This window comes from Pseudomonas jessenii (assembly GCF_002236115.1).
GTDB classification, from domain to species: Bacteria; Pseudomonadota; Gammaproteobacteria; order Pseudomonadales; family Pseudomonadaceae; genus Aquipseudomonas; species Aquipseudomonas jessenii.
Map to the genome: position 1 here is coordinate 1 of NZ_NIWT01000009.1, position 57,671 is coordinate 57,671.

Consider the following 57,671-nt stretch of genomic DNA (forward strand, 5'->3'; position numbering starts at 1 on the left):
CTCGATGGCCAGCGGCTACGCCGGCCTGGACAACGAACTGTTCTACCTGGACAAGACCATGATGGTGTTCGGCGACGCTAAAAAGGTCATCGAAGACATGGTCAAAGCCGTCGAGTAACCCTCTGCGCAACACTGAAATGACGCGCCCTCCCCTATCCTGCGAACGTTATGCTTTCGCAGGACAGGGGTGAAGATTTATAGACGAACGCTGGCAAAGGTTGACTCGTTACGTGCCTGGCTCAACGCTGACATCGAACCGGCCAGCGGCGACAGCACCAATGCTTGCGGCAACGGCATCATCGCCACCTGCTGCGTGGTATTGGAGCCGACGCGCTCGTCACGCGGCGGAATGCCGAAGTACTCGCGGTAGCACTTGGAGAAGTGCGGCGTGGACACAAAGCCACAGATCGACGCCACTTCGATGATCGACATCGGCGTTTGCTTGAGCAACTGGCGCGCGCGGACCAGGCGCAGTTTCAGGTAGTAACGCGACGGCGAGCAGTGCAGGTACTTCTGGAACAGCCGCTCCAGCTGGCGACGGGACACGTCGACATACACCGCCAGTTCGTCCAGGTCGATCGGTTCTTCGAGGTTGGCTTCCATCAACGCGACGATTTCCTGCAGCTTCGGTTGATTGGTACCGAGCATGTGCTTGAGCGGCACGCGCTGGTGATCCTGTTCGTTGCGGATGCGCTCGTAGACAAACATTTCCGAGATCGCGGCGGACAGTTCACGCCCGTGATCGCGGCTGATCAGGTGCAGCATCATGTCCAGCGGCGCGGTGCCGCCAGAGCTGGTGAAACGGTTACGGTCGAGGGTGAACAAGCGGGTACTCATTACTATCCGCGGGAAAGCCTCCTGCATCGCCGCCAGGCACTCCCAGTGCACACTGCAATCGAAACCATCGAGCAGTCCGGCGCAAGCCAGGGCCCAGCTGCCGGTGCAGACCGCACCGAGTCGGCAGGCCTTGCGGGCCTGGCCTTGCAGCCAGGATACGTGTTCACGGGTAACGGTGCGCTGAATGCCGATGCCACCGCAAACGATGATCATGTCCATCGGCGGGGCTTTGTGCATGGAAGCGTCAGGGGTGATTTGCAGGCCGTCACTGGCCCAGACCTGGCCGCCATCGACGGTGAGGGTGGTCCAGCGATACAGCTCGCGACCGGACAACTGGTTGGCCATGCGCAGCGGTTCTACAGCGGACGCCAGAGAAATCAGCGTGAAATTGTCCAGCAACAGAAAGCCGATGGATTGAGGCGCACGGTTCTGGGGTTGAGCCCCGGAGTTGAACGTCGTCATCGCGATATCTCCTCACACAAAGCGGGTGATTGGCCTCAGGCAAAGGCTCTTTTTATACCCCCATCCAAAAGTGGGTGGGTTTGTTCCTATTCAACCTGCAAAGGTCATACCCAATTACCTATGTTTGAACGGATCCAAAAACGACATCACCCAATGTCTCTACGCTGAGGGTTTGCAGGGCGGGAGCCATAAGGAAAACGCTTGATTTTGAGCCCGTGCTTATCAACCTTGTGCACATTCGTAGCACATGCGCGAGAGATGCCTATAAACGACGACTTATTTGTCACCGACACTCACATGTCGGTTTTTGAAAACAATAATGACCAGTGCCCCGATTTTGGGCTGACACAAGCGTCATGCGCTATAAAAGTGATCTGCGACCGGTTGAATCCACAACCCATAGCTGCCTTTCAAAAGTGGTTGAAGTTCGGCCATCAGGATGACCGTTCAGCCTTGCAGATAAGCCGGCAAGCCTTACCTGCCCGATTGCCGGGTAAGCAAGTGGATTAGCACATCATCGTCGATTTCGAAGACCACTGATTTTGCGTCGATTTCCGTTAGGAACTCACGACTACTCACTAACGTCAAAAGGCGACCTCTGATGAGGCCGCCATTTTTCAGCTGATTTGATCAGTTGCCGTTTGGCATCGACAAGTTGATGCCTTCTTTTTTCAGGGCATCACGCACGGTTTGGAATTTCTGGTACTGCGACAGCTCGATCGGCCCGTCATAACCCATGCTTTGCAATTTGCGTGGCGGGTAATCGACGTAGGTTTTCATTAGCTTCATGATCGCCGCCGAGATCGGCACCATAGTCCAGGTACGCTCAGTAAAGTTGTTCATGAAGAGGTCATAGCGCTCCTGCGGGTCTTGCCACAAATCAAAGACTTGCGGCACGGTGGCCACGTATTTTATTGCGCCTTTCCATCCTAGATTAGTGTCCACGGCCAGACCACCGGTTGCCGCGCCATCATCGCCGCGCAGGTTGAACACGGCCTTATAGTTTCCGACACGGGCCGCACCCGGGGACAATTCGTTCTCAGTGAAATAGAACCACTCCTTGCGCGGTGAAGGGCCGTTGCCAGTGAGTACTGGCGTCATATCATAACTGTCGAAGAGGATTGGCTGACCCTCGCGATCTTTCTCGGGCAACTTCACGCCAGCCACAGAGGCGAACGTCGCCATCAAATCCAGGCCACCGAGAATCTCGTGGTTTTTCGTGTCCGGCTTGATCTTGTCTGGCCAGACGGCAATGGCTGGTACCCGATTACCCCCCTCACGCACTGTACCCTTGGTCCCGCGAAATGGGGTGTAGCCGGCATCCGGATAAACATCCTGCCAGGCCCCGTTGTCAGTGGTGTAAACCACCAGCGTGTTTTTATCCAGGCCGAGTGCCTTGAGCTTGTCCATGATGCGGCCGATGTGAGTATCGAGTTCGACGACAGAGTCGGCGTACTTGGACTTGGACATGGACTTATGAATGAACTCCGGTGCTGGCATGTTCGGCTGGTGCACTTTCATGAAGTTGACGTTGATGAAAAACGGCTTGTCCGATTTGGCCGCGGTGTCTAGAAACTCCAACGCAGCTTTTTCGACATAGTTGTCAAAGAACGGTATGCCGACCACGCCAGGTTTGCCGTCCACCACAGGTGTGTCCACGTACTGACCATTGACCTTGAACTCTTCGACCGGCTTTTCACCTGCCTTGCCGGACAACGCGCCTTTGGTGACCTTTTCAAACATCGCACGGGTTTCCGGATCCATGTCGGGGAACCATGTCGGGTCTGCGTAGGTGTAGGCATTGAGGTGATACAGGCCGACGTATTTCATCACGTCATAACCTTGAGCATTGGGAAGGGCATAGTCGGCTTCACCCAAATGCCATTTGCCAGTGAAATAAGTGTCGTAGCCACCGGTTTTCAGCACCGATGCCAGCGTCCATTCGGCGGCGGGCAAGCCACCGCCCTGGCCCTGGAAGGCCACGGTGGTCATGCCGCTACGATTGGGGATGCGCCCGGTTTGCATGGCCGCCCGACCAGGCGTGCAGCTTGGTTGCGCATAAAAAGAGTAAAAAGTAACACCTTCTGCCGCCAGCTCATCAATACTGGGCGTAGGCATGCCGCGACCAACCCCACCGCCGTAGGGACCCAAGTCGCCATAGCCGGTGTCGTCGGAGACGATAAACAGGATATTGGTTTTTTCCGTTTGAGCGGCGTGAGCAAGCCCGTTCAATGACAATAGTGCAGCAAACACGACAGACAGCTTGAAACGATCCGATAGCTTGTCCATACCAGCAATCCTCGTTGTTTCATTGTGTTGGCAACCTGGTGATGAGTGCACAACTACATTGACACTTGGTGCGTTGACCACCGAGTAATTAGCCTAGGTATTGAGTACAGAATCATTTCCCCCTTGCTACATGACCATGCACAAGTTAAGGCGCAGGATAGAGTTTAGTGCGGTTTTTCAGATGTACGTGGTGAGTGCTCTGGCTGTATCAATAGAAGTTTTCTGAAGAAACCTTCTTCTGTTTCGGTCTAATAAAGTTTAGGGATACTCCTTTCAATGGAGAATGTTTCGCCCCGTTGTAGAGGGGGACGACTGATCGATGGCTCAAGGGAACATTAGTTGATACGAGTTAATCCGACTGGCCGGAGACAGTATTTTTCCCCGTCGAACATAGTTCAGATACCTGATCTAAGCTCATTGGCGGCAGGGTCATCCTCAGCCTTGTAACCGCGACACAACAACCCAAGCTCTCAATTTCGAGAAAGGAGTTGGTAGTGAACAATGGCGTTCGACTTGTTCCTTTCATTACCTTTGCGGTGGCATGGCCCGAAATTAGCCTCGCTGCCGATAGTCAGGCCGAGCTGGCCAAGCAAACGCTGAATCCCGTCGCCGCACTCTACAGCGTACCTATTCAGTACAACTGGAACCAAAAACTCGGCCCGAGCGGTGAGGGCTACCAAAGTGTCACCAACATCCAGCCAGTGCTGCCATTCAGTATTAATGACGAGTGGAACCTGATCTCCCGAACCATCCTGCCGATCATTGATCAGCATGGTCTGGTACCTGGCGGGCAGGCGGACAAATCCGGTATGGGAGATGTGACCCAGAGCTTCTTTTTTTCACCCAAGCAGCCGACTTCCAGTGGCTGGATTTGGGGGGCAGGACCGGCCATTCTGGTTCCGACCGGCAGCGATGAGCTTTTGAGCAGTGAGCAATGGGGGTTGGGGCCCACAGTGGTGGCCCTCAAACAGAGCAATGGTTGGACCCGCGGCATTCTGGCCAATCACATCTGGTCGCTGGAAAACAGCCCGCCCGATGACAAGGACAAGGTCAACGCGACTTTCCTGCAACCTTTCTTCAGCTACACCACTCACACCTACACCACCTTCGGCATCAACACCGAATCCACCTATGACTGGCAGACCCGCGAATGGTCAGTGCCAATCAACCTGTTCGTCACCCAGTTGTTCAAAGTGGGGCATCAACCCATGACCCTGCAAGCAGGACCACGCTATTGGGCAGACAGTCCGAAAGATGGTGCCGAGGGTTGGGGATTCCGGGTGGCGTTTACACTGTTGTTTCCCAAGTGAGTGCCAAAGCTCAATGGAGCATGTTAAGCGTCTGCTTTTGGCCGGTTTCTGCCTGTCGCCACCCGCAGCAACAGGTATCTGTCCAGGCACCTTTTAAACACCGCCATATTGATACACCGTCGCACTCCAATACTGGCTGCCGTTACGTTTTTGGCGAACCCATCCATCTGCCACCAGTTGTTTGGCGATCATTCGATTCATAAAGCCATGACCGAGCAGCAGAACCGGTCCTTCGCTGGCAAGGGAATGAAGTCGTCGAGCTGCCGTGCTGGCGCGCATCCTCGCAGTGCAGGCGGATTCGACTCTGCGTGAGTAGCCGCATAACCATAAGACTCGAAGGATAAATGCCCATGTAAACGGCGATAGCCGTGGCAGTTTCCAGTGACCGTAAGGCAGTTGCGCTTCACAGAAAAGCGCGTCGACAAGGGCGGGCTTCAGGCCAAGAGCCTGGACGGAGGTCAGCGCACGAGGCGCGCTGCTTGAGACAATCACCGTGGCGGTTGCGGCGAGCTGCATGCTGGCATCCGGGACGGGTTGGTTGGTAATTTCGGATTGGTTGTATTGCTCGATCTGGAAGAAGTGCGGTTCCGGGAACTTAAGGTTTGACTCTCGAACCAATCGGGATCGCGGTACCACGCCACCGTGTCGGTGATTGTCAGCTCTAGCGCCCGGAATCTCAGGCCAAGCTCCTGTTCACTTTTGCTGTGGTTGAAGCAGGTGCGGTCCTTCTCCGCGACTATCGCCATAAATGGGGCATTACACCCACCCAAACAGGCGTTTACCACCAAACTTGAGGAATATTCCCCACTCCCGCTTCTCTGGCTTAAAACACTTTAGAAACAGATTGTTAATTAGATTGAATTTTTTCTTCGCCCTACAGTAATGGCTCATTAGTTGCACCCCCCCCCTGGTACCCGTAACAGCTGTCGCCCCGGATTTGGAGACGACGGGGCATCACGCGTGGGGTGAAAAATGAAACGCACTACTCCATCTTGCGACTCCTTCGGCTTGCTGCGCAAATCAAGCCTGCATTGTGCGATGTTCCTTACCTTGGCCACGGCAGAAGCCGCGCCGCTGGATGATTTCGGCCCGCCACCACCGACGGACCCCTCGGCGTTTACCAATCCGCCGGCCGACCCCAAGGCTGCGCTGGATGCCATAGAGGCCATGCCACCCGCCAACACGGGCGCCTACGCCCTGCCCAACGGCGTGTTCGGCACTCGCACCACACCAACGGTCGACAACGTGCTGCCGCCAAACTTGCAAACTTCCTTCAAAATCCCCACCAACGGCAAGCCCAGCCCGTTGTTCGGGGCCCAGCCGTACACTCAGCAACTGCTGCTGTTCGAAGAATTCGGCACGGAAAAACTCGACCCGACACTGCCGGCACCGCCCCTGACCTTCCCGGTTCCGATCGTCGGCCCGGCGCCCACGCAGGACCCGAACAACATCGCCCGCAGCGGCCCTTCGGCCGCGGCGCTGGAAGCCTTCATGCGCCAGCCGGGGCTGTACCCGTTTCCGTCGCAGTTTTCCAACGTGCTGGACCGCAACCCGTGGAAAGCGCAGATCGAAGCCTTCCTCAACCGCCATCCGGTGGGCTCGCCGGCCGAAGGTCGTCCGCCAGGAAAAGGCTGGTCGCACCAGCGCTGGAACGAGTTCTACCCACAGGTCGCCTTCAAGACCGCTCAAGCCGGCGCCAAGCTCAACGGCGGCATGCGCGACCGCCGACAGTTGCACAACTACGCCGTCGGTGAGTTCGGGCCGGGCGGGCTCTACAACCAGACCTCGGACAACCCGATCATCGCGGGCACCACCAAAGGCATCGACACCCGCTTTCACCCCAACATGCCGATTCAGAACCACAAGGCGCTCTGGACCTTCGACGGCACCTTTCCGCCAAAACTGCTGATGGTGCGGTACGGCCAACCCGTGCTGATGCGCCACTACAACGCCCTGCCGATCGATCCGTCGGCCAACATGGGGTTCGGCCTGCACACCCTCAGCACCCACGAACACAATGGCCACTCCCCGGCCGAAAGCGATGGCTTTGCCAATGCGTTTTTCTTTCCGGGGCAGTACTACGACTATCGCTGGCCGATCCAGCTGGCCGGTTACGACAGCATCAACACCAGCGCTCAGGATCCGCGCGCGGCGTTCCCCTGCGCGCCGGGTGAAACCCTGTTCGTCAACGATGCCACGCCGGGCCTCAAGACGTGCAACAACGGCAGCATCAAGATCCGTGGCGACTGGCGCGAAACCATGAGCACCCACTGGTTCCATGACCACATGCTCGATTTCACCGCGCAGAACGTCTACAAGGGCAACGCGACGATGATGAACTACTACAGCGCCCTGGATCGCGGTAACGAAGCGTTTGTAGACGGCGTCAACCTGCGCCTGCCCAGTGGTTCGGCATTGCCCTGGGGCAACCGCGACTACGATGTGAACCTGACCGTGGCCGACAAGGCCTGGGATACCAATGGCCAGCTGTGGTTCAACCCGTTCAACACCGATGGTTTTCTCGGCGACCAGATTCTGGTCAACTGGCAGTACCAGCCGCGCCTGAACGTGCGGGCGCGCAGCTATCGATTCCGTATCCTCAATGGCTCGGTGTCACGTTTCTTCAGGATCGCACTGGTGCGTGAAATCATCGGCACCGGTGGCGAGTTCCCCGGCCCGACAGGCTCCGGCCTGTCCTACACCCGCGTGCCGTTCCACTTGATCGCCAACGACGGCAACATAATGGAACACGCCGTGCCATTCGACGGCAGCATGGACCTGGACGCCGACGGCGATGTGCAGGACCACAACGCCATCCTGCCCAGCATGGGCATCGCCGAGCGTTTCGACATCATCATCAATTTCTCGAAACACGGGATCAGGACCGGCGACAAGCTGTACTTCGTCAACCTGATGGAGCACCACGACGGCAAGGGGCCGGAGGCTTTACCGCTGAGCCTGGCCGATGTCCTGTCCGGCAGGTACAAGGCGGTGCTCAAGCTGGGCAGCAAAGGGCTGGAGTGGGACGCCGGCGATCCGGTGGTCGGCAAGTTCATGCAGATGGTGGTCCAGCCTTATGCCGGCCAGGACGTGAGCATGAACCCCGCCGACTTCGAACCCGCCAAGCCGGGCAAGCCGGTGGGTAAAAGCATGATCGCGCTGACCCTCAACCGTGACGACCCGGCGGTGCAGGCCAAGCTCAACGCCGCGCGGCATCGCGAGTTCACCTTCGGCCGCTCCGACGGTACCGACGAAGAACCCTGGACCATCAAGACCGACGGCGGTTTCGGCTTCCAGATGGACCCTCGAATCATCAGCGCCGCTCCGCAACTGGCCACCGGCCCGACCCCTGCCGGCTTCTCCGGCGACGGCACCCTGGAAGTGTGGAAAATCAGGAACGGCGGCAACGGCTGGAGCCACCCGGTACACGTGCACTTCGAAGAAGGTATCGTCCTCAACCGTGACGGCAAGGCGCCGCCGGAATGGGAAAAATGGGCACGCAAAGACGTCTATCTCATCGGCGAAGGCATCGACAGCTCGCAGGACGTGGACATTGCGATCCGCTTCCGCGAGTTCGCCGGGACCTACCTGGAGCATTGCCACAACACTCAGCACGAGGACACCTCCATGCTGCTGCGTTGGGATGTCGAGCACCCCGGCCAGTTCCAGTTGATGCCAACCCCCCTGCCCGGCTGGGACGGCGTCACCTACGTCAATTCCGCGGCGCTGCCGACTTTCCGCACTGGCGATAGACGTGAAGAGGACGGCGATAACCAAAAACCGATTGCCAACCCCGACAGCGCCATCAGTAACACCGGCCAACCGGTGATCATCAACGTACTGGCCAACGACACCGACCCTGACGGTAACGTGCCACTCAAAGTGGTGGGGTTGGAGCAACCGGACTCCGGCAAGGGCGTGGTCAGCACCGATGGCCTGCGTGTGACCTATACACCACCGGCCACGGTCCCCGCGCCATTCACCGCGACCTTTTCCTATAGCGCCAGCGATGCCAGGAACGCGGAGTCGGAACCGGCGATGGTGTCCGTGGCGGTCTCGGCAGCGATCAACGAGAACCTGATCGTCACCAGCGCGACCGTCACCGCCCGCAGCAACAGCCGCTGGTATTGGGTCCTGTCCGGCACCACCTCCCGTGGCACGGGCAATACCATCACGGCGACGGCCACGACCACGACCGGTACGGTGAACCTTGGCGCCGCCGTCCTGACGCAGACACCGACAGGCGCGCGCTGGAACATAGCGGTGACAACCGCCGGCAGTGGCCCGTCGCCTAGCCCGACGGCGACCATCAAATCGGCCTTCGGCAAAACCGTGACGGTGCCGATAAAGGCGAACTGAGTACAACCTGGCTTTAGCAATGAGGGCCTCCTTGAGGCCCTCTTGCTACAAGCAAAACGAATCTGCCTAGGTTTTAAAGCGCGCCACCGTCTGGTGCAGCGCTCCAGCCATCTGCGCCAGCTCCTGACCGGCTGCGTGGGTATGTCGGGCACCCAATACGATCTGCTCGGACAAGTCACGAATGCCCACCAGGTTGCGGTCCACCTCACGCGCCACCAGGGCCTGCTCCTCCGTGGCACTGGCGATCAGCAGGTTGCGTTCATTGATCTGCGAGATCGACCGGGTGATCTCCTCCAGTGCCTCGCCGGAGCGTTGCGCGACTTCCAGGGTCGTCTGCACCAGGTGACCGCTGCTTTGCATTGCGGTCACCGCGTGCCCGGTATCGAGCCGAATATTGCCAATCATCTGCTCGATTTCCTGGGTCGACACATGAGTGCGATGAGCCAGCGCCCGCACCTCATCGGCGACTACCGCAAAACCACGCCCGGCATCACCGGCACGAGCCGCTTCAATCGCTGCATTGAGGGCCAGCAAATTGGTTTGCTCGGCAATGCTGCGAATCACGTCCAGCACCGCACTAATGTCTTGCACACGTCCGGCCAATTGCTGAACACGTTCAGAGGTATCCATCATGCCGTCCGCCAGCGCACCTATCGAGGCCACCGTTTCCTGAACTTGCTCGCGGCCGCGTTGTGCGGTCTGCTCGGAAACCCGGGACGCCTCGCTGGTGCTGACGGCATTGCGTGCGACCTCGTCGACGGCCGCCGTCATCTGATTGACCGCCGCCGCAGCCTGTTCGATCTCCAGGCCCTGAAGTTGCAAACTGCTGCTGGTCTGACTGCTGACCGTGCTCAGCTCTTCCGACGAACTGGCCACCTGATCGACCGACACGGCGATGTGCTTGACCATCGCGTTCAAGCTTTGCTGCATCCGGTGCATGTTCATCATCACGCTACCGTCGGCATTTGCATTCACTGGCACTTGAATCGTCAGGTCGCCCTGCGCGATTTGACTCAAGACCCGCGCGGCATCATCGGGCTCGCCACCCAAGGGCCGGGTGACACTGCGCGTCACGATGACCGCCGCGGCGATGACCGAGGCCAGGCAGAATACAAGCAGCCCCAACATGTTCAGATACGCTTCTTCGTACAGGGCCTGCGCCGATCTTTCACGATCGGCGAAGATCTGCCCCTGCAGCGCCATCAAGGCGTCCAGACTTTTATAAACCTGCTGTTCGGCGGGAACGACGTGCTGTTTCAACTGCGCCATCGCGGCATCAAAAGCGCCTTGCCGGATCAACACCTGCACCTGGGTGAATGCGTCGACGTAAGCCTCGCGATTCTTTTTCAGGGCAGCATAGGCGGTCTTGCCTTCCGGCAGATCGAACAGCGGCTCGAGGGTTTTCAGTGCCAGGCTGATACGCTTTTTGGTGGCATCGATGGCCTCTTGCACTTGCTGATTGTCTTTGTCGATCAGCAAGTCCCGGGTGTTCCTGGCGTTGTCCCGTACACCTGTGGCAATGACCATGATCGGATCGATTTTCGGCCAGTCCCGTTTGACGATCAGCATGGCCTGTTCCTTTAGCGTTGCCAGATCGTGCAACGCATACAACACCAAACCTGTCAGTACCAAGGGCGCAATTGCAAAGCCGATGACGATACGTTGTGCCGTGCTCAACCTGGCCATGTCATATGCTCCCTGATTAACTCCCGCCCGACCCCCGGCACATCTGAAAACAGCATGTACTCACAAGCCTTCGATTCACCCTGCCCCGGTCGCTTTAATGTCCGCGAATATAGTGTTCCAGTTGCCGGATCAGTTCGGCCTGCTCGACGATGGCTTCTTTAACCAGATCACCAATCGACAACAGGCCAATCAGTTGGTCGCCCTCCACCACCGGTAGATGGCGCAGGTGACTGTCGGTCATGACCGCCATGCAACGCTCAATACTCTGCTGACTGTCTGCTGTCACCACGGGCGCGCTCATGATGGCCCGGACCGGCGTACCGACCGAAGAGCGCCCCTGTAGAACGACCTTGCGCGCATAGTCGCGTTCGCTGATAACGCCGACCACCTGCCCCTCCTCCATGACAGGTAACGCACCGACATTTTTTTCGGCCATCATCTTCAACGCTTCAAGCACCGTCTGGTCTGGCGCGATGCTATGCACCCGTCGGTTCTGCACGGCCTTGAGCTTGAGCAGTTGTGCGGCTGTTTTCATACGAGCCTCCGATACTGTTTGTCATTGATCATCGACTCCGCCGGAGCCAGGCATGAATCATTAATTGAGTGAGCGTTCAGACCGCGTCGAAATCCATGTGGTCAGGCCACCGCGACCTCCACCTGGCCTCCGTTGAGGCGCACAGGCCAGACCCGCAGGCGCTGCTGCGGATACTCCAGACAACTGCCGTCCTCAAGGCGGAAATGCTGTTTGTAGAGTGGCGAGGCAATCACCAGATCGCCCTTGATGCTGCCGATCAGCCCGCGACCGATGACATTCGCCCCGGATTGCGGGTCATGATTATCGATGGCATAGAGGGTCTTGCCTTCGGCAGCCGGCAGGTAGAACAGCGCCACTTGTGCACCGTCCAGCCAGACGACGACGCCTGAGTTACTCACCAGATCATCCTGGCTGCACACCGCTTGCCAGGCATCGGGATGGACCAGGGAGGAACTGGAATAGGCTCGCTGGGTATCGGACTGGCTCATCAGACAATCTCCTCAATGACAGGGATAAGGTGGAGTTCAGCGGCCATGATCGGCCGGCGCTGACCGCGTTCCTGGACAAAATGGATATCCGGGTCCGGGCGTTGATCGTTGACGAAGGTACGGAAGCGCTTGAGCTTTTCCGGGTCTTTAAGGGCATTGGCCCATTCGCACTCGTAGCGGTTGACCACCAGTTGCATCTGCGACTCGAGCTCCTCACCCAGCCCCAGGCTGTCGTTGATGATCACGTCCTTGAGGTAGTCGAGGCCGCCTTCCAGGCTCTCGCGCCAGACCGAGGTACGCTGCAACTTGTCGGCGGTGCGGATGTAGAACATCAGGAAGCGGTCGATGTAACGAATCAGGGTCGCGTCATCGAGGTCGGTGGCAAACAGCTCGGCGTGGCGCGGGCGCATGCCGCCGTTACCGGCCACGTAGAGGTTCCAGCCTTTCTCGGTGGCGATTACGCCCACGTCCTTGCTCTGCGCCTCGGCGCACTCACGGGTGCATCCGGAGACGGCGAACTTGAGCTTGTGCGGCGAGCGCAGGCCCTTGTAGCGGTCTTCGATGGTCAGGGCCATTTGTACGCTGTCCTGTACGCCATAACGGCACCAGGTACTGCCGACACAGGACTTCACCGTCCGGGTCGATTTGCCATAGGCGTGCCCGGTCTCAAAACCCGCTTCAATCAGCTCGGCCCAGATGTCCGGCAACTGATGCAACTGAGCGCCGAACAGGTCGATGCGTTGCCCGCCGGTGATTTTGGTGTAGAGGTCGTATTTCTTCGCCACCACGCCAATCGCGATCAGCTTGTCGGCGGTGATCTCACCGCCGGGAATACGCGGCACCACCGAGTACGTACCGTTTTTCTGCATGTTGGCCATGAAGGTGTCGTTGGTGTCCTGCAACGGCACCAGCGACGTGTCCATGATCGGCTGGTTCCAGCACGAGGCGAGGATCGAGCCCACCGCCGGTTTGCAGACGTCGCAACCGGTGTGGCCACGGCCATGTTTGGCCAACAGTTCTTCGAAGGTGATCACTCCCTCTACCCGTACCAGCGCATAAAGCTCCTGACGGGTATAGGCGAAGTGTTCGCACAGGCTCTTGTCGACACTGACGCCGCGGGCAATCAGCTCATGCTCGAACACTTGCTTGAGCAGGCCGGCGCAACCGCCGCAGCCGGTGCAAGCCTTGGTCTGCGACTTGAGCTGGCCCAGGTCCGTACAGCCGCCGTCGATGGCCGAACAAATGGAGCCCTTGGTGACGTTATGACATGAGCACACCGTGGCCGACTCGGGCAGCGCACCCGGGCCCAGGGTCGGCGCGCCTTCGGAGGACGGCAGAATCAGGCTGGCCGGTTCCGACGGCAAGGCGATGGCGTTCTGCATGTATTGCAGCAGGGTGTCGTAATAGCTGTTGTCACCGACCAGCACTGCACCGAGGACGTGTTTGCCACTCGCATCCACCACCAGGCGGCGATAGCTGGCGCTGGCTTCGTCGATGAATTGATAGCTGCGCGCGCCCGGGGTGTTGCCGTGGGCGTCGCCGATGGAGCCGACATCCACCCCCAGCAGCTTGAGCTTGGTCGACATGTCGGCACCGGTGAACGGCTCGGCGACTTCGTTGCACAGACGGGCCGCGACGCTGCGCGCCATCTGGTAGCCCGGTGCGACCAGGCCGAACAGGCTGCCGTTCCATGAAGCGCATTCACCGATGGCGTAGATGTTCGGGTCGCAACTTAGGCACGTGTCGTCGATCACCACACCACCGCGCGGACCGATCTCCAGCGCGCATCGACGAGCCAGCGCGTCTTGAGCGCGGATACCGGCGGAAAACACGATCAGGTCGGTTTCGAGGAACTCGTCATTGGCGAAATTCATGCGATAGCGGTACTGCTCGCCCGCACTGATCGATTGCGTGGCGCGGGACAGGTGTACACCGACGCCCAATCGTTCGATCTGCGCCTTGAGCGCCTGGCCACCGAGGTCATCCAGCTGTACCGGCATCAAGCGCGGCGCGAATTCCACCACGTGGGCTTCAAGGCCCAGGCTCTTCAACGCGTTCGCGGCTTCCAGCCCCAGCAAGCCACCGCCGACCACCACGCCGCGCCGGGCATTGGCCGCCGCAGCCCGAATGGCATCGAGGTCTTCCAGGGTGCGATAGACCAGGCGCGATTCACCTTCGGCGCCTTCGATTGGCGGAACGAACGGATAAGAACCGGTGGCCAGAACCAATTTGTCATACGAGACGCAACCTTGCGAGGTGACCACCTGGCGACGGACGCGGTCGATTTCCAATACCGGCACACCCAAATGCAGCGTAACGCCGGGCGTCTGGTAAAGCGACGCATCGGACAGCGCCAGCGACTCGGCATCACGACCGGAGAAGTACTCGGAAAGATGCACACGGTCATAGGCGCGCATCGGCTCCTCACTGAAGACGTGCAGCCGGTAATGGTCAAGCGCTCCCCGCTCGATCAGCTGTTCGACACAATGATGTCCGACCATGCCATTACCGATCACGATCAGCGTTTGCATCTTGTTCAACGTGGCAACATTGGAATTCATAGAAAGCACCCAGCCCGAGCCAATCACGGTTTTAAAAGCAAAAAAAAACGCCTGAAACCTTTCGGTTCCAGGCGTCTTTGCCTGTTCTTTTGCGGTGTTCAAACCAGGCATCTATGCCTGATCCACCGATGCTGCCCACGACCTGTTCGGCCAATCGATCGTCGTTGACCGAGGGGGCTGTCCACACGAATGCGTTCCAGGTGGACCTGAAGTCAGCCTTGCAGCCTTTGTGCCAGCCAGCGACACAGAGACTTCAACTATCTGGAAACACTGACTTTTGAGCCTGAGGGGATTGTCACGACGCTGGAGCTACCGCAGGCGATAGCGCTTTGCGGCGCTTCCGACTGGTGCACGTTGTTAGGCATGACGCTTTATAAAAGTGCATGGACCGTTCGATTCCACAGCTTGTCAGCACTGAAGCCTCGATCTGCTTTTCCTGTCAGCCCTGTCATGTCGCCGTCACATCCACCAATCACAATGGGATCAGCCAAATGGATTTGGCCCATCTACAGAGAGCTTGGCCGACGCCGGGCTTTTTCATTGCTACGACGACATGCTTTTCACGAAACGCTCACAGAATGGAGCGCAGATTGGAAGCACAAAAGGATTTGACCCCAAACAGAAGGCCCGCCATTGCGCGGGCCTTTTGCTGCCTGCATTGAGCGCGTGATGAATCGATTTCAACCGGGATTCAACCGCTTCATAAAGTGAAACTGGCGGCCAGAAGCAGAACTGACAGCGAACCCGGCCGATACGCAACGGTCATAACAGCTGATGGCAGCGCAAATGATCAGTGGCCCCCGGGCCGGCTTCATTCACGAGCGAGGCCTGCAATTCACACATTTCAGGGCGCGCCGGATAACCTCAGTGGATTCGGTTCCTGCATGACGCAGGCACTTGCCGCTGCTCTCATCCCCTGCTCCCTCAGCGGAGTACGCAAATGACTCGATCAATGCAGTTCTTCCTGTCGTTCTTCCTCGCGATTGCAACATTGGCATCGGCCGGTTTCCTGAACAATGCCGCAGCGGCCACCGCCGAGGATCTGAATGCCGACGCTCGGCAAGCGTTGCAGGCGCTCTACAAGACCAATCCATTCTCCGAAACCATCTCGCACCAAGCCAAGGCTGTGCTGGTCTTCCCGAACATCATCAAGGCAGGACTTGTATTCGGCGGCAGTTATGGCGAAGGCGTTTTAATGAAGGGCACGAAAGTCGAGAACTACTACAACTCCGTCAGCGGTTCATGGGGGCTGCAGGCCGGCGCCCAGTCGTACGGCTATGTGGTTTTCCTGATGACCGATAAAGCCGTGGACTATGTAGCCAAAACCAAGGGTTGGGAAATCGGTGTAGGGCCAACAGTTGTGTTTGTGGATGAAGGGGTTGCGAAGAACCTGTCCAGCTCGACGCTCAAAGACGACGCCTACGCGTTTATCTTCGACCAGCAAGGGTTAATGGCGGGGGTCAGTATCGAGGGAACGAAGATTTCTCTGATCAAGCGCTGAAGTCACCGTCTGACTGGCCATCGGGAGCGTGATGGCGGCCTATGCCAACCCGGATGGGGGTCCCCTTTAGGCTAGGCTGTCCTCACTCCTGGCGCACAGACGCACCTGATGATTGGGAAGCCATCTGGACGAGCAAGGCTGTTTCGACCGTTCATTGATCCAGGTCTAAACATTGAATGACCGAATCCTGATAATGACTTTTCAGTTTTAGGTAGGCCTTAAATGACTTCACAGCTCTTCCAGGTTCACGGCCTCGTGAGTTTTACCCTTGCCATCCTCCTGCTTTTCCTCGGCAAAACACTCGTCCAGCACAACGCCTTTCTCCGTCAATACTGTATCCCCGAATCGGTCGTCGGCGGCTTCGTCTGTGCGGCGGTTACGTCCTTGCTTTACTTTGGCCTGAATATCCAGATCGAATTCGATCTGCAAGTTCGCGACACCCTGCTGCTCTATTTCTTTGCCGGCATCGGCTTGAAGTCGGACATGCGCCAACTGCTCAAGGGGGGGCGCCCGCTGCTGATCCTGCTGTTACTCGCCGCTGTGTTCATTCTGCTGCAGAACTCGCTGGGCATGGGCGTGGCCGAGGCTTTTGGGCTTGATCCCAAGGCGGGCTTGATGGTGGGCTCCATTTCCCTCACGGGTGGGGTGGGCACGACCCTGGCCTGGGCACCGCTCTTCGTCGAAAAACTGGGCATCGGTAACGCCCACGAACTGGGCATCGCCAGCAACACCGTCGGCCTGATTGCCGCTTGCGTCATCGGCGGCCCTATCGCCAACCAGCTGATACGCCGTTATCAACTGACGCCGTCCAGGGATGCGGAGCTGGAAGTCGGCATTCTCGAGCAACAACCGAGCAAGGCGCTGGACTACTACGACGTGCTCTGGGCCTGGATGTGGCTCAACCTGACCCTGATGCTCGGCTATGGACTCAACCTGCTGCTGGTCGATGCAGGCATCACCCTGCCCAAGTTTGTCAGCTGCCTGTTCGCGGGCATCGTCATTCACCACCTCGTTCTGGCCTTTGTCGGTGACCAGCGACTGAAAACCTGGAGCGGTGCCAGCCTGGGCCTGTCGCTGATCTCCGATATCTGTCTGGGCATGTTTTTGACCATGGCCCTGATGGGGCTTCAGCTATGGCAACTCAGCGGCGCGTTGATGTTCATTCTTTGCGCATTGACCCTGCAAATCCTGCTGACGGTCGCCTATACGTATTTTGTGGTCTTCCGCTTTATGGGGCGCAATTACGAAGCCAGCGTGATTGCTTCCGGGTTCGGCGGGATTGCCCTCGGTTCCACGGCGACGGCCATCGTCAACATGTCGACCGTGACGCAAAAGTACGGCGCGGCGCACCAGGCCTTCCTGATCGTGCCGCTGGTGTGTGGCTTTTTCATTGACCTGGTCAATGCCGTGATCATCAGCATGTTCAGTGGTCTGTAGCGACCTCGGCCCGGCTCTCGGACGGCCGGACACACCGAACTTGGGAAAGCGGACGAAAGGAGCAGCAGGATCGATGCCGCAAGGATAGGCTCAGAGTAAGAGAGTGCCCCAGCCCTGATCCGGCCAGGTACGATCTCAAATGCGCCTCTTGCTACAGGGGAACCGGGATGACGGGACACACTGTGCGCCAATGCTCGTCATGGATCCTGCTATCCCTGCTCGCCGTCGATCTGGCGCTGATAGCCGGCTGTTCAGGCAAAGCCAGTACGGCTCAATATTCAGCCCCCAGCGTCGGCTCGACCTGCTATGCAAAAGCCCTCCCCACTGTCGGCGAAGGAGGCCTCGCCTGGGGCGACACCCTGGACATGGCTCGCCAGAAATCCCTGAGTAATTGCATACGCTATTCCGGCCGATCCGGCGGTACGCCAAGTACCTGCAAAGTGGTGATGGCGGAATGTAAGCATTGAAAGAGCGGTTTTTCATTTCTGCGCCGCTTTTGCATTTCTGTGCGACAGATCCCACTTCAGGGGCTCCCGTTTCACACGCTCGCGGTGTTAGCTTTGAGATGTTTCTGATCAGTCGATCAGATATTTCCTACGAACCGCCTGCAAAGGAATGCCCCCAGCAATGGATTTCTCACTCAAGCACCTGGCTGCGACCACCCTCATGCTCGCCAGCCTTTCGTCGTTCACCACCGCTGCCCACGCCAACATCACCCCGCAACAGAACGCGATCATCCTCAAGACCTTCAGTGATGCATCGGTCAAGGATTTCAGGCAGTTCCTGGGAAGCCTGGCCAAGAGCGATATCGCCAAGACCGACGACCTCGGCCCGGCCATCCGTGCCTTCCTCGACAACAAGACGCTTACCGCCGGGCAACAAAACGAAATCCATCGTTTGCTCGGCCTCTATGCCCGGGTGAAATACGGCAGCGCGGCCACCGAAACCCTGAAGGAGCTGGTGGCCATTCCGACCGTGCGCGTGGACGGTGTCGACCAGCACGACAATCCCGAATTCCTCAAGATTGCCGAGAAGATCAAGGGCCTGGCCCAGGCGTTCAACCTGAACTTTCGCAACGTCGACAACCGCGTCTACGAGATCTCCCTGGAAGGCAGCGGCGATGAAGTCGTGGGCATTCACGCCCATGCCGATGTGGTGCCGGTGACGCCGGAAAACTGGGTGCTGCAGGACGGCACCCGCCTTGATCCGTTCAAGGTCACCCTGATCGGCGATCGCATGTATGGCCGCGGTACCGAGGATGACAAGAACGGCATCGTGGTGGCGCTCTACGCCATGAAGATCATCAAGGAGGAGAAGCTGCCGCTGGCCCGCAACTTCAAGCTGCTGGTCGACACCACCGAAGAGACCACGGGCGACGCCATCCCCTACTACTTCGAACGCAACCCCACACCCAACTACAACCTGGCGCTGGATGGCGGCTACCCGGTGGTGATCGCCGAGAAAGGCTACGGCACGGTCATGGCCAGCTTCGCCAAGCGCACCGCGCAAGGCAAGGGCGCAGAGATCACCTCGATGACTGGCGGCCTGGCCACCAACCAGATTCCATCGACATCGGTTGCGACCCTGGTGACCGACAAGCCCGCCGAACTGGCCGCCAGCCTGCAAAAGGCCGGCACCGAGTATGCCAAGCGCAACGGCGGCAACTTCGCGGTCGCCGCCAAGGTCGACGGCAAGGACGTCAAACTGACGGTCACCGGTGTGTCCGCCCACTCCTCCGAGCCCGAGTCCGGCGTCAACCCGGTGGCCAGGATGCTCGACTTCATCAATGGCCTCGACGGCAAGGTCGCGCTCAAGCACAACCAGATCACGGACGCCGCCCGCTACGCCGCCGACAACTGGGGGCTGGATTACCTGGGTGGCAAGTTGGGAGTCGGTTTTTCCGATGAATTCATGGGCCCGCTGACCACGTCCCTGACCTATGTCGGGATGGATGACAAAGCCTTCAAACTCGCAGTCAACCTGCGCGTGCCGAAGGGCAAGACGCCGGATGTGCTCAAGTCCGAAATCGCCGCAAAGCTGGACGCCTGGAGCAAGAAGACCAGCATCGCACCAACCTTCGACCTGTCGATCGCCGAACCGATGTACCGCAACCCCGAGGGTGAATGGGTCAAGGCCTTGCTCGCTGTGACCAGCGAAAACCTCGGCATGGAACACAAGTTCGGCACCTCCGCCGGCGCCACCTCCGTGCATGAACTGCCCAACGGCGTGCAATTCGGCCTGGCCATGCCGGACGTCAAATACACCGGTCACAACGACAACGAGTTCAAGACCACCGAGCAGTTCCTGCTGGACTTGCAGATCGTGACCGAAATGATGGGCCGCATCGGGCAATTGCCGAAACTTTGACCCCCCTTCGGACCCGCCACCCTGGCGGGTCCATTGCTCCCAAATCACATGCCGGCCCCTGTAGGAGCGAGCCTGCTCGCGAAAAACCAGAGGACGTCGCGGTAAGTCTGGTTTCCCGCGTCATCGTTACCCCCCATCGCGAGCAGGCTCGCTCCTACGGGTCGATTTGATCCAGCACCCGATTCGCCGTGATCTCCGCCAGCATCACGCTGTTGGAAATGCCCAGCAGCGCATTGCGCGCCCCACCGTCCAGGTGATCCACCAACTGATGGACCATCACATCGACCGACGCGAGGGTTTCGACCAGATAAACCATCAAGGTTTCGGAACTCGCCTGCGGGTCCACGGTGAACAGGGTACCGGGTGTGCGCGGTGTGGCTTTGATATCGGCAATCGAGGGGATGTGAAAATCGGGGGCGGCTTCGTTGAGCCTGGTTGAGTCGGGTTCAGGTGGGGAGACCGGATCGGCCTCCGGTGGGTTTGGCGTTACCTTGAACATGATCTTCAATTCCTGAGTGATGCGGTCACCGCTTCGCGACTAAACGAAGGGGTGGCAGCTGTACGCAGGTTAGTCGACCGGGGAATTGAAGAAGCCGGCGCACCCGAAGGTGCCCTGCGCACAGCCACCATCAAATACAGGTGTAAATACCTGTCTGACGGACACTTGTGCGACTTCAATTACCACCAGGCGACTAAACCCGATCACTGATGGGCAGTGACACGAATCAAGTTACCGACGGCCTGCGAGGCGCACAAGCCGGCGGATTCTGGCGTAACCGTAGGCAACGGCGCAAGGTCTTGTAGCTTGCATGAAGTAACCTTAAACGCCTTTAAACAAACGCTCTCCGGCGATGTTGAGTGACATGGCGCACTTGCCCGGATTGATGAATAAACCTCATGACCCCTTGCCGATTTACCCGTCTAGTGCTCATCCGTTAGCTCGCTTACTGTTTCCCCCGCGGTCCTGCACCCAGCCGATACCACTGACGTGCAGCCTGACCATCAAAAGCGGGAATTTGGGGTGAAACCATCCCGCCCGTTGTGCGCTCGTTCCTGACGGCCCACGACCTGAGAGGGAAAACCATCATCCCCTTCAACACCCACGGCGGCTGCCTCGCAGTTGGCCGACCCGCCTTTAGGAGCAACATTGATGAATCCCTTGATCGCCCCATTGGTGGCCTTATCGCTCATGGCCGGGGAAGCCTGCGCCCAGTCCTCCAACGAGATCCGCATTACCCACGCCGGCTCCCAGCCCTCCATCAAGGGGGCTGCGGAAAACTTCACCGGCACGGTTCGGGTTGATGGCCTGTTCAAGGGGGATTCCCCTGCTCGCATCGGCGGTGGCACGGTGACCTTCGAACCCGCCGCACGCACGGCCTGGCATACCCATCCGCTGGGGCAAACGCTGATCGTCACCGCCGGAGTCGGCTACGTGCAGCAAGAGGGCGGCCCACGTCAGGAAATCCGTCCGGGCGACATTGTCTGGATCCCGCCGAAAACACGTCACTGGCATGGCGCGACGGCCACCAACGGAATGACTCACATCGCCATCGCCGAAGCCGAGGACGGCAAGGCTGTCACTTGGGCGGAAAAAGTCTCGGATGCGCAGTACGAAGGTCAATCGCCCGCGCAGGGCTTGTAGCTGTTTGTTGTAGATCAACCTCAATCGAGCACCGCCTGCCAGGCAGTGATGAGCAATGGATGGAGCTTTCACGATGACCACTGATACACCGATTGCACATCGCAAGACCGGTGCCCTCCCCGCGCTGATAGCCCTGTGTCTGGGCCTTGGCTTGATGTCGGGTGTGGCCACTCAGAACGCCGAGGCATCGCAACCCATGACCAGCACACAACCTGCGGCACAAACGCTGTCGGCCAGGCAACAGGCCATTCCACTGATCGCAGCGTTCATGGCAACCAGTGACATGCCCAGGCTCAACGCTGCCTTGAACCAAGGCCTGGACGCCGGCCTGACGGTCAGCGAGACCAAGGAAATCCTGGTGCAGCTCTACGCCTATGTCGGCTTCCCCCGCAGCCTCAATGCGTTGAATGAACTGATGACGGTGGTGCAAGCGCGCAAACAACGCGGCATCCAGGATGCGCCTGGACGCGAACCCAGCCGTGCCATTGCAACCGGTGAGGCATTGCTCGCAGCAGGAACGGCCAATCAAACCCGAATTTCCGGTGGCCCGGTCAAGGGGCCGGTGTTCGATTTTGCCCCGGTCATCAACCCGTTTCTGCAAACCCACCTGTTCGGCGACATCTTCGAGCGCGACAACCTCGACTGGCAAAGCCGCGAGCTGGCGACCGTCGGCGCTCTGGCCGCAACGCCGGGTGTGGAGTCGCAGTTGCGCTCGCACATGCGGGCGAGCCTGCGGGTTGGGTTGAGCGTGGAGCAATTGCGCCAAGTCATCGAGGTACTGGCCGAGCACGGCGATGAACAATCCGCCAAACGTGCAAGCACTGCCCTGACACAGGCACTTGCTGCCTCGGGAGGTTGAACATGAAGACTGGAAAAAACCTGCTGAACATCACCCTGCTGAGCGTGCTTGCCGCCTGTGCAAGCCATGCCAATGCCGCCGCCCCCTTGATGATTCAGGAGCAAGGCAGCTTCGCCGCCGGCGGGACGATGATCACCGCACCGGGTACGTTCAACCCGCGCAAACCCATGACGCCAGACGGCCAGACTTACCACGGCGACCATGCCTACACCTTCTACCAAATCCCGGTCGATGCGCGAAAACTGCCCATCGTCATGTGGCACGGCGCAGGCCAGTTTTCCAAGACCTGGGAAACCACCGCGGATGGCCGCGAAGGCTTCCAGAATACTTTTCTGCGGCGCCAGTTCGGCGTGTATTTGATCGACCAGCCGCGTCGTGGCGATGCCGGCCGCAGCATGGTCGAAGCAACGGTCAAGCCTGTCCCGGACGAGCAGCTCTGGTTCAACCAGTTCCGCATCGGCTTGTGGCCCAACTATTTCGAGGGTGTGCAGGTTGCCCGGGATGCGCAAACGCGCGATCAGTTTTTCCGCGCGATGACGCCGAACACCGGTCCGTTCGACATGGCCGTGGTCTCCGATGGCGTGTCGGCGGTCTTCGACAAAATCGGCCCCGGCATCCTGTTCACGCACTCTCAGGGTGGCGGGCCTGGTTGGTTGACGGCGATCAAGAACAACAAGGTCAAGGCCATCGTGGCTTTCGAGCCGGGCAGCAGCTTCGTCTTCCCGCTGGGTGAAGTACCCGCGCCGATTCCCAGCGCGTTCGACACGGTACAAGGCGCAGCGGTGCCGATGGATCAGTTCATGGCGCTCACGCGCATTCCGATCCTGATCCTCTACGGCGACAACATCCCGGAGCAAGCCGTCGACCTGCCCGCTCAGGACAGCTGGCGCGCCCGACTCACCATGGCCCGGCTTTGGCGCGATGCCGTCAACCAGCATGGCGGTGACGTGAGGCTGATCCACTTGCCGGAGATTGGCATCAAGGGCAATACCCACTTCCCCATGTCGGATCTGAACAACGTGCAGATCGCGGATCTGGTGTCCGGGTTTCTGACAGAAAAGCATCTGGATTGACGGCTTCAGCACATTTTTAACGCGCCTTTTAATGCTCCGGAGACACTTATGAGAAACACAATTTTGAAAGCCTCGCTGATGGCCGCCATGGTCGGTATTTCTGCTGGCGAAGCCGGCGCCGCCGACTACAAAAAGAACCCATTCACCCTGGCTTACGACGGTGCAATTACCAAGAATGAACCCGGCAAGGTCAACATCCATCCGGTCACCTACAAGCTCAATGGCCTGGACATCGCTGCCAACGTCTACACCCCTGCCAACTACGATGCGAAGAAGGCCTACCCGACGGTGGTGGTGGCGCACCCCAATGGCGGTGTGAAAGAGCAAGTCGCCGGTTTGTATGCCCAGCGACTGGCCGAACAAGGCTACATCACGATTACCGCCGATGCCGCGTATCAGGGTGCAAGTGGCGGACAACCGCGCAGCATCGACAAGCCCGCGTACCGCATCGAGGATATCCACGGCATGGCGGACTTCATCACTCAGTATGCTGGCGTCGACGGCAAGCGTCTGGGCCTGCTCGGCATCTGTGGTGGCGGTGGCTACTCGTTGGCCGCCGCGCAAACCGACAAGCGATTCAAGTCGGTGGCGACCGTGAGCATGTTCAACTCTGGCCGGGTGCGTCGCAATGGCTACAACGACTCGCAACTGGACACCATCGAGCAACGCCTGCAACAGGCTTCCGCTGCTCGCGCCCAGGAAGCGGCCGGAGGTGAAGTGCTCTATTCGGGCGATGCCAACCTCACCGATGAGCAGATCGCCAAACTGCCGTTCGAGCTGTATCGCCAGGGTTATGAGTACTACTGGAAGACCCATGCCCACCCTAATTCAACCTTCAAATACACCACGAGCAGCCTGCTGGACCTGATGCGCTTCGACGCCACCAACCAGATCGAACTGATCAATCAGCCATTGCTGATGATCGCCGGCAGCAAGGCCGACAGCCTGTACATGACCCAGGATGCGTTCCCCAAGGCCACCGGTACCAAGGACAAAGAGTTGTTCATCATCGACGGCGCAACGCACATCGAAACCTACTGGGTTCCCAAGTATGTGGACGCAGCACTCGGCAAGTTGACGCCGTTCTACGCAAGAACCTTGTGATTGGTTCGTTGGGGTCGCGCATCCATGCGGAACCTGATTACATGGAATAATCCCGCGCTCCGCATGAGAGGCTCTCATCAATGTCCCGCGCCAATCTCAACGATCTGCAAGCCTTCGTGGTCATTACCCGCGAAGGCAGCTTCACTCGCGCCGCCGCACAGCTGGGCGTCTCGCAGTCCGCGCTGAGCCACACCATGCGCGCTCTCGAAGCCAGGCTCGGCGTTCGCCTGTTGACCCGAACCACGCGCAGCGTATCCCCCACAGAGGCTGGCCAGCGGCTGTATCAGTCCATGGCGCCGCGCTTCGACGAAATCGAACTTGAACTGGCTGCGGTCAGCGAGTTTCGCGATACCCCGGCAGGCAACGTGCGGATTTCAGCCTCCGAACATGCGGCGAACAACATCCTTTGGCCCAAGCTGTCGAAGGTGCTTCCCGACTACCCGGACATCAAGGTCGAAATCACCGTCGACTACGCCCTCTGCGACATCGTCGCGCAGCGCTACGACGCGGGCGTGCGCCTGGGCGATCAGGTGGCCAAGGACATGATCGCCGTCCCGATCGGCCCCCCGTTGCGCATCGCGGTAGTGGGGTCTGCCGAATACTTCAAACAACGGCCGTATCCGAAAGAGCCAAGGGATTTGGCCGCACATAATTGCATCAATTTACGCCTGCCCACCCACGGGAGCCTGATGCAATGGGATTTTGAAAAGGACGGTCACGAACTCAAGGCGCGTGTTGAAGGACAATGGACGTTCAACAGCAGCGTGCCGATCCTGCGCGCTGCTGTCGCCGGATGCGGGCTGGGGTTCCTGCCAGAAGATATGGTAGCCAGGGAGCTTGCCGACGGAAGCCTTGTGCGGGTACTCGAAGACTGGTGCCAGCCTTTTGCCGGTTACCACCTTTACTACCCCAATCGCCGTGAGCATTCTTCAGCGTTCGGCGTAGTGGTGGACGCGCTGCGTTACAAGCGCTGAGTCGTCCATGGTCAACATGCCTGGATGGCACGGATGAAATACGTGAGTGATTCCAGTTTCAAATAAACACTGGGAGATACCCGGTTTGATCTAGGCTTGAATGAAATCACGCGGGAAAAAAACCATGTCCCTCGCTCCCGGAAATCTATTGGCCCTGGCTTTGGGTGTCTTCTTTTGCACAGCCGTGTACGGACAAGGGGTAGCAGACACCGATTCCCCACCGGCAATACTTCCATTGGCATCCGAGACTGCGCCAAAACTCATTGCCTACCCGCCGCTTGCCGAGCCACTCGCCCGCGGTGTTGTCATTATCCAGTATCGAACAGAACACGCCAGGATCATGCCGGTATTTGGCAAAGCAGCTGTTGAAGTATCACCACGTCTCGGTCACCTCCACGTGACCGTCGACGACTGGAAAGGCACATGGGCGCACACCAGCGAAGACCCGATCATCCTGGTTGGACTGACGCCCGGCACTCACAAGGTTCTGCTTGAAGTGGCCGACCCGACTCACAAAATCCTCACCAGTATGACAGTGAGTTTTATCGTTCCGCAGAAGAAACCGGCGGACGCTCCCCACATTGACAATGATCACGCAGTCAAACCATGACGATTGAGTGTTCATAGCTGACTGCGGTGGTGTGAGTAGCCTCTGATTTCGAAAACACCTCTGACTGACTACTTCGCTTTACTTCTGGCTGCACAACTCCCCCCTCAGGGTGACGGTAGATAGCCCATCACACGTGACTCGCCCATCAGCAGCGGGCGATTCAGTTCCGCACAAGCACGCAAGTACTCGGCCACCAGAGTGACCCGCTTCAGCTTGCGCAGGTCCTCGCTGTAATACATCCAGAACTGCCGCGTGATCTCCACTTCACCGGGCAGCACTTCGCACAGGCGGGGATCGGGGCCGGCGAGGAAGCAAGGCAGGATCGCCAGCGCCCGCCCCTCCAGGGCTGCGTGGTAATGGGCCACCACGCTGGTGCTGCGCAGGCGACTGTTGGCGCCGGGCATCAGGTCGTTCAGGTAGAGCAGCTTGAAGCTGAAGGCCAGATCCTCGACGTAGGTCACGAACGGGTGAACGGCCAGGTCCTCGCGACAGCCAATCGTCGGATGACTGGCCAGGTACTCCGGCGTCGCATACAGACGCAGGCGGTAATCGCACAGCCGCGAGCACACGTACGGACCGCGCTCGGGTCGTTCCAGGGTGATGGCAATGTCCGCCTCGCGCCGTGACAGGTTGATGAAATGCGGGACCGGCAAAATGTCCGCCGAGATATGCGGGTAGTGCTCGAGGAAGTGGCTCATCTGCGCAGTGATGAAACAGGTCCCGAAGGCTTCGGTACAACCGATGCGCAGGTGCCCGGCGAGCCCCCCGGTGGTGCCGAAAACCTGCTCGCAGGCTACCAGCAGCGTACTTTCCAGGGATTCGGCGTGGCTGACCAGACGCTGCCCCTCCACGGTCAGGACAAAACCTGCGGTTCGCGACTTCTCGAACAGCAGAGCACCCAGACACTGCTCCAGGGCGCGGATGCGCCGCGACACCGTGGTGTAGTCCACCCCCAGGCGGCGAGCTGCACCGCTGGCGGTGCGGGCACGGGCGACCTCGAGGAAGAAACGCATGTCGTCCCAGTTCAGTGGGTTCTGCGTTGTGCTTTTTTGCATATCCATCGGGCTTTTCTGCCAATACATATGGGAAATATGCACTTATATACTCGCATCTCACCCAACTTGGCCAGCGTCGTTTTCAGGCCAGGAAAGCCCCCCACCCCAATAATAAATACCGAGGGCTGACAGCATGAGCGCATGGATAAACACCGGCTTGCACGCCGGACACAAACAGCTGCGCAACAGCGCAATCGCGGCCACGGTTCTCGTCTGCCGTTGGCCCGATCCGCTGCTCGCCGCGCAGCGGATCGGGCTCGCCCTCCTGCACCGCCCTCTCTCCACCGCAAGGTCATCCGGGCGGCAATAACTCCAGCACATCAGCATTCAGGTGGCGTCCCGCATCGGGTCGCTGCCCGGGTACCCGTACGCCCCTCAAAAGGCCGAACAACAAAAACAACTAGAAATGCGGAGCCGCACCATGACGACCGACCATCCGAACCACGTCCAGACCTGTGCACTGGTCAGGGCCAACCCCAAGTTCCACCGCCTCGCGCGCCAGCGTGCACTGCTGGCCTGGACGCTGAGCGGCGCGGTCCTGGCTATCTATTACAGCTTCATCATGGTGGTGGCTTTCGCCCCTGCCTGGCTGCACCTGCCGCTCTACGACGGCAGCCACCTCAGCCTCGGCATGCCAATCGGCGTGACGATCATCCTGTTGTCCTGGCTACTCACCGCCTGGTACGTGCACAGCGCCAACACCCGCTTCGACGTACTCAGCTCGCAGATCCTGCAGGAGTCCCGCGCATGAAACGCCTGTTCGCCCTTCTCGCCCTCAGCCCTGTGCTGGCCCATGCCGAGCCCATCATTGCGCAGAAGCAACCGCTCAACCTGCACGCCATCGGCATGTTTTTCGTCTTCGTCCTCGCCACCCTGCTGATCACCTGGTGGGCGGCACGACGCACCCGCTCCGCCGCCGACTTCTACAGCGCCGGTGGCGGCATCACCGGCTTCCAGAATGGCCTGGCAATCGCCGGTGACTACATGTCGGCGGCAACTCTGCTGGGCCTGTCGAGCCTGGTCTTCGCCAAGGGCTACGACGGCTTCGTCTACATCATCGGCTTCTTCGTCGGCTGGCCCATCGTCACCTTCCTGATGGCCGAGCGCTTGCGCAACCTGGGGCGCTACACCTTCGCCGACATCGTCTCCTACCGCCTCGATCAAACCCGCGTGCGCAGCTTCGCCGCTCTCGGATCGCTGACCGTGGTGTGCTGCTATCTGGTGGTGCAGATGGTCGGTGCCGGTCAACTGATCAAACTGCTGTTCGGTCTCGATTACCGCACGGCGGTGGTGGTAGTCGGACTGCTGATGCTGGTCTATGTCATCTTCGGCGGCATGCTCGCCACCACATGGGTACAGATCACCAAGGCGGTCCTGCTCCTGGCGGGCGGCACGACCCTGGTGCTGATGGCCCTGAGTCGCTTCGATTTCAGCTTCGAGACACTGGCCGCCCAGGCTGTGGCCGTGCATGCCAGCGGCGTGCAGATCATGGGCCCGGGCACTTTGCTGGCCGACCCGATCAACGCGGTGTCCCTATCCCTTGGACTGGTCTTCGGCATTGCCGGCCTGCCGCACATCCTGATGCGCTTCTTCACGGTGCCCAATGCCAAGGAAGCGCGTAAATCCGTACTGTTCGCCACGGTGTTTATCGGTTTCTTCTTCCTGGTGGTCTGCGTCCTGGGCTATACCGCCATCGTCATCGTCGGCACCGATCCTCAGTACTACGTCGATGGCAAGCTCGGCGGGGCCATGATTGGCGGCAGCAACATGGTGGCCATGCACCTGGCGAAGGCGGTGGGTGGCAACCTGTTTCTCGGTTTCCTCTCTGCCGTGGCTTTCGCCACCATTCTCGCAGTGGTGGCTGGCCTGGCCCTGGCCGGTGCCTCGGCCATCTCCCATGACCTTTACGCTTCGGTATTGAAGAAGGGCTGCGCCGACGAGAAACAGGAAATGCGCGTGTCGCGCATCGCCACCATCTGCCTGGGCATCGTTGCGATTGCCCTCGGCATTCTGTTCGAAGGCCAGAACATCGCCTTCCTGGTCGGCCTGACGTTCGGCATCGCCGCCTCGGCGAATTTCCCGGTACTGATCATGGCCATGTACTGGGGTGGCCTGACCACCCGCGGCGCCCTCTATGGCGGCCTGACCGGCCTGGTCAGCGCACTGGCCCTGGTGATCGGCTCGCCGTCGGTGTGGGTCGGCGTACTGGGGCATGCCCAGGCGCTCTTCCCTTACGACCAGCCGGCGCTGTTCTCCATGCCACTGGCCTTCCTGGTCATAGTGGTCGCTTCCAGGCTTGACCGCAGCGAACGCGCCGACCGCGAACGCGCCGCCTATGCCGACCAGTTCGTCCGTGCCCAGACCGGCCTTGGAGCTGCCATGGCCAGCAGTCACTGACGCTGCTTTTTCCGGGGCTGACGCCCCGAGCGCGAGTCCGCTCCTTTGCTTCGCGCTTTTTTACGCCCGACCTGCGCCGCTCGGCGCAGGACACCCCAGAAGCGCCCCTCCCTCGCCAACGCCAAGCGGCGCGGGAGCGGCACGTCGACAACAAAAACAACAAAAGGCAACCAATGAAACCCACCACCCTCACCCTGTTCCTGGCCGGCACCGGCCTCGCCGCACAGGCTCACGCCGACTTCTTCGCAGACAGCACGGCCAGGCTGGAAACGCGCAACTTCTACTTCAACCGCGACTTCCGCCAGGCCAATGCCGCCCAGTCCAAGCAAGAAGAATGGGCCCAGGGTTTCCTTCTGCGCTACGAATCCGGCTATACCGACGGCATGATCGGCGTCGGTATCGACGCTCTTGGCCAGCTCGGCGTCAAGCTCGATTCCAGTCCCGATCGCTCCGGCTCCGGCCTGCTCAAGCGCGACAGCCAGCCGCCCAAACGCGCCAAGGACGAGTATGGCGAACTGGGCCTGACGGCCAAGTTCAAAGCATCCAACAGCGTGCTCAAGCTCGGCACCCTGACCCCTAAGTTGCCGGTACTGCTGGCCAATGACTCGCGCCTGTTGCCGCAAACATTTCGCGGTGGGCAGTTGAACGTCCAGGAGATCAAAGGCCTGAGCGTCGATGCCGGGCGCGTGGATCGGGTCAACCAGCGCGACTCCTCGGACTACGAGAAAATGGCGATCACCACCACCGGCGCCAAGGGCATTGTCAGTGGCCAGGCCCGCAGTGACGCCTTCAATTTCGCCGGCCTTGCCTACCAGTGGAACGACCGGCTGAACACGGGCTACAACTACGGCGGCCTGGACGACTTCTACCACCAACACCAGTTCAGTCTGGTCCACGTGCTGCCGCTGGGCGCAGGCCAGACGCTCAAGAGCGACCTGCGCTACGCCCGCTCCACCGACGACGGTAACAGCAACATCGACAACAACGCCTTCGGCGCCATGTTCACCTATGCCCTCGGCGGCCATGCCTTCGGTCTGGGCTACCAACGCATGAGTGGCGACACCGGCTTTGCCTACGTCAATGGCAGCGACGCCTACCTGGTCAACTTCGTGCAGATCAACGACTTCGCCAACAAGGACGAGCGTTCCTGGCAGGCGCGCTACGACTACAACTTCGCGGCGCTCGGCATTCCCGGCCTGACCTTCATGACCCGCTACCTGGCCGGCGACAGCATCGATCTGGGCGCCCGCAGGCCTGAGGGTCGCGAATGGGAGCGCGACACCGACATCGGCTACGTGGTGCAGAGCGGCCCGCTGAAAAACCTCGGTCTGAAGTGGCGCAACGCTACGGTGCGCACCGCCCACTTCGGTAACGATCTCGACGAGAACCGCCTGATCCTCAGCTATACCCTGGCGCTCTGGTAATCCCTCGCACAAGGCGGGTGCCGCTCACATCGCTTGACGGTGCGGGCAGCACCCGCCTTGTGCATTTCTGGCGCATCGGGGATGCCGCCAGCCTGTGTTTTTTTGCACAACGCACGGGACTTTTTGAGCATTCTTATTTGATTTATGCCTGCCTATACTCGATTCAACCGCTTGGTCATGAACCAGGTCAGTCCCAATAAAAATAAACAGGGCACCCACCGTGAAGCCATTCTTGCTTGCCGTCGTCTCCCCACGTTCAGGTACCCGCGCGCGTCTCGGGAGACTCCAATGAACAACAACTGCCAACCTTTCCTCGCCGCCCGAGACTTCCTGCTGGAACACCGCACCGATTACGCCACAGCTGTGCGTGATTTCCGCTGGCCACAGTTGACCGAGTTCAACTGGGCTCTGGATTACTTTGACGCCATGGCCGAGGGCAACCAGGCCAATGCCCTGTGGATCGTCGAAGAGGACGGCAGCGAACAACGCTACAGCTTCCAGCAGCTGGCCGCGCGCTCCAACCAGGTGGCCAATCACCTGCGTGCCCTGGGCGTGCGCCGCGGAGAGCGCATCCTGCTGATGCTCGGTAACGACATCGCCCTGTGGGAAACCATGCTGGCTGCCTTCAAGCTCGGCGCCGTGGTCATCCCCGCCACCGCCCTGCTGACCCCTGAAGACTTGCGTGATCGCATCGAGCGTGGCCATGTGCGTCATCTGGTGGTCGGCGCCGCTCATGTCGACAAGTTCGACGGCCTGGGTGAAGGCTGCAGCCGCATCTGTGTTGGCCCGGCCCCCGCAGGCTGGACCCCGCACAGCGCTGCCAGCGAATATTCCGAACAGTTCGAAGTCGAGGGCCAAACGCTCGCCACCGACCCGATGCTGCTGTACTTCACCTCCGGCACCACCTCCAAGCCGAAGATGGTGCTGCACAGTCACCAGAGTTACCCGGTCGGCCACCTCTCGACCATGTACTGGATCGGTCTGCAGCCGGGCGACCTGCACCTGAACATTTCGTCCCCGGGCTGGGCCAAGCACGCCTGGAGTTGCCTCTTCGCACCATGGAATGCCGGTGCCTGCATCTTTATCCACAACACCGCACGCTTCAGCGCGCAAGCCCTGCTCGGCGTGCTGGAACGCTACGGCGTCACCAGCCTGTGCGCGCCGCCTACCGTGTGGCGCATGCTGATCCAGGAAGACCTGGCCAGCTACAAGACACGCCTGCGCCTGCGCGAGCTGGTGGGCGCCGGTGAGCCGCTCAACCCTGAGATCATCGAGCAGATCCTGCACGCCTGGGGCCTGTTGCTGCGCGACGGTTTCGGCCAGTCGGAAACCACCGCCCTGGTCGGCAACACGCCTGGCCAGCGGCTCAAGCCGGGGTCCATGGGCCGTCCGCTGCCGGGCTACCGGGTGACCATGCTCGACCCTGATGGCGTGCCGGGTAACGAAGGCGAAGTGGCCCTGCCGCTGGACGTGCGCCCGCTCGGCCTGATGCTGTGCTACGAGGACAGCCCGGAAAAGACCGCCGAAGTGATGCGCGACGGCTACTACCGCACCGGCGACACCGCGCAGATCGACGAAGAGGGCTACATCACCTTCGTCGGCCGCGCCGACGACGTGTTCAAGGCTTCCGACTACCGCATCAGCCCCTTCGAACTGGAAAGCGCGCTGATCGAGCACCCGGCGGTGATGGAAGTGGCCGTGGTGCCAAGCCCCGACCCGGTGCGCCTGGCAGTGCCCAAGGCCTATCTGATCCTGGCCCATGAGGCCCAGGGTAGCCACGAGCTGGCAGGCAGCATCTTCGCGTTCGCCCGCGAGCACCTGGCGCCCTACAAGCGGGTACGGCGCATCGAATTTGTCAGCGAGCTGCCCAAGACCATCTCCGGGAAGATCCGCCGGGTGGAACTGCGGCAAATGGAAACGCAGCGCCGCCAGGGCGACGCACGTGGCCCGCAGGAATACTTCGAAGAAGACTTCCCGCAACTCAAGGGCTGAACCCCGGGCCGGCACGCCGGCCCTTCCTGACCCAAACCCGACCGCTCGGCGAACCACGCCGAGGGGCCTCATTCGACCTTAAGAAAGCAGGCAGGACCCTAAATGACCTCTTCCATCGTTCCCAGCGTCAAGCTTCTCATCAACGGCGAATTCGTCGAATCGCGCACAACCCAGTGGCGTGACGTGGTCAACCCGGCCACCCAGGAAGTCCTGGCCCGCGTCCCCTTCGCCACCGCCGAGGAAATGAACGCCGCCGTCGCCAGCGCCAAGCAAGCCTTCAAGACCTGGCGCAAGACCCCGATCGGTACCCGTTCCCGTGTCTTCCTCAAGTACCAGCAACTGATCCGCGAGAACATCAAGGAACTGGCCGCCCTGCTGACCGCCGAGCAAGGCAAGACCCTGCCGGATGCCGAAGGTGACGTGTTCCGCGGCCTGGAAGTGGTCGAGCACGCCGCCAGCATCGGCAACCTGCAGATGGGCGAACTGGCCAACAACGTGGCCAACGGCGTCGACACCTACACCCTGCTGCAACCGCTGGGCGTGTGCGCCGGCATCACCCCGTTCAACTTCCCGGCGATGATCCCGCTATGGATGTTCCCGATGGCCATTGCCACCGGCAACACCTTCGTCCTCAAGCCGTCCGAGCAGGACCCGCTGGTGACCATGCGCCTGGTGGAACTGGCGCTGGAGGCCGGTGTACCCAAGGGTGTACTCAACGTCATCCACGGCGGCGTCGACGCGGTGAACCTGATCTGCGACCACCCGGATATCAAGGCCGTATCCTTCGTCGGTTCGACCAAGGTCGGCACCCATGTCTACAACCGCGCCACCCAGAACGGCAAGCGCGCGCAATGCATGATGGGCGCGAAAAACCATGCCATCGTCCTGCCCGATGCCAACCGGCAGCAGACCCTGAACAACCTGCTGGGCGCCTCCTTCGGCGCCGCCGGCCAGCGCTGCATGGCTCTGCCCGTGGTGATCCTGGTCGGTGAAGCGCAGGCTTGGCTACCGGACCTGATCGAGCGAACCAAAACCCTCAAGATCAATGGCGGCACCGAGCCAGGCACCGACATCGGCCCGGTGATTTCCTGCGCCGCCCTGGACCGCGTCAACGGCCTGATCGCCAGTGGCATCGAAGAAGGTGCAAAGCTTGAACTGGATGGGCGCAACCCGAGCGTGCCGGGCTACCAGGACGGCAACTTCGTCGGCCCGACCATTTTCTCCAGCGTCACGGCGCAAATGTCCGTGTACCGCGAAGAGATCTTCGGCCCGGTACTGTGCGTCATGCACGCCGCCAACCTGGATGAGGCAATCGAGATCATCAACGCCAACCCGAACGGCAACGGCACTGCCCTGTTCACCCGTTCCGGCGCTGCCGCGCGTCACTTCCAGGAAGAGATCGACGTCGGCCAGGTCGGCATCAACGTGCCAATCCCGGTACCGGTCCCGCTGTTCTCCTTCTCCGGTTCGCGCGCCTCCAAGCTGGGCGACCTGGGCCCCTACGGCAAGCAAGTGGTGACCTTCTACACCCAGACCAAGACGATCACCCAGCGCTGGTTCGACGAGGACGACACCAGCGGCGCGGTGAACACCACCATCACCCTGAAATGACCTTTGCCGGCCGGCGCCTTGCGTCGGCCGACGACAAGCGCGCGCAGGATTTCCTGCGCCACTGCCCCCTATCGTAAAAGGTAGCCAACATGCATATCGGATTTCTCGGCCTCGGCAACATGGGCGGCCCAATGGCCCGTAACCTGCTCAAGGCTGGCCACAGCCTGACCGTCTTTGATCCCTTCCCCCAGGCGGTCGCCGCCCTGGTGGAGGCCGGCGCCAGCGCCGCCGACTCGCCCGCCGCCGTGGCCAAGGCCAGGGTCGAGGTGATCATCACCATGCTGCCGACCGCCGAACACGTGAAGCAGGTCTATCGCGGCAAGGACGGCCTGCTGGCCAATATCGGCCCGGGCGTGTTGCTTATCGACAGTTCGACCATCGACCCGCTGAGCACCCGCGAAGTGGCCAAATATGCCCTCGCCCAAGGCAACCCGATGCTCGACGCGCCGGTATCCGGCGGCACCGGCGGCGCGGCGGCAGGCACCCTGACCTTTATGGTCGGTGGCCCGGACAGTGTGTTCGACCAGGCCCTGCCGATCCTCTCGGCCATGGGCAAGAACATCGTGCACTGCGGCGCAGCCGGCAACGGCCAAGTGGCCAAGATCGCCAACAACATGCTGCTCGGCATCTCCATGGTCGGCGTCGCCGAAGCCATGGCCCTGGGTGTGGCCCTGGGCATGGAAGCCAAGGTGCTGGCCGGGATCATCAATACCTCCAGCGGTCGCTGCTGGAGCTCGGAGGTCAACAATCCGTTCCCGGGTGTACTGGAAAACGCGCCGGCCTCACGCGGCTACAGCGGCGGCTTTGGCAGCGACCTGATGCTCAAGGATCTGGGCCTGGCCACCGAAGCGGCCAGGCACGCGCGTCAACCGGTCGCGCTCGGTGCTGTAGCCCAGCAGCTGTACCAGACCTTCAGCCTGCAAGGTAATGGCGGCCTGGACTTCTCCGCCATCATCCAACTGTTCCGCGGGGAAGCCTGAGCATGAGCGAGCAGCAAGCCCCGGTGCTGGCCAGCGTACGCAACCGCGTCGGCCACCTGACACTGAATCGGCCAAGCGCGTTGAACACCCTGGACCTGCCCATGGTGCGCCTGCTATGTCGGCACCTGTGGGCTTGGGAACAAGACCCGCAGATCGTCGCCGTGACCATTCGCGGCGCCGGTGAAAAGGCCTTCTGCGCCGGCGGCGACATTCGCATGCTGTACGACAGCTACAAGGCCGGCGACAACCAGCACGAGCTGTTCCTCGAGCAAGAGTATGCCCTCGACGAATACCTGCATGGTTACACCAAGCCCGTGCTGGCGCTGCTCGATGGTTTCGTCCTCGGCGGCGGCATGGGCCTGGCCCAGGCCGCCTCGCTACGGGTGATCACCGAGCGCACGCGGATGGGCATGCCGGAAGTCGGCATCGGCTTTTTCCCCGATGTCGGTGGCAGCTATTTCCTGCCGCGCCTGCCGGGGGAACTGGGAACCTATCTGGGCATCACCGGCTGCCAGGTGCGTGCCGCCGATGCCCTCTATGCGAACCTTGCCGACTACTACCTGCCCAGCGAACGGCTGGCCGAGCTGGATGCCTGTCTCGACCACCTGAACTGGACCGCTGCGCCCGACGAAGACTTGCAGGACTTGCTTGCCGACATGGCTACAGAGCGTCTTGCCGGGTCCGAGCTCAAGGCCTGTCGCCAGGCGATCGACGAGTATTTCGCCTTGCCCGATGTCCCGGCCATTCGTACCGCGCTGCAGCGTGAACAACGCCCCGAGCTGCAAGACTGGGCCGAGCAGACGGTGAAACTGCTCGACAGCCGCTCGCCACTGGCGATGGCCACGACGCTTGAGTTGTTGCGCCGTGGTCGTTACCTGAGCCTGGCCGAGTGCTTCGCTCTGGAGTTGCACCTGGACTACCAGTGGTTCGACAAGGGCGACCTGATGGAGGGTGTGCGCGCCCTGATCATCGACAAGGACAAGCGCCCACGCTGGAACCCGCCAACCCTGGCAGAGCTGGAACCTGCCCGGGTGCAGGCCTTCTTCAACGAGTTTCAACGCGCCTGCGGCAAGCCCGTACGCACCGCCTGATCGGCAGGAGACTTTGCAATGCACGATATCGAATTGACCGAAGAACAACGCATGATCCGCGACATGGCGCGCGACTTCGCCCGCAGCGAAGTCGCGCCGCATGCCCAGGCCTGGGAGAAGGCCGGCTGGATCGATGACGCCGTGGTGGCGCAGATGGGCGAGTTGGGCCTGCTGGGCATGGTCGTGCCGGACACCTGGGGCGGCAGCTACACCGACTATGTGGCCTACGCCCTGGCGGTGGAAGAAATCTCGGCCGGCGACGGTGCCCTCGGCGCGCTGATGAGCATCCACAACTCGGTAGGCTGCGGCCCCCTGCTGAAATACGGCACCCCCGCGCAGCAGGACAGTTGGCTGCCGCTGCTGGTCAGTGGTCAAGCGATCGGCTGCTTCTGCCTGACCGAGCCACAGGCTGGCTCCGAGGCACACAACCTGCGCACTCGTGCCGAACTGCGCGACGGTCAATGGGTACTCAATGGCGCCAAGCAGTTCGTCAGCAACGGCAAGCGCGCCAGGCTGGCCATCGTCTTCGCCGTAACCGATGCGCAACTGGGCAAGAAGGGGCTGTCGGCCTTCCTGGTACCGACCGACAACCCCGGCTTCGTGGTCGACCGCAGCGAACACAAGATGGGCATCAAGGCCTCCGATACCTGCGCGGTGACCCTGAACAACTGCACCATCCCCGAGGCCAACCTGCTGGGAGAACGCGGCAAGGGCCTGGCCATTGCCCTGTCCAACCTGGAAGGCGGCCGCATCGGCATCGCCGCCCAGGCTCTGGGTATCGCCCGCGCCGCCTTCGAGGCTGCCCTGGGCTATGCACGGGAGCGCGTCCAGTTCGGCAAGCCGATCATCGAGCACCAGAGCGTGTCCAACCTGCTCGCCGACATGCACACCCGACTCAACGCCACCCGCCTGCTGATCCTGCATGCGGCGCGCCTGAAAAGCGCCGGGCAACCGTGCCTGTCCGAAGCCTCCCAGGCCAAGCTGTTCGCCTCGGAAATGGCCGAGCGCGTGTGCTCCAGCGCCATGCAGATCCATGGCGGCTACGGTTACCTGGAAGACTACCCGGTAGAGCGCTACTACCGCGACGCGCGCATCACCCAGATCTACGAAGGCACCAGCGAAGTCCAGCGCCTGCTGATCGCCCGCGAACTGAGCCACTACGCGCTCTGACCTCCTCCAGCCGAACGCGACTGCCGCGTCCGGCTTTTCCCTGTCTTGCCCCTTGTGGAGCTGCCCATGCCCGGCTTGCGCAATATTTCCATTAGCCGCCGTCTGTGGCTGATTTTGCTGACATCCATCCTGATGCTGCTGATTCTCGCCGGCCTGATGCTCAAGCAGAGCTATAACGACCTTTACACCGCCAAGGCGCTGAAAACCCGTCACGTGGTCGAGACCGCCAGCGGCATCCTGCGTCACTTCCAAAGCCTGGAAGGCCAGGGCCTCAGTCGTGAGCAGGCGCAGCAGCAGGCCATCGCGGTCATGCGCGACTTGCGCTACGACCGCGAGGATTACTTCTGGCTCGAAGACCTCGACACGCGAATGGTCATGCACCCCAATGCCGGGCTCGAGGGCAAGCGCATGGCCGGTACACTCGATCCGGACGGCAAGGCGCTGTTCGACGAAATGGCCGCCACGGCCAAACGCGATGGCGCCGGCCTGGTGCACTACCGCTGGCCCAAACCGGGTTCCGACGCGCCGGTGGAGAAGGTTTCCTACGTCGAATTGTTCAAGCCCTGGGGTTGGATTGTCGGCTCGGGGATCTACATAGACGACGTGCAAGTCGAGTTCCGCCGCCAGCTGATTCAGGCCTGCGTCATATTGCTGACGATCGCCCTGCTGCTCAGTGCGCTGATCCTGCTGATTGCCCGCAGTATCGCCTCGCCACTGGCGCGGGTGGTCGATGCGATGGAGAACATCGCCAGCGGCGAAGCCGACCTGACCCGCAATCTGGATAACCGCTGGCGCGATGAACTGACAGACTTGAGCGGCCATTTCAACGTGTTCACCAACAAGCTGCGCGGCGTGATCGGTCAGTCCATACAGTCCGCTGACAGCCTGGACCAGGCTTCGAAGTCGCTCGGCGAAATCGCCGCCGATAGCCACAACCACAGCCAGCAGCAATCGCAGCAGATGGAACTGGTGGCCGCCGCCATCCACGAGGTCTCCTACGCCGTGCAGGAAGTGGCGAAGAATGCCGAGCACGCTGCCAACGAAGTTCGCCAGGCCGAAGAACAGGCACGTCGGGGCCAGCACAACACCGACATCAGCCTCCTCCAGATCGACCAGTTGTCCGATACCATCGGCCAGGCCGTCGAGGTGATCCAGAGCCTGGCCCGGGAAAGCACCCAGATCGGCAGCGTGCTGGAAGTGATCCGCGCCATCGCCGAGCAGACCAATCTGCTGGCCCTGAACGCCGCCATCGAGGCGGCGCGCGCTGGCGAACAGGGTCGCGGCTTCGCTGTGGTAGCAGACGAAGTGCGCCTGCTGGCCCAGCGCACCCAGCAGTCCACCGCGCAAATCCAGGACATGATCGAGCGCCTGCACGGCAACTCGCAAGCTGCAGTAGATGTCATCAATGCCAGCAGCCAAGCCGCTCGACAAACCGTGGAACAGGCCCACCAAACGGCTGAAAGCCTGCACCAGGTACTCGGCGCACTGCGCAATGTCACTGAACTGAACGCCTCGATCGCCAGCGCCACCCTGGAGCAGTCACACGTGGTCGAAGACATCAATCAGAACGTGACCCGCGCAGCCTCCCTGGCCCACGAAAGTGCCCAGGCAGCAGACCGGTCCAACGAGGCGAGCCAGGAACTGGGCCAACTTGCGGGTCAGCTCAATCGGCTATTGGGACAGTTTCGCGTATGAGGTCGATGAGTCACATGCAGCCCTCCAAAACCCTTTTTGCCGTGCCTGTCGACGAAGAACGCAACACGCGTTACCTGGAAACCCGGCACAAGGCTGTCGAGCTGTTCGCCAGGCATGGTTTCAGCCGAGTCAGCATGCGCGACCTGGCCACTTGTCTGGGGATCACCGCTGGCTCCCTCTACAACCACATCGATAGCAAAGAGGAACTGCTGTTTGAGTTGATCGAGGAGCTCTACGAAGCGTTGCTTGACGGCGCCAGCCTGGTGACCCGTCGCAAATCCGCCCCCACTGTACGACTGCACGGCCTGCTTGAGGCGCACCTGCGGCTCCACGAGCGTATGGCCGCGCATTTCCGCCTGGCTGAGTACGACCTCCATTGTTTGAGCTGCGAACAGCAAGCCTCGATTCTGACCCTGCGCCGACGCTACGAGCAGCATCTGGTGGAGACCATAGACCAACTCACCGGTAAACCGGCTAGCGTCACCCGGCGCGCGACCGTTAGCGGCATCGTGTCCTTGCTCAATCAACTACCGGCCTGGGTTGGGCAGCCCAAGGCCGGCATTGGAGCACGCCGCAAGCTGCTGCATGAGATGGTGATGAGTACCCTGCAGGGTGCATTGCGGGCAACTGAGGCGGCAGTCGTTCACGCATCGCCCTCCTCCCAGGCACTTAAATAAGTACCTGATTCCGACACCCTCTGCCGACAGCCGACAAACCCTCGGATTTTATTTTCTTACTCTCCACTGGCCCCGATGTTCATCGCTTCACATCGGGTCAATCAGTCCTGCCACTGCACACCCCACCATAAGCTCCAGCCCAGCGGGCTATGGGTCGGGTGTAAGGAGAATAAAAATAATGAATCCAGGTTTTACATCATCACTCAACCACTTGCTCGATGCTGCCACGGCTGGATCGCAGCGCGTCCCAGGCGTAGTCGCGGCATTAGTCAGGCGTGACGGTCTGGTCTATGAGGGTGCGTCAGGTCAACGGACGCAGGGTCAAGCCCCTGCCATGACGACCGACAGCGTTTTCGCCATGTTTTCCACGACCAAAGCGATAACCGCCACGGCGGTGCTGCAGTTGTTCGAAGAGGGCCGACTGGATCTCGATGCGCCTGCCAGGAACTATGTGCCGATGATCGGCGAACTGAAGGTGCTCGAGGGGTTTGATAGCGACGGAACGCCTCGCCTTCGCGCCCCCAGAAAACACATCACCACTCGAATGCTTCTGCTTCATACGGCAGGTCTGGGTTATGAGTTCTTCAACGAAAACTACAACCGACTAGCCCAGGAACAAGGACAACCCAGCATCATCAGCGGGTCGTTGGCGGCGCTTCAAACACCCTTGCTGTTTGAGCCGGGTGAACAGTGGGAATACGGCTCCAACATGGATTGGGCCGGCCTGGTGGTCGAGGCCATCACCGGCAAGCGTCTGGGTGAAGTCATGCAGCAGCGTATTTTCGAGCCGCTGGGCATGACCGATACCGCCTTTACCATGACCCCGTCGATGCTCCAGCGGCGAGCCAGCCTGCACCAACGCGCAGAGGATGGATCGCTTTGCGCACTTGAGGATTTCATCCTGCCACAGGCTCCCGAAGTGCACATGGGAGGCCATGGCCTGTATTCGACCGTGAAGGATTACTGTCAGTTTATCCGTGCCTGGCTTAACGATGGACAGGGGGATCACGGACAGATTCTCAAACCGGAAACGATTCGTTTCGCGGAAAAAAATGGTCTCGAAAACCTGAAAGTAAAAGCCCTCCCCGGCGTTATCCCCAGTCTCACCAATACCGCAGAGTTCTTCCCGGGCATGCCCAAGTCGTGGGCGATGAGTTTCATGATCAACGATCAAGACGCCCCCACCGGTCGCCCTGCGGGTTCTTTGGCGTGGGCCGGATTGGCCAATCTTTTCTATTGGATCGACCGCAAGAACGGCATCGGCGGTTTTTGGGCCACCCAGATATTGCCGTTCGCCGATTCCGTTTCGGTCAATGCCTATCTGGATTTCGAAACGGCGGCCTACCGCTATCTGACCCGCTGACCCGGCACTGATTCGATGCAGATCGCATGAGAGCCCCCCGGGGCTCCAGGCGATGCTGCACGAAAAAAATTCCTCTCCAAAAACCAACAAAAACAAAACAGGTGACTCATGGAGATCTCCACACGTACCCCTGCGCGCGTTCGGCCCCTGGTGCGCGCACTTGACACTTCAACGATCGGTGCCGGCCTCGTGCTGGCGATTCTGGCGGGCAACGCCCAGGCCATCGATGTGGACGCCGGCGAATACACCGCTGCGCTTCCAGCCGGCAGCAATATCGGTTTGCTTTACCTGCAGCATGCGCAGCGGCGCTCGATTTACAGTGATGGTCACAAGGTTGCGATCAAAGCGGGGCTCGACTCGGATATCGGCATACTGCGCGCCGCGCATTACCAGCAGTTGGGCGACTACACGATCAATACACAGTTCCTGCTGCCCTTCGGCCGCCTGGAAGGAACACGCGATAACGACTCGCTGGGACAAACCAGTGGCGTGGGCGATCTGATTCTGGCGTCCACTCTATGGCTCGTGAATGACCCGGCGAAAAATCGTTACTGGGGTATTGCACCCTACCTGTACGTGCCGACCGGTAACTATGACCGCAACGATGCACTCAACCTTGGCGAAAACCGTTGGAAGATGACATTGCAGACAGGCTATGTGACCGGTCTCACTGAAAAACTTTCCCTGGACCTCACCGCGGATGTGACCTTCTTTGGCAAAAATGACGACCTCACGAGTCAAGACCTGACGTTGCGCCAGAAGCCGCAGTGGCAAGCCCAGACCTACCTGAGGTACGCCGTGACACCAAAGCTTTCGGTGCATGTCGGTGCGTCTCGACTCTGGGGCGGTGAGACGCGCATTGACGGTCAGGATCAGAACGATGAACCCGACACCAGTAAATACCGTGTCGGCTCGTCATACTGGATAACCCCCTCCTTCCAGGCCCTGCTCAACTACGGCCAGGACGTCTCGGTCGACAACGGTTTCAAGGAAAACCAGCGGGTTAACCTAAGGCTGTTGTGGGTGTTCTGACCCACAGTGAATGGCACCGAGAGCGGGCTGGACACCGCTCTCGGTGCCCTCGTAGCGCCTCCAATCGCTAGCGCAGCCGGCGCTGCAAGGTCTGGGAGGGTAATTCACTGAAACGCTTGCGATAGATCCCCGCAAATTCACCCAGGTTCAGATAACCCCAGCGAAAGGCGATGGCCGAAACGGTGGTTCCCGATTGCGGGTCCGCCGCCAGCAAATCGCGGTGCGCCCCCTGCAATCGCTGCTCACGCAAGAACGCACCGGGCGTCATGCCGCGAAAACGCGCGAAGGCACCACTCAATGTCCGTACACTGGTCCCTACCGCACTGGCAATCTCACCCATCGTCGGCAGGCTCGCAGCATTGGCACTCATGAACTCTTCGGCAGCCCTGACATAACGGGGTGCAATCCGGTTCAGTGGACTATTCAAATCAAGCCCTGCCCGCCCGGCGCGGCCAGCCCATTCTTGCAGCATATGAACGCAAAGACTTTGCTCCAGGTGAGTACCCATTCGCCCTTCAGCCATGTGTGCGGGAGCTTCGGCAATACAACGAACCGTGTACTCCAGCAAACTCAGCCAGCTCGACCCGACTCCGCCGATGACGCACTTGTGTCTCCAGAACTGATCATCGGGCACGAACCCAAACCACTGCTGCGCCATCCGCTCCAATACGGCATGAGGAATGGTCAGATTCAGTTGCAGGTGATCAGGGTCGAGGTCGATCCGGTAATCGACACGACTGCAATCGGCAACGAATGATTCACCCATTGCCGTATCCTCGGTGACGGAACGCCGGGTCCAGTGCCGGGCATTGCCGCGAATAGTGGTGAGCAGTAGCGCATTCCCGGCTTCGGGCGAAAATTCATCGACGCTCACCGGCACGCCATAGGCAAAACGAGTCAGCGTCAACTCGCCAATCCTGGACGAATGCATGGTGGCGTGCGGCTTGATGGCCTGCCCTTTGGGTGCCACACGGTAGGGCATATACATGCGATCCGACCAGTCGCTGATTTCATCCCACTCGGTTGAAAAACTTTTGTGATGCTGGTGAATCGGCTTGCCGCTGGCATCGGTTAACAACGCATGTTCAAGAAGCATAGAGACACCTGATTTTTATTTTTTTAGGGTCCAATCGATGGCCAGACCTGCAACTCAGAGCAACGGCGGGTAGACCATCTGGTGTGACTCGCCCATCAGCAGCGGACGATTGAGCTTCGCGCAAGTGCGCAGGTAGTCGGCCACCAGGGTAATCCTCTTGAGGTTGCGCAGGTCCTCACAGTAGTACATCCAGAACTGTCGCGTGACCTCCACCTGATCCGGCAGCACCTCGCACAGGCGCGGGTCGGGACCGGCGAGGAAGCAAGGCAGGATCGCCAGCGCGCGCCCTTCCAGTGCCGCATGGTACTGGGCGACCACGCTGGTGCTGCGCAGGCGGCTGCGCGCGCCGAGCATCAGGTCGTTCAGGTAGAGCAGCTTGAAGCTGAAGGCCAGATCATCGACGTAGGTCACGAACGGGTGACCGGCCAGATCCTCGCGACAGCCAATCGGCGGATGACTGGCCAGGTACTCCGGCGTCGCATACACACGCAGGCGGTAATCGCACAGCCGCGAGCACACGTACGGACCGCGCTCGGGCCGCTCCAGGGTGATGGCGATGTCCGCCTCGCGCCGTGACAGGTTGACGAAGTGCGGGACCGGCAAAATATCCGCCGAGATATTCGGGTAGTGCTCAAGGAAGTGGCTCATCTGTGCTGCGATGAAACAGGACCCGAAGGCTTCGGTACAGCCGATGCGCAGGTGCCCGGCAAGCCCTCCGGTAGTGCCGAAAACCTGCTCGCAGGCTACCAGCAGTGTACTTTCCAGGGTTTCGGCGTGGCAGACCAGGCGCTGCCCCTCCACGGTCAGCACGAAGCCTGCGGTTCGCGATTTCTCGAACAACATGGCGCCCAGGCTCTGCTCCAGGGCGCGGATGCGTCGCGCTACCGTGGTGTAGTCCACCCCCAGGCGGCGGGCTGCACCGCTGGCGGTGCGGGCACGAGCGACCTCGAGAAAGAAGCGCATGTCGTCCCAGTTCAAGTGACCTTGCGTTGTACTTGTTTGCATATTCATCAGGCTTTCCTGCCGTACTTTGAGAGGGCCAGTGAATAAAAAGCGCGGGGCCGGGGAGTGGCAAGGCGCCGCGCAACGCTCAATCGTCAGAACTGTTCGTCAGCAAGGCCGTACAGGGGCGCACTGCCGGCGCGGATGCTGGCTTCCAGGCTCAGCGTCCGTGGCAGCAGGCGGGCGAAGTAGAACTCGGCGGTGGCCAGTTTGGCAGCGTAGAACGGCGGGTCCCGGTCAAGTCTGGACCGGGCCACGGCGGCCATGCGCGACCACATGTAGGCGTAGGCGACATAGCCGAACAGGTGCAGGTACTCCACGGAGGCTGCGCCGACTTCGTTGGCGTTGGCTTTGGCCCGCTCCAGCAGCCAGTTGCTGAGGCCCTCCAGGCGTTCCAGGGCCTTCAGCAGTTCGCTGCCATAGGCGCTTTCGTGGTGCAGCGCGAAGTGGCGGACTTCCCGAGCGAACAGGCGTAGTGCGACGCCATCGTTGGCCAGCACTTTGCGTCCGAGCAGGTCCAATGCCTGGATGCCATTGGTGCCTTCGTAGATCTGTGCAATGCGCACATCACGGACCAATTGTTCCTGACCCCATTCGCGGATGTAGCCATGGCCGCCGAAAACCTGCTGGCCGTTGATGCAGCTTTCCAGGCCGGTGTCGGTAAAAAACGCCTTGGCCACTGGCGTCAGCAGCGCAACCAGGATCTGCGCGCAATCGCGCTCGCTGGCATCGTCGGAAAATTTCGACAGATCCAGTTGTTGCCCGACATAGCAGGCGAATGCGCGACCGCCTTCGGTCATGGCTTTCATACCCAGCAGCATACGCCGCACATCCGGGTGAGCGATGATCGGGTCGGCCGGTTTGTCCGGGGCCAAGGCACCGGTGGGCGCCCGACCTTGAACGCGTTCGCGAGCATAGGTGACGGCGCTCTGGTAGGACGCCTCGGCGCAGCCGATGCCCTGAATGCCAATCGACAGGCGTTCGTAATTCATCATGGTGAACATCGCCGCCAAGCCTTTGTTCTCTTCACCGACCAGCCAGCCACTGGCGCCGTCGAAGTTCATCACGCAGGTGGCCGAGGCCTTGATGCCCATCTTGTGTTCGATCGAACCGCAACTCACGGCGTTGGCCGCGCCGAGGGAACCGTCGGCATTGACCAGGACTTTAGGCACGACAAACAGCGAAATGCCCTTCGGGCCAGCAGGCGCGTTCGGCAGTTTGGCCAGTACCAGATGAACGATGTTTTCAGTCAGGTCCTGATCGCCCCCGGTGATGAAAATCTTGCTGCCGGTAATCTTGTAGCTGCCGTCAGTCTCAGGTTCGGCGCGGGTGCGGATCAGCCCCAGGTCGGTACCGGCATGGGCCTCGGTGAGGCACATGGAGCCGGCCCAGCGGCCTTCATACATCGGCGGCAGATAGAGGTTTTTCAGGGCGTCGCTGGCGTGGGCGTCCAGCGCCAGGCAGGCACCGGAACTCAATGCGGAATACAGCGCAAAACTTGAGTTGGCGCCGTAGAGCATCTCTTCGAACTGCACGGCCAGCATTTTCGGCATGCCCATGCCACCAAACCCGGGGTTGCCGGACAGTCCCACCCAACCGCCTTCGATGTAGGTTGCGTAAGCCTGTTTGAAACCGATGGGGGTGGTGACCCGGCCCTCATGCCACTGCGCGCCTTCTTCGTCGCCACTGCGATTGAGGGGCGCAATCAGGTGCGAGGTGACTTTTGCCGCCTCCTCAAGAATGGCGTCTGCCGTATCGGTGTCGATGCTGTCGGTCAAGGCCGGCAGGCGCGCCCACATGGCCGGAGCATCGAACACTTCGTGCAGCACAAAGCGCATGTCGCGCAGCGGGACTTTGAATTCGGGCATAACGTAAACCTCGTTGGCACGGTTGTGTCATGGGCAGGGCACAGCCGAATTCGGCCTGCACGGACCCGCAGCAGCAGGTCAAACACCAGCTGCCAGATGGATGCAATGTCGGATCGGGTCAGAGCGCCTTGGCCCGGTCGCGCAACACATACTTCTGGATCTTGCCTGTGGAAGTCTTTGGCAGGAGCGTGAAGATCACTGTGCGCGGTACTTTGAATCCGGCCAGATGCTCACGACAGAAACTGATGATGTCAGCCTCGCGAACGTCCTGGTGATCAGCCTTCAAGGTGACGAAGGCGCAGGGCGTTTCGCCCCATTTCTCATCGGGACGGGCAACCACGGCTGCTTCCATCACACCCGGGTGGCGATAGAGCACCCCTTCAAGTTCGATGGTGGAAATGTTCTCGCCGCCCGAGATGATGATGTCCTTGAGCCGGTCCTTGATTTCGACGTAACCGTCAGGATGCCAGACGGCCAGGTCACCGGTGTGGAACCAGCCGCCTTCGAACGCTTCGGCAGTGGCGCTCGGGTTCTTCAGGTAGCCCTTCATGACGGTGTTACCGCGAATGAAGATCTCACCGATCGTCTGGCCGTCACGCGGGGTTGGCTCCAGCGTTGTGCTATCGCCGACCATCAAGCCTTCCAGCGTCGGATAGCGCACGCCCTGTCGCGACTTGATCTGCGCCCTCTCCTCCAGGGAAAACTCATCCCATTCGGCGTGCCAGGCGCAGACCGTCACCGGGCCATAGGTTTCGGTCAGGCCAAACACATGGGTGACCTTGATGCCCATCTCTTCGACGGCACCGATCACTTTGGCCGGTGGCGCAGCGCCCGCGACCAGGGCATTGACCGGGTGATCGATGGCTGCCTTCGCCGATTCTGGCATGTTCACCAGTGCATTGAGCACGATCGGCGCACCGCACAGGTGAGTGACCTGATGCTCGCGGATCAGCGTGAGGATTTTCTGTGGATCGACCCGGCGCAGGAAAACGTGCACACCCGCCAGGGCGGTGATGGTCCATGGATAGCACCAGCCATTGCAATGGAACATCGGCAGGGTCCAGAGGTACACCGGATGGTTGCCTATGGCCCAGGTCATCTGGTTGCCCAATGCGCTCAGGTAAGCGCCGCGATGGTGGTAGACCACGCCCTTGGGGTTGCCGGTGGTGCCTGAAGTGTAATTCAGCGAAATGGCCTGCCACTCGTCGCCCGGCCATTGCCAGTCGAATGCCGGGTCGCCTTCGGCCAACAGCGCTTCGTAGTCAAGGTCGCTCGCGGCCTGACCTTCACCGTATTCCGGGTCATTGACGTCGATCACCAAAGGCGGGTGATCCAGCATGCCAAGCGCCGCCTGGATCACATCATGGAACTCGCGGTCGGTAATCAACACCCTGGCTTCGCCATGCTGCAGCATGAATGCGATCGCCTCGGCATCGAGGCGCACGTTGAGCGGATTGAGCACGGCGCCGATCATCGGCACACCGAAATGCACTTCAAGCATCTCGGGAATGTTGGGCAGCATCACCGCCACCGTGTCGTCCTTGCCGATACCGCGACCGGCCAGCGCCGAGGCCAGGCGTCGGCAACGGGTGTAGGTCTGCGCCCAGGTGCGGCGAATCGAACCGTGGATGACGGCGAGGTGATCGGGATAAGTGCTGGCGGTGCGCTCGATGAAACTCAGCGGAGACAAGGCAATGTGGTTGACAGCCGAAGGGCCTAGGCCTTGGTCATAGATAGACATGTGCGGGTACTCGATGGCTGATTGTTAGCTCTATGGTTGACCTTGCAGCGCAGTCGCCGCAGTCACCTTCAAAGTCCGGATGACTTTATATAACACTGCGTCATCGATATGGAAGTAGAACCTACGTCGTATAGTATTAGTACTATATAGATTTCTGTTAAGTCCGAATCAATGCCGCCAACGCTCCAAGGCTGGTATATGCTTGGTTTCCCTGAGAAAGTGGACCCGCAATGACCCTGACGCCCGTTCGATTGCACAGTTGGTTGCGCCTGCAGCGCGAGGGTGTGTCTCTGGCCGCCCGGGCCGATGCGCTGTGTCGGGCGCTGCAGGATTGCCCTGAGGTGCAGCGGGCGGTTTACCTGAGCTGGCAGCCCAATGCGCGGATCTACAGCCATGAGGGCGCCGCCCAGCATTTACCGCCGGGACTTGGCGACCCGGCGCTGGCCAGCGACCAGTTGCTCTTCGAGCATCTGGTCGAGGCAGGCCGCCTGGACCTGGCTCAAGTCCGTCAACTCGATTGCTGGTTGTCCGGCCGGTTGCGCCGGGCCGCGATCAGCCATGGCCAGGTATTTGATCTGGCCTTGCAGCCGGGGCAGCCGGGCTTGTTGCTGGTGGAAGTGCGCGAGGGCGTGAGCCTCGATTGGCTGGGCTGGGTGCAGGATTTGCTGACGACGCTGCTGAGCAGCGTCAACGGCCTGCTGCGTGGTTCGCCACTGTTGGGTCACGATCCGCAACCGAGCCTGTTGCTCGATGCGCAAGGTCGACCGCTGGAGTTCAACGCGGCACTGATGGCGCTGCTCGCCGAGAAGTCACTGACCGATGTGTTGGGATTTTTACCGGTCAATCATCGGGTGCTGGTGCGTGCCTGCCTGGACCAGCAACGCGCCGTCGAAGGTGTCGAGGCTCAGTTTGAAACGCAGATCCTGATCTGGACGTTCATTCCCGATCCCCAGGACAACCGAGTGCTCGCCCGTTGCCGCGACGCCACGGCGCAAGTGCTGGCGGAGCGTGAAGCGTCCACCGCACGACGGCTGTACCGGCTGATCATCGAAAACACGACTGACCTGATATCCCGTCACACCCCCGAAGGTCGCGTTATCGATGCATCACCGGCGTCCTGGACCCTGCTCGGTTACTGGCCTGAAGAGTTGCGCGGGCAAATGGCCCAGGGCCTGTTTCATAGCCAGGACCTGGCCGCTCTGGTGCAGCGCGCGCGCGATGCGCTGGAGCAGGATGGCTATCACACCATGACCTATCGCATTCGCCATCGCGACGGCCACTACCTGTGGTTCGAAACCGCCAGCCGGGCGATCCGCGAAACCTACACCGGGGCGGTGGTCGAAATCGTCAGCATATCCCGGGACATCACGGCCCGGGTGCAGGCCGAGGAGAACAAGCGACGCCTGGCCGAAGTGGTCGAGGCCAACATTGACCCGGTGTTGTTCATCGCTCCCGAGGGCCAGGTCACTTACCTCAATCCAGCCGCGCGACGCATCCTCGGGATTGATGAGCAACAACCCATGCCGGCCCTGGCCACGTTGTTCGCAAGCGGCGACCTTGCGCGCCTGCAACGCGATGGCTGGAGGCGCGCCGAGCGCGACGGTGTCTGGAGCACCGATGCGCGTTTGCAACCACCGAGCGGGGGCACATCGGTGCCGGTGTCGCTGGTACTGCTGGCGCACCGTTCCGCCGGCGGTGAGCGTTATTACTCATTGGTCGCGCGCGACATGACCGAGCGCGAGCTGCGGGAAGTGCAACAGCGCCGTCATCAGGACGAACTGGCACACACCGCACGGCTGGTCACTCTCGGTGAACTGGCCTCGGGGATCGCCCACGAAATCAACCAGCCGCTGGCTGCCGTGGTCAACTATGCGAATGCAAGCCAGCGCTACCTGCAAACGCTGGATTCCAATCCCCAGGCCGCTGCCAGAGTGACCCAGGGCCTGGAACGCATTACCCATCACGCCACCCACGCCTCCGAAGTGATCCGACGGTTACGCTCCTTTTTGCGAAAGGGACAGCGTCGCATGCAGGCGCTGAACTTGACCGACGTCGCCCGCGAAGCCGTGCGTTTGTGTGCCTGGGAGGCGAGTAATTGCCAAGTGACAATCGAGGATCGACTGCCGGATAATCTGCCACCCGTTTATGCCGACCGCGTGTTGCTGGAACAGGTGCTGCTCAATTTGTTGCGCAATGCCATCGATGCCAACCGTGAGCAACATCCCGGGCAACCCTCTGTGATCGTGATGGCCGTGGAGCATGGCAGTGGCGCCTGCGTGGAAATCAGTGTGCGAGACCAGGGGCCGGGCGTCAGCGAGCCGGAACTGGAACAGATATTTACCCCGTTTTACACCAGCAAGGCCGATGGCCTGGGGCTCGGTCTGTCCATGAGCCGCAGCATCATCGAAGGTTTCGGTGGCGAATTGAATGCCCGGCGCCAGCCTGTCGGGCTGCTGATGTGTTGCCGCTTGCCGCTTGCCGGCCCAACAAAACAACAATAGGAATCAGGTAATGGCAGGTGTAACGGAGCACGTTGTGTACGTGGTCGATGATGACCAGGGCATGCTCGAATCGACGGTCTGGTTACTGGAGTCGGTCGGGCTCAAGGCCTTGCCGTTTACCAGTGGCGTCGCGTTCCTCGATGCCTGCGATGCAAGCCTCGATGCTTGTGTGCTGCTGGACGTTCGCATGCCCGGTATGGGCGGGTTGAACGTGCAGGAAGAAATGCGTGTGCGCCAACTGAACCTGCCCATCATCTTCGTCAGCGGGCATGCGGATGTGCCGATCGTGGTGCGCGCGTTCAAGGCCGGTGCCCATGACTTTATCGAGAAGCCCTACAACGAACAGCTGTTGCTGGACAGCGTGCAACAGGCGCTCAGCAACTGTGCCGCCAACCGTTCGGGCAACCAGGGCCACGAAGCCTTGCAGGCGCGCTTGTTGACCTTGACCCCGCGCGAGCGCGATATCCTGTTGCCACTGGTGCAGGGTTACACCACCCGCGAAATCGCGGAGCAACTGGGCGTAAGTGCAAAAACCGTTGATCTGTATCGCGCGCGCGTCATGAAACGCATGCAGGCCAACACGCTGCCGGACCTGGTGGGCATGGCCATCGCGGCGCAGATGATCGATCCGCTGAAGTTGCGTTGAATCCTCAGGACAGGTTTTCAAGCAGCTCCAGCGCCTGATCAAAATCGAAGCACTCCGCTTGCCGCACAACCCGAAGCAATTGCTCGGTCATCCGCGGGTCTGAAGCCAGCCCCTGCAGTTTGAGCAAGGCTGTCAGCGCCTGGGTGTCGCTCTCGGCCAGCAGAGACCGGACGTGGGCCAATTGCGCATGCCATTCGCTGCCCGGTGGCACGCTTGATGAGTCTGCGCACGATGTCGGCTCGCGGAGTACCGATAAACCTTTCAGCACCGTTGTCAGGCAACGCTCAACCTCCACCAGCCGGTCAGCCAGGTCCTGCTCCGCCCCATCGCTCGTCCCATCGTTCAGACACGCCTGCTCCAGTGCGGCGGCTGCATTCGCCACTTCAACGGCACCAATGTTGCCCGCCGTTCCGCGCAGGGTATGGGCCAGCCTGACCGTCGCCGAAGGATCGTCCTGGCCTCGGGCAGCCAGGAACTCGGCGCAAAAAACCTGGTGGCTGGAGCGAAACTTGCGCAGCAGGCGCAGATAGAGCTCGACCTTGCCCATGCAGGTGCCCAGGCCCGCTTTCAAATCAATACCGGGAAGGCTGGCTGGCAGGCTCGCCGCTGACTCCGTGGTGACCGGCGAAACGTCGGCCGACATCGCGCCACGGTCAGCTCGCGGATGTATCCACTTGGCCAACGTGGCGAACATGTCGTCGACGTTCAAGGGTTTGGAGATGTGGTCGTTCATGCCGCAGGCCAGCGCCCGCTCGCGGTCCCCCGCCATGGCGTCGGCAGTCATGGCGATCACCGGCAGATTCGCCCAGCGTGACTGCTCACGTATCTTGCGGGTCGCGGTATAACCGTCCATCACCGGCATCTGGCAGTCCATCAACACACCATCGAAGTCTGCGTCACGCTCCAGTTGGTCGAGCGCTTCTGCGCCGTGAACGGCCAGGCACAGCTCGATCCCGGCGCTCTCCAGCAGTTCACAGGCCAGCTCGCGGTTCAGCTCATTGTCTTCGACCAACAGCAGTCGCGCGCCACGCAGTCTGGCCATGGCGCTGGCACTCTGGCCGAGTCGCGAGCTGGCCCGGGTATCGGCCTGGGGGATCTTGCCGAGCACCGTGCCCAGCGCCTCAAGCAAAGTGGACGGCGTCACTGGTTTGGTCAGTACCACCGGCAAATGAATGCCGTACCGACTGGCCTCTTCGCGGGCTTCCTCGCGACCGAACGCCGTGACCATGATCACCGACGGCGTTTGCGCCAGTTTGGCGGCCTGCATCTGCCGCACCGTTTCCACGCCGTCCATGCCAGGCATGCGCCAATCCATCAGCACCAGATCATAGGGCAGCACCTTCGCTTCGGCGTCCACCAGCATGGCCAGTGCGGCCCGGCCGCTTTGCGCGACGTCCACCTCCACGCCAAAACTGCGCGCCATGCTGGACAGGATCTCCCGCGCGCTGGCGTTGTCATCGACCACCAACACACGGTTGCCCAGCAATTCGTCGGCGGTCACCATGCGCCGTAAATGGCTGTCGCGCTGCACCCCCAGGCTCACCTCGAAATGGAAAGTGGAACCAAGGCCCGGCTCGCTCTCTACCCAAATGCGCCCGCCCATCAATTCCACCAGATGCCGAGAGATGGCCAGGCCCAACCCGGTGCCACCGTATTTGCGGGTGGTGGTGCTATCGGCCTGGCTGAAGGGTTGAAACAGGCGCGAGCATTGCTCGGCGTTCATGCCGATCCCGGTGTCGCGCACCCAGAAATGCAGCTGCGCCTGCTCTCCTGCCGCGCCCCGGTGCTCTACGCCGAGCACGATCTCGCCCTGCTCGGTGAACTTCGTCGCATTGTTGCCCAGGTTGATCAGCACCTGGCCAAGGCGCAACGGGTCGCCGATCAAGGCGGTCGGCAGCTCGGCATCGGTGTTGAACAGCAATTCCAGGCCTTTGTCCTCGGCTTTGAGGCCGATCATGCTGGCAAAGCCGTCGAGCACGGCCTCAAGGTGGAAGGGAATGTGCTCCAGGTGCATCTTACCGGCCTCGATCCTGGAGAAGTCGAGGATGTCGTTGATGATCACCAACAGGTATTCCGCCGAGCGATGGACCTTTTCGATGTAGTTGCGCTGGCGGTGGTCGAGCTCGGTTCGCAATGCCAGGTAGCTCATGCCGATGATGGCGTTCATCGGTGTGCGGATCTCGTGGCTCATGGTGGCCAGGAAGTTGCTCTTGGCCCGGGTCGCCTCTTCTGCGGCCTCCCGTGCGCGCTGCACCTCGGCCTCGGCGGTCTTGCGGTCGGTGATGTCAAAGTACCAGTTGGCCCCCATGCCCCGCTCCCCCAGCGTCATCGTGACGGCCGAAACCAGTACGTCGAAGCGCTCGCCTCCAGTGCGCTGCAGGGTGGTCTCGAAGTTCAGCACTGCACCTTGCGCCGCCGCTTCGAGAAAGCGCTGGTGTGCCTGCGGGTCGACCCAGAACTGCGCCGGATCCGCACCTTCGAGTTCAGCCAGACGAGTCCCGAACAGACTGTCGAACTGCGGATTGCAGTAGGTCGGACGGCCATCGACGTCCCTGATCACCATGGCCACCGGGCTGCTGTCGAGTACTGCGCGCAACTGTGCCTCGCTGGTCTTGAGTGCCGCCTGCAGATGACGCCGTTCGCTCACGTCGCGCACCGAAGCGCACACGCATACGCCGTCCCCTTCCAGGCTCGGCAGATGCGACAGGCTGATCTCCGCCGAGAACAGACTTGCGTCTTTGCGCACGCCTTGCAGGTCGTCCAGGTTGGCCCCCATCTGGCGAGTGGCGCCGTGGGCCATGAAGCCCTGGCGCAGCGCCTCGTGGCGCCCTCTGCTGGCCAACGGCACCAAACGATCGATGGACTCGCCGAGCAGCTCACCGGCGCTATAGCCGAACAGCTGATCCAGTTGGCGATTGGTGCGCAGGATCTGTCCTTGGGCATCGACCACCAGCATGCCGTCCGGCGCCGCTTCGATAATCCCGCGATACCAGGCCTCGGTGGCGCGCAACGCCGATTGCTGGGTTTCCAGTGCCTGCGCCTGCTGCTCCAGTTGCAGCGCCTGTTCCGCCATTTCATTGGCCTGGCGACGGGTTTCCGCCAACAGGGTCTTGACCGCCTGATTGCGCTCCAGAATCGCCATGGCTGCGGCCAAACGTGGGGTGGCCTCCTGCAACAGCAGCAGTTCACGCTCGCCCAAGGGCTCCAGCCCGGCCAGTTCGAGCACCCCCAGCAACCGCTCGCCACGGACAATGGGTTGCAGCAGCAGGCAACGGGCCGGGACCTCGCCAAGGGGCGAGCGCAAACGCCAATATTGCTCCGGCATCGCCTGAAACTGACGCGGCACGCGATCCACCGCGCACTGGCCCAACAGGCCGTCGCCGAACATGACTTGCGCCTCGGGTGGCCGCTCGGAATCGGTGGCATAACGCCCCATCAACAGCAGCGTGCCGGAATCCTCCTGCGCGCTGTACAGCACCCCCTGGCAGATTCCGTGCAGGCTGGCCATGCATTGCAGGAACACGTGCGCCAGTTCGGCCGGGGTTTCTGCCTGCTGCAGATCGACCTGCAATTGGGCGGTATGCGCCTTGATCCAGCGCTGGCGCTCAAGTTGTTGGGATTCGGTCTGCAGTTTGGCGATGGCCCGCGCCAGATCGCCGGTTTCGTTGTTCAGGTCGGTGTGGGGAATCGGTTGATCGAGCTGCCCCGCGGCCAATTGGTCTACCGCCACCCGCACCCGGTTCAGTGGATTGCGGATCGACTGGCTGACGACCCAGGACAACAGCAACGCCAGCGACAAACCACCGAACAACAGTACGTAGGTCAGCCTGGTGCTGTGTTCGGCAAACTCGGCAATGTCCTTGGCCGTGTCGCGAATCGAGGCTTCCTTGATCTGGACGATCGCGTACAAAAGGCCGTCGGCCTGCCGGGCAAGTTGCTGGAATTCACTGCTATTGAGCAGCACCAACGCCTTGTTCTGCTGGCCCTGGTCGATCGATAGAAAGGCCTGGTCGCTATGACGCTGCAACTGTTGCAGCAGCAGGTCGAGCTCGGCGAGGCGCGCCAGATTGTCCGCGCGCCTTAAGGTCACTTTGGCGCGGGCCACGGCCTGCTGCAGGCCTTCGCGGATATCATGCAGTTGCTGCAGGGATTCGACGCGAATCTGCGCGCTGTCGGTGCCCACCGCACGCTGCAGTGCTTGCATCATATGGGGCAATTGCACACGGGCTTCCTGCAAGTGCTCCATGCCGACCAGTTCCTGCAGATAGAGGTTCTGCATGTCCTGCTTCAGCGATTGCTGGGTGCGCAGGCTTTGCACGCCGAGCACCAGCACCAACAGCAGCAGCGCCGAGAAACCCAGGATCAGTTTGTGAAGCAGCGCGAGGCGCTCAAGCAGGGTACGCAATCCGGCCATGACTATCCTCGTGGACCTGATGAAAACACTGACAAGGGGGGCAATTGCGGGTTCACGGAGTCTGGCCGATACGCTCCAGGGCAGCCCGCTTGCCGGCCATATCCTGGTCGGTATCGGCGAAACGCTCGGCAATGGTCTGGAACTGTTCGAGGCAATCGAGGAAGGCATCGCAGATATCGGGGTCGAAGTGCGTGCCTCGCCCCTGACGAATAATCTCGACGGCCTGCGCGTGGGGCATCCCCGCTTTATAGACCCGACGGCTGATCAATGCGTCATAGACGTCCGCCACTGCCATCAACCGGGCGCTGACGGGGATGTCGTCACCCGCCAGCCCTTGCGGATACCCACTTCCGTCCCATTTTTCCTGGTGACTGTAGGCAATCTCCTTGGCCAGGCTGAGGAACTCGGCGCGAATGCCGAGCTGATCCTCGGCATGCTGGATGGCGTCACGTCCCAGCGTTGTATGAGTCTTCATGATCTCGAATTCTTCCTCGGTATAGCGTCCCGGCTTGAGGAGAATATGGTCGGGGATGCCGATCTTGCCGATGTCGTGCAGCGGCGCCGACTTGAACAATAACTCGATGGTGTCCTCGGTGAGAAAGTGACTGAAGCGCGGATGAGCACGCAGATGCTCGGCCAGCACCTTGATGTAATGCTGGGTCCGCCGGATATGGTTGCCCGTTTCGTTATCGCGAGTCTCGGCCAGTGAAGCCATGGCCTGGATGGCCACATCCTGGATCGCAATCACCTCGCGGGTCCGGCGCGCCACTTCCTTCTCCAGATAGTCGTTGTGATCGCGCAGGAAGTCTGCCGCCGCCTTGAGCTTGAGCTGGGTATCCACCCGCGCCAGGACCAGCGCCGGCCTGATCGGTTTGGTGATGTAGTCGACAGCCCCCAGTTCCAGGCCATGGATCTCGTCTTCGGTGTCGGCCATGGCCGTCAGAAAGATGATGGGAATGTCACGGGTACGCGGGTCGCGCTTGAGCTGCTGCGCCACTTCATGGCCGGACAGCCCGGGCATCATCACGTCCAGCAGGATCAAGTCAGGGAGTGCGTCGCCTTGTAGTACGCGCAAAGCCTTTTCACCGCTATTGGCGGCCTTGACCCGGTAGCGATCCTTGAGCAGATCCGTCATCAGCATCAGGTTGTCGGGCGTGTCATCGACCACCAGCAGGGTCGGCGGACTGTAATGACTCTGTTCGGCACTCATGGCGGGTGGCTCCCATGCCAGACTTTGACATCCCGAGGCAACACTTCCACTGCCGCCCCGGCGCAAGAAAGCTTAGCTGCTGTTCTCCAGGGCTGCCCGGCGCCGAGCCCGAACCAGAAGTGTCAGCCGCCGCCCTCATAGCGTGGGTCAATAGTCTGTTTGAGGTATTACCCAACGCTGACCTTGATTGACTATGACGCCAGGGATTTTCGGTCATCCGGATGGACCAGGCAGCACGACCGCCGCTCCATCCATCAACCGCAACGAGGAGCTTGATAGCTATGGAAAAAGTCATCTATCTGCTGTGGCGTGATTCCCAAGTCAGTCCTGATACCTTCGCCCATCGCTTGCGCAGTGAGGTCGCCGGGCAATTGCAGGCACTCGGCACACGTGGTGTGCAATTGAACCTGGCCGATGCCGATGTACAACCCGCCGCCGGCCTGCGCCAGGAAAACAACCGACCATTGCCCGATGGCAGCCTGTCGCTGTGGCTGGACAGTGCCAACGGGCCGGCTCGCCGCCCTTTCGATAACCTGATCAGCGCGGCAACGGCGCGCCTGGCCGCCTACCTGGTCTGTGAGTCGGTCGCCATCGCCAATACCCGCTTCCCTG

The 57,671-nt window shown here is 60.7% G+C and carries 43 protein-coding genes and 3 pseudogenes (1 of these 46 running past the window's edge); 30 read left to right on the forward strand and 16 right to left on the reverse strand.

Features of this window, described 5'->3' with window-relative positions:
* A partial coding sequence (locus PSJE_RS26765; RefSeq protein ID WP_141201491.1) for an NAD(P)(+) transhydrogenase (Re/Si-specific) subunit beta occupies positions 1-118 on the forward strand: 118 nt, incomplete at its 5' end.
* A 77-nt stretch (positions 119-195) separates the two neighbouring features.
* Here the strand turns inward: PSJE_RS26765 and gbdR are convergent.
* Together gbdR and PSJE_RS26780 are read right to left on the reverse strand one after the other, a co-directional pair.
* Positions 196-1,299: a choline metabolism transcriptional regulator GbdR gene (gbdR, locus tag PSJE_RS26770; RefSeq protein WP_090455992.1), complete on the reverse strand. Its 1,104-nt coding sequence runs from the start codon at positions 1,297-1,299 to the stop codon at positions 196-198.
* Positions 1,300-1,929: 630 nt separating this feature from the next.
* Complete coding sequence (locus tag PSJE_RS26780) at positions 1,930-3,588, reverse strand: arylsulfatase (protein WP_057714255.1); 1,659 nt, start codon at positions 3,586-3,588, stop codon at positions 1,930-1,932.
* 524 nt (positions 3,589-4,112) lie between these two features.
* On the opposite strand from PSJE_RS26780, the gene PSJE_RS26785 reads away from it, so the two are divergent.
* Complete coding sequence (locus tag PSJE_RS26785) at positions 4,113-4,898, forward strand: hypothetical protein (RefSeq protein WP_057716590.1); 786 nt, start codon at positions 4,113-4,115, stop codon at positions 4,896-4,898.
* 93 nt (positions 4,899-4,991) lie between these two features.
* Here PSJE_RS26785 and PSJE_RS26790 read toward each other — a convergent pair whose 3' ends face one another.
* Together PSJE_RS26790 and PSJE_RS31805 are read right to left on the reverse strand one after the other, a co-directional pair.
* Positions 4,992-5,468: a histidine phosphatase family protein gene (locus PSJE_RS26790; protein WP_208601475.1), complete on the reverse strand. Its 477-nt coding sequence runs from the start codon at positions 5,466-5,468 to the stop codon at positions 4,992-4,994.
* Positions 5,387-5,635: pseudogene (locus PSJE_RS31805) on the reverse strand (hypothetical protein); the annotation flags it as partial. The pseudogene PSJE_RS31805 and the gene PSJE_RS26790, both read right to left, overlap by 82 nt.
* Before the next feature lie 235 nt (positions 5,636-5,870).
* On the opposite strand from PSJE_RS31805, the gene PSJE_RS26800 reads away from it, so the two are divergent.
* Positions 5,871-9,257, forward strand: a complete 3,387-nt coding sequence (locus PSJE_RS26800; protein ID WP_090455999.1) for an Ig-like domain-containing protein — start codon at positions 5,871-5,873, stop codon at positions 9,255-9,257.
* A 66-nt stretch (positions 9,258-9,323) separates the two neighbouring features.
* Here the strand turns inward: PSJE_RS26800 and PSJE_RS26805 are convergent, their stop codons facing one another.
* From PSJE_RS26805 to nirB, 4 genes are all read right to left on the reverse strand, one after another.
* Complete coding sequence (locus PSJE_RS26805) at positions 9,324-10,943, reverse strand: methyl-accepting chemotaxis protein (RefSeq protein WP_090456001.1); 1,620 nt, start codon at positions 10,941-10,943, stop codon at positions 9,324-9,326.
* A gap of 94 nt (positions 10,944-11,037) precedes the next feature.
* Positions 11,038-11,478 carry a CBS domain-containing protein gene (locus PSJE_RS26810; protein ID WP_090456003.1) on the reverse strand — a complete coding sequence of 147 codons (441 nt, stop codon included), beginning with the start codon at positions 11,476-11,478 and terminating at the stop codon, positions 11,038-11,040.
* 101 nt (positions 11,479-11,579) lie between these two features.
* Positions 11,580-11,966 carry a nitrite reductase small subunit NirD gene (gene nirD / locus PSJE_RS26815; RefSeq protein WP_090456004.1) on the reverse strand — a complete coding sequence of 129 codons (387 nt, stop codon included), beginning with the start codon at positions 11,964-11,966 and terminating at the stop codon, positions 11,580-11,582.
* The gene (nirB, locus tag PSJE_RS26820; RefSeq protein ID WP_090457926.1) at positions 11,966-14,527 is read right to left on the reverse strand and encodes a nitrite reductase large subunit NirB; all 2,562 of its coding nucleotides are present in this window, start codon (positions 14,525-14,527) and stop codon (positions 11,966-11,968) included. Before nirB ends, nirD begins: the two co-directional genes overlap by 1 nt.
* Before the next feature lie 940 nt (positions 14,528-15,467).
* Between nirB and PSJE_RS26825 the strand changes: the two genes are divergently transcribed.
* The 4 genes from PSJE_RS26825 to PSJE_RS26840 all read left to right on the forward strand — a co-directional run bounded on the left by PSJE_RS26825 (position 15,468) and on the right by PSJE_RS26840 (position 19,832).
* On the forward strand, positions 15,468-16,028 hold the full coding sequence (locus tag PSJE_RS26825) for a lipid-binding SYLF domain-containing protein (RefSeq protein WP_090456006.1): 561 nt from the start codon (positions 15,468-15,470) through the stop codon (positions 16,026-16,028).
* Between the two features lie 222 nt (positions 16,029-16,250).
* Entirely contained in the window at positions 16,251-17,465 is a 1,215-nt protein-coding gene (gene gltS / locus PSJE_RS26830; protein WP_090456008.1) for a sodium/glutamate symporter, read from the forward strand.
* A 167-nt stretch (positions 17,466-17,632) separates the two neighbouring features.
* Complete coding sequence (locus PSJE_RS26835; RefSeq protein ID WP_090456009.1) at positions 17,633-17,932, forward strand: hypothetical protein; 300 nt, start codon at positions 17,633-17,635, stop codon at positions 17,930-17,932.
* A gap of 160 nt (positions 17,933-18,092) precedes the next feature.
* Entirely contained in the window at positions 18,093-19,832 is a 1,740-nt protein-coding gene (locus PSJE_RS26840) for a dipeptidase (protein ID WP_090456011.1), read from the forward strand.
* 154 nt (positions 19,833-19,986) lie between these two features.
* On the opposite strand, the gene PSJE_RS26845 is transcribed toward PSJE_RS26840, so the two are convergent.
* Complete coding sequence (locus PSJE_RS26845) at positions 19,987-20,331, reverse strand: DUF6124 family protein (protein WP_090456012.1); 345 nt, start codon at positions 20,329-20,331, stop codon at positions 19,987-19,989.
* A 515-nt stretch (positions 20,332-20,846) separates the two neighbouring features.
* Between PSJE_RS26845 and PSJE_RS31810 the strand changes: the two are divergent.
* From PSJE_RS31810 to PSJE_RS26875, 7 genes and pseudogenes are all read left to right on the forward strand, one after another.
* Positions 20,847-20,942 (forward strand): annotated as a pseudogene (locus PSJE_RS31810) (flavodoxin); the annotation flags it as partial.
* A 40-nt stretch (positions 20,943-20,982) separates the two neighbouring features.
* The gene (locus PSJE_RS26850) at positions 20,983-21,474 is read left to right on the forward strand and encodes a (R)-mandelonitrile lyase (RefSeq protein ID WP_090456014.1); all 492 of its coding nucleotides are present in this window, start codon (positions 20,983-20,985) and stop codon (positions 21,472-21,474) included.
* Between the two features lie 73 nt (positions 21,475-21,547).
* Positions 21,548-22,333 carry a carboxymuconolactone decarboxylase family protein gene (locus PSJE_RS26855; protein ID WP_090456016.1) on the forward strand — a complete coding sequence of 262 codons (786 nt, stop codon included), beginning with the start codon at positions 21,548-21,550 and terminating at the stop codon, positions 22,331-22,333.
* 2 nt (positions 22,334-22,335) lie between these two features.
* Positions 22,336-23,406, forward strand: a complete 1,071-nt coding sequence (locus PSJE_RS26860) for an alpha/beta hydrolase (protein ID WP_090456018.1) — start codon at positions 22,336-22,338, stop codon at positions 23,404-23,406.
* 48 nt (positions 23,407-23,454) lie between these two features.
* Positions 23,455-24,510: an alpha/beta hydrolase gene (locus PSJE_RS26865; protein WP_090456020.1), complete on the forward strand. Its 1,056-nt coding sequence runs from the start codon at positions 23,455-23,457 to the stop codon at positions 24,508-24,510.
* 80 nt (positions 24,511-24,590) lie between these two features.
* The gene (locus PSJE_RS26870) at positions 24,591-25,484 is read left to right on the forward strand and encodes a LysR family transcriptional regulator (protein WP_090456021.1); all 894 of its coding nucleotides are present in this window, start codon (positions 24,591-24,593) and stop codon (positions 25,482-25,484) included.
* A gap of 124 nt (positions 25,485-25,608) precedes the next feature.
* Positions 25,609-26,094 (forward strand): DUF6130 family protein, encoded by a 486-nt coding sequence (locus tag PSJE_RS26875; protein WP_090456023.1) that lies wholly within the window; start codon positions 25,609-25,611, stop codon positions 26,092-26,094.
* Between the two features lie 104 nt (positions 26,095-26,198).
* Here the strand turns inward: PSJE_RS26875 and PSJE_RS26880 are convergent, their stop codons facing one another.
* Positions 26,199-27,176, reverse strand: a complete 978-nt coding sequence (locus tag PSJE_RS26880; RefSeq protein WP_090456025.1) for a LysR family transcriptional regulator — start codon at positions 27,174-27,176, stop codon at positions 26,199-26,201.
* A gap of 394 nt (positions 27,177-27,570) precedes the next feature.
* Between PSJE_RS26880 and PSJE_RS26885 the strand changes: the two genes are divergently transcribed.
* The 13 genes and pseudogenes from PSJE_RS26885 (at position 27,571) to PSJE_RS26940 (ending at position 42,581) form a co-directional block, all read left to right on the forward strand.
* A complete protein-coding gene (locus PSJE_RS26885; RefSeq protein ID WP_090456027.1) occupies positions 27,571-27,900 on the forward strand; it encodes a DUF485 domain-containing protein in 330 nt (109 codons plus the stop codon).
* On the forward strand, positions 27,897-29,546 hold the full coding sequence (locus PSJE_RS26890) for a cation acetate symporter (RefSeq protein WP_090456028.1): 1,650 nt from the start codon (positions 27,897-27,899) through the stop codon (positions 29,544-29,546). The genes PSJE_RS26885 and PSJE_RS26890 overlap by 4 nt, the downstream gene beginning before the upstream one ends.
* A gap of 173 nt (positions 29,547-29,719) precedes the next feature.
* Entirely contained in the window at positions 29,720-30,970 is a 1,251-nt protein-coding gene (locus PSJE_RS26895) for an OprD family porin (protein ID WP_090456029.1), read from the forward strand.
* A gap of 288 nt (positions 30,971-31,258) precedes the next feature.
* On the forward strand, positions 31,259-32,962 hold the full coding sequence (locus tag PSJE_RS26900) for an AMP-binding protein (protein ID WP_090456031.1): 1,704 nt from the start codon (positions 31,259-31,261) through the stop codon (positions 32,960-32,962).
* A 102-nt stretch (positions 32,963-33,064) separates the two neighbouring features.
* Entirely contained in the window at positions 33,065-34,573 is a 1,509-nt protein-coding gene (locus PSJE_RS26905; RefSeq protein WP_090456033.1) for a CoA-acylating methylmalonate-semialdehyde dehydrogenase, read from the forward strand.
* 89 nt (positions 34,574-34,662) lie between these two features.
* Positions 34,663-35,553: a 3-hydroxyisobutyrate dehydrogenase gene (gene mmsB, locus PSJE_RS26910; protein WP_090456035.1), complete on the forward strand. Its 891-nt coding sequence runs from the start codon at positions 34,663-34,665 to the stop codon at positions 35,551-35,553.
* A gap of 2 nt (positions 35,554-35,555) precedes the next feature.
* Positions 35,556-36,644, forward strand: coding sequence for an enoyl-CoA hydratase/isomerase family protein (locus PSJE_RS26915; RefSeq protein WP_090456036.1), 1,089 nt, complete (start codon positions 35,556-35,558; stop codon positions 36,642-36,644).
* Between the two features lie 18 nt (positions 36,645-36,662).
* Positions 36,663-37,814 carry an acyl-CoA dehydrogenase family protein gene (locus PSJE_RS26920; protein ID WP_090456037.1) on the forward strand — a complete coding sequence of 384 codons (1,152 nt, stop codon included), beginning with the start codon at positions 36,663-36,665 and terminating at the stop codon, positions 37,812-37,814.
* 156 nt (positions 37,815-37,970) lie between these two features.
* Positions 37,971-38,651 (forward strand): annotated as a pseudogene (locus PSJE_RS32375) (cache domain-containing protein); the annotation flags it as partial.
* A gap of 123 nt (positions 38,652-38,774) precedes the next feature.
* The gene (locus PSJE_RS32380; RefSeq protein ID WP_483407203.1) at positions 38,775-39,509 is read left to right on the forward strand and encodes a methyl-accepting chemotaxis protein; all 735 of its coding nucleotides are present in this window, start codon (positions 38,775-38,777) and stop codon (positions 39,507-39,509) included.
* Positions 39,506-40,186 (forward strand): TetR/AcrR family transcriptional regulator, encoded by a 681-nt coding sequence (locus tag PSJE_RS26930; protein ID WP_090456041.1) that lies wholly within the window; start codon positions 39,506-39,508, stop codon positions 40,184-40,186. The genes PSJE_RS32380 and PSJE_RS26930 overlap by 4 nt, the downstream gene beginning before the upstream one ends.
* 178 nt (positions 40,187-40,364) lie before the next feature.
* Complete coding sequence (gene acmB, locus PSJE_RS26935) at positions 40,365-41,549, forward strand: methyl acetate hydrolase AcmB (RefSeq protein WP_090456043.1); 1,185 nt, start codon at positions 40,365-40,367, stop codon at positions 41,547-41,549.
* Positions 41,550-41,657: 108 nt separating this feature from the next.
* Positions 41,658-42,581: a transporter gene (locus PSJE_RS26940; RefSeq protein ID WP_090456045.1), complete on the forward strand. Its 924-nt coding sequence runs from the start codon at positions 41,658-41,660 to the stop codon at positions 42,579-42,581.
* A gap of 67 nt (positions 42,582-42,648) precedes the next feature.
* On the opposite strand, the gene PSJE_RS26945 is transcribed toward PSJE_RS26940, so the two are convergent.
* The 4 genes from PSJE_RS26945 to PSJE_RS26960 form a co-directional block, all read right to left on the reverse strand.
* Positions 42,649-43,677 (reverse strand): AraC family transcriptional regulator, encoded by a 1,029-nt coding sequence (locus PSJE_RS26945; protein ID WP_090456047.1) that lies wholly within the window; start codon positions 43,675-43,677, stop codon positions 42,649-42,651.
* A gap of 54 nt (positions 43,678-43,731) precedes the next feature.
* Positions 43,732-44,688, reverse strand: a complete 957-nt coding sequence (locus PSJE_RS26950; RefSeq protein ID WP_090456048.1) for a LysR family transcriptional regulator — start codon at positions 44,686-44,688, stop codon at positions 43,732-43,734.
* Between the two features lie 86 nt (positions 44,689-44,774).
* Positions 44,775-46,547 carry an acyl-CoA dehydrogenase C-terminal domain-containing protein gene (locus PSJE_RS26955; RefSeq protein WP_090456050.1) on the reverse strand — a complete coding sequence of 591 codons (1,773 nt, stop codon included), beginning with the start codon at positions 46,545-46,547 and terminating at the stop codon, positions 44,775-44,777.
* Between the two features lie 118 nt (positions 46,548-46,665).
* Positions 46,666-48,288, reverse strand: a complete 1,623-nt coding sequence (locus tag PSJE_RS26960) for an acyl-CoA synthetase (RefSeq protein ID WP_090456052.1) — start codon at positions 48,286-48,288, stop codon at positions 46,666-46,668.
* 230 nt (positions 48,289-48,518) lie between these two features.
* Between PSJE_RS26960 and PSJE_RS26965 the strand changes: the two genes are divergently transcribed.
* Both PSJE_RS26965 and PSJE_RS26970 read left to right on the forward strand, forming a co-directional pair.
* Positions 48,519-50,789, forward strand: a complete 2,271-nt coding sequence (locus PSJE_RS26965; protein ID WP_090456054.1) for a PAS domain-containing sensor histidine kinase — start codon at positions 48,519-48,521, stop codon at positions 50,787-50,789.
* Between the two features lie 10 nt (positions 50,790-50,799).
* Entirely contained in the window at positions 50,800-51,435 is a 636-nt protein-coding gene (locus tag PSJE_RS26970) for a response regulator transcription factor (protein ID WP_090456056.1), read from the forward strand.
* A 4-nt stretch (positions 51,436-51,439) separates the two neighbouring features.
* Here the strand turns inward: PSJE_RS26970 and PSJE_RS26975 are convergent, their stop codons facing one another.
* A complete protein-coding gene (locus PSJE_RS26975; RefSeq protein WP_090456058.1) occupies positions 51,440-55,849 on the reverse strand; it encodes a response regulator in 4,410 nt (1,469 codons plus the stop codon).
* 52 nt (positions 55,850-55,901) lie between these two features.
* Complete coding sequence (locus PSJE_RS26980) at positions 55,902-57,059, reverse strand: HD-GYP domain-containing protein (protein WP_090456060.1); 1,158 nt, start codon at positions 57,057-57,059, stop codon at positions 55,902-55,904.
* A gap of 281 nt (positions 57,060-57,340) precedes the next feature.
* Here PSJE_RS26980 and PSJE_RS26985 point away from each other — a divergent pair, with 281 nt between their 5' ends.
* On the forward strand, positions 57,341-57,671 hold the 5' end (the start) of the coding sequence (locus PSJE_RS26985; protein WP_090456062.1) for an EthD domain-containing protein. The gene runs 371 nt beyond the window's last position; the window shows 331 of its 702 coding nt (coding positions 1-331); the start codon lies at positions 57,341-57,343; its stop codon lies off the right edge, out of view.

Excerpts from the sequence above, each read along its gene's own strand:
- gbdR (WP_090455992.1), bottom strand. The coding sequence starts at position 1,299 with ATGACGACGTTCAACTCCGGGGCTCAACCCCAGAACCGTGCGCCTCAA.
- PSJE_RS26780 (WP_057714255.1), bottom strand. The coding sequence starts at position 3,588 with ATGGACAAGCTATCGGATCGTTTCAAGCTGTCTGTCGTGTTTGCTGCA.
- PSJE_RS26800 (WP_090455999.1), top strand. The coding sequence starts at position 5,871 with ATGAAACGCACTACTCCATCTTGCGACTCCTTCGGCTTGCTGCGCAAA.
- PSJE_RS26805 (WP_090456001.1), bottom strand. The coding sequence starts at position 10,943 with ATGGCCAGGTTGAGCACGGCACAACGTATCGTCATCGGCTTTGCAATT.
- PSJE_RS26810 (WP_090456003.1), bottom strand. The coding sequence starts at position 11,478 with ATGAAAACAGCCGCACAACTGCTCAAGCTCAAGGCCGTGCAGAACCGA.
- nirD (WP_090456004.1), bottom strand. The coding sequence starts at position 11,966 with ATGAGCCAGTCCGATACCCAGCGAGCCTATTCCAGTTCCTCCCTGGTC.
- nirB (WP_090457926.1), bottom strand. The coding sequence starts at position 14,527 with ATGAATTCCAATGTTGCCACGTTGAACAAGATGCAAACGCTGATCGTG.
- PSJE_RS26825 (WP_090456006.1), top strand. The coding sequence starts at position 15,468 with ATGACTCGATCAATGCAGTTCTTCCTGTCGTTCTTCCTCGCGATTGCA.
- gltS (WP_090456008.1), top strand. The coding sequence starts at position 16,251 with ATGACTTCACAGCTCTTCCAGGTTCACGGCCTCGTGAGTTTTACCCTT.
- PSJE_RS26835 (WP_090456009.1), top strand. The coding sequence starts at position 17,633 with ATGACGGGACACACTGTGCGCCAATGCTCGTCATGGATCCTGCTATCC.
- PSJE_RS26840 (WP_090456011.1), top strand. The coding sequence starts at position 18,093 with ATGGATTTCTCACTCAAGCACCTGGCTGCGACCACCCTCATGCTCGCC.
- PSJE_RS26845 (WP_090456012.1), bottom strand. The coding sequence starts at position 20,331 with ATGTTCAAGGTAACGCCAAACCCACCGGAGGCCGATCCGGTCTCCCCA.
- PSJE_RS26850 (WP_090456014.1), top strand. The coding sequence starts at position 20,983 with ATGAATCCCTTGATCGCCCCATTGGTGGCCTTATCGCTCATGGCCGGG.
- PSJE_RS26855 (WP_090456016.1), top strand. The coding sequence starts at position 21,548 with ATGACCACTGATACACCGATTGCACATCGCAAGACCGGTGCCCTCCCC.
- PSJE_RS26860 (WP_090456018.1), top strand. The coding sequence starts at position 22,336 with ATGAAGACTGGAAAAAACCTGCTGAACATCACCCTGCTGAGCGTGCTT.
- PSJE_RS26865 (WP_090456020.1), top strand. The coding sequence starts at position 23,455 with ATGAGAAACACAATTTTGAAAGCCTCGCTGATGGCCGCCATGGTCGGT.
- PSJE_RS26870 (WP_090456021.1), top strand. The coding sequence starts at position 24,591 with ATGTCCCGCGCCAATCTCAACGATCTGCAAGCCTTCGTGGTCATTACC.
- PSJE_RS26875 (WP_090456023.1), top strand. The coding sequence starts at position 25,609 with ATGTCCCTCGCTCCCGGAAATCTATTGGCCCTGGCTTTGGGTGTCTTC.
- PSJE_RS26880 (WP_090456025.1), bottom strand. The coding sequence starts at position 27,176 with ATGTATTGGCAGAAAAGCCCGATGGATATGCAAAAAAGCACAACGCAG.
- PSJE_RS26885 (WP_090456027.1), top strand. The coding sequence starts at position 27,571 with ATGACGACCGACCATCCGAACCACGTCCAGACCTGTGCACTGGTCAGG.
- PSJE_RS26890 (WP_090456028.1), top strand. The coding sequence starts at position 27,897 with ATGAAACGCCTGTTCGCCCTTCTCGCCCTCAGCCCTGTGCTGGCCCAT.
- PSJE_RS26895 (WP_090456029.1), top strand. The coding sequence starts at position 29,720 with ATGAAACCCACCACCCTCACCCTGTTCCTGGCCGGCACCGGCCTCGCC.
- PSJE_RS26900 (WP_090456031.1), top strand. The coding sequence starts at position 31,259 with ATGAACAACAACTGCCAACCTTTCCTCGCCGCCCGAGACTTCCTGCTG.
- PSJE_RS26905 (WP_090456033.1), top strand. The coding sequence starts at position 33,065 with ATGACCTCTTCCATCGTTCCCAGCGTCAAGCTTCTCATCAACGGCGAA.
- mmsB (WP_090456035.1), top strand. The coding sequence starts at position 34,663 with ATGCATATCGGATTTCTCGGCCTCGGCAACATGGGCGGCCCAATGGCC.
- PSJE_RS26915 (WP_090456036.1), top strand. The coding sequence starts at position 35,556 with ATGAGCGAGCAGCAAGCCCCGGTGCTGGCCAGCGTACGCAACCGCGTC.
- PSJE_RS26920 (WP_090456037.1), top strand. The coding sequence starts at position 36,663 with ATGCACGATATCGAATTGACCGAAGAACAACGCATGATCCGCGACATG.
- PSJE_RS32380 (WP_483407203.1), top strand. The coding sequence starts at position 38,775 with ATGGAACTGGTGGCCGCCGCCATCCACGAGGTCTCCTACGCCGTGCAG.
- PSJE_RS26930 (WP_090456041.1), top strand. The coding sequence starts at position 39,506 with ATGAGGTCGATGAGTCACATGCAGCCCTCCAAAACCCTTTTTGCCGTG.
- acmB (WP_090456043.1), top strand. The coding sequence starts at position 40,365 with ATGAATCCAGGTTTTACATCATCACTCAACCACTTGCTCGATGCTGCC.
- PSJE_RS26940 (WP_090456045.1), top strand. The coding sequence starts at position 41,658 with ATGGAGATCTCCACACGTACCCCTGCGCGCGTTCGGCCCCTGGTGCGC.
- PSJE_RS26945 (WP_090456047.1), bottom strand. The coding sequence starts at position 43,677 with ATGCTTCTTGAACATGCGTTGTTAACCGATGCCAGCGGCAAGCCGATT.
- PSJE_RS26950 (WP_090456048.1), bottom strand. The coding sequence starts at position 44,688 with ATGAATATGCAAACAAGTACAACGCAAGGTCACTTGAACTGGGACGAC.
- PSJE_RS26955 (WP_090456050.1), bottom strand. The coding sequence starts at position 46,547 with ATGCCCGAATTCAAAGTCCCGCTGCGCGACATGCGCTTTGTGCTGCAC.
- PSJE_RS26960 (WP_090456052.1), bottom strand. The coding sequence starts at position 48,288 with ATGTCTATCTATGACCAAGGCCTAGGCCCTTCGGCTGTCAACCACATT.
- PSJE_RS26965 (WP_090456054.1), top strand. The coding sequence starts at position 48,519 with ATGACCCTGACGCCCGTTCGATTGCACAGTTGGTTGCGCCTGCAGCGC.
- PSJE_RS26970 (WP_090456056.1), top strand. The coding sequence starts at position 50,800 with ATGGCAGGTGTAACGGAGCACGTTGTGTACGTGGTCGATGATGACCAG.
- PSJE_RS26975 (WP_090456058.1), bottom strand. The coding sequence starts at position 55,849 with ATGGCCGGATTGCGTACCCTGCTTGAGCGCCTCGCGCTGCTTCACAAA.
- PSJE_RS26980 (WP_090456060.1), bottom strand. The coding sequence starts at position 57,059 with ATGAGTGCCGAACAGAGTCATTACAGTCCGCCGACCCTGCTGGTGGTC.